Annotated in this window: 49 protein-coding genes (2 of these 49 only partly in view); 26 read left to right on the forward strand and 23 right to left on the reverse strand. The window is 64.6% G+C overall.

Features of this window, described 5'->3' with window-relative positions; all coding sequences use genetic code 11:
• The 3 genes in view from moaB to AC13EK_RS15440 are tightly spaced (each overlapping or abutting the next) and all read right to left on the reverse strand, a layout consistent with a single transcriptional unit that may run on beyond the window.
• Positions 1-70: the start of a molybdenum cofactor biosynthesis protein B gene (gene moaB, locus AC13EK_RS15430; protein ID WP_069336986.1), read on the reverse strand. Its footprint begins 458 nt before the window's first position; the window shows 70 of its 528 coding nt (coding positions 1-70); its start codon is at positions 68-70; its stop codon lies beyond the left edge, outside the window.
• Positions 70-1,857 carry a lytic transglycosylase domain-containing protein gene (locus AC13EK_RS15435; RefSeq protein ID WP_069336987.1) on the reverse strand — a complete coding sequence of 596 codons (1,788 nt, stop codon included), beginning with the start codon at positions 1,855-1,857 and terminating at the stop codon, positions 70-72. Before AC13EK_RS15435 ends, moaB begins: the two co-directional genes overlap by 1 nt.
• Positions 1,854-2,636: a uracil-DNA glycosylase family protein gene (locus tag AC13EK_RS15440; protein WP_069336988.1), complete on the reverse strand. Its 783-nt coding sequence runs from the start codon at positions 2,634-2,636 to the stop codon at positions 1,854-1,856. The genes AC13EK_RS15435 and AC13EK_RS15440 overlap by 4 nt, the downstream gene beginning before the upstream one ends.
• A gap of 81 nt (positions 2,637-2,717) precedes the next feature.
• Between AC13EK_RS15440 and AC13EK_RS15445 the strand changes: the two genes are divergently transcribed.
• From AC13EK_RS15445 to AC13EK_RS15475, 7 genes are read left to right on the forward strand one after another with little or no spacing between them, the layout of a single operon-like run.
• A complete protein-coding gene (locus AC13EK_RS15445; protein ID WP_069336989.1) occupies positions 2,718-4,370 on the forward strand; it encodes an electron transfer flavoprotein-ubiquinone oxidoreductase in 1,653 nt (550 codons plus the stop codon).
• A 25-nt stretch (positions 4,371-4,395) separates the two neighbouring features.
• Positions 4,396-6,012 carry a tetratricopeptide repeat protein gene (locus AC13EK_RS15450; protein ID WP_069337026.1) on the forward strand — a complete coding sequence of 539 codons (1,617 nt, stop codon included), beginning with the start codon at positions 4,396-4,398 and terminating at the stop codon, positions 6,010-6,012.
• A 17-nt stretch (positions 6,013-6,029) separates the two neighbouring features.
• Entirely contained in the window at positions 6,030-6,890 is an 861-nt protein-coding gene (locus AC13EK_RS15455) for a 4-(cytidine 5'-diphospho)-2-C-methyl-D-erythritol kinase (RefSeq protein ID WP_069336990.1), read from the forward strand.
• Positions 6,887-7,603 carry an N-formylglutamate amidohydrolase gene (locus AC13EK_RS15460; protein ID WP_069336991.1) on the forward strand — a complete coding sequence of 239 codons (717 nt, stop codon included), beginning with the start codon at positions 6,887-6,889 and terminating at the stop codon, positions 7,601-7,603. The genes AC13EK_RS15455 and AC13EK_RS15460 overlap by 4 nt, the downstream gene beginning before the upstream one ends.
• Before the next feature lie 52 nt (positions 7,604-7,655).
• Positions 7,656-8,012: a hypothetical protein gene (locus AC13EK_RS15465; RefSeq protein WP_069336992.1), complete on the forward strand. Its 357-nt coding sequence runs from the start codon at positions 7,656-7,658 to the stop codon at positions 8,010-8,012.
• Positions 8,012-9,403: a bifunctional ADP-dependent NAD(P)H-hydrate dehydratase/NAD(P)H-hydrate epimerase gene (locus AC13EK_RS15470; RefSeq protein ID WP_069336993.1), complete on the forward strand. Its 1,392-nt coding sequence runs from the start codon at positions 8,012-8,014 to the stop codon at positions 9,401-9,403. The genes AC13EK_RS15465 and AC13EK_RS15470 overlap by 1 nt, the downstream gene beginning before the upstream one ends.
• A complete protein-coding gene (locus AC13EK_RS15475; RefSeq protein WP_069336994.1) occupies positions 9,400-10,605 on the forward strand; it encodes a class I SAM-dependent RNA methyltransferase in 1,206 nt (401 codons plus the stop codon). The genes AC13EK_RS15470 and AC13EK_RS15475 overlap by 4 nt, the downstream gene beginning before the upstream one ends.
• 163 nt (positions 10,606-10,768) lie before the next feature.
• On the opposite strand, the gene AC13EK_RS15480 is transcribed toward AC13EK_RS15475, so the two are convergent.
• From AC13EK_RS15480 to AC13EK_RS15510, 7 genes are all read right to left on the reverse strand, one after another.
• Positions 10,769-11,962, reverse strand: a complete 1,194-nt coding sequence (locus AC13EK_RS15480) for a type III PLP-dependent enzyme (RefSeq protein ID WP_004207266.1) — start codon at positions 11,960-11,962, stop codon at positions 10,769-10,771.
• A gap of 260 nt (positions 11,963-12,222) precedes the next feature.
• Complete coding sequence (locus AC13EK_RS15485; protein WP_069336995.1) at positions 12,223-13,395, reverse strand: carboxynorspermidine decarboxylase; 1,173 nt, start codon at positions 13,393-13,395, stop codon at positions 12,223-12,225.
• Positions 13,396-13,401: 6 nt separating this feature from the next.
• Positions 13,402-14,493, reverse strand: a complete 1,092-nt coding sequence (locus AC13EK_RS15490; protein WP_069336996.1) for an alpha/beta fold hydrolase — start codon at positions 14,491-14,493, stop codon at positions 13,402-13,404.
• Positions 14,494-14,619: 126 nt separating this feature from the next.
• Positions 14,620-15,825 carry a saccharopine dehydrogenase family protein gene (locus AC13EK_RS15495; protein ID WP_069336997.1) on the reverse strand — a complete coding sequence of 402 codons (1,206 nt, stop codon included), beginning with the start codon at positions 15,823-15,825 and terminating at the stop codon, positions 14,620-14,622.
• Positions 15,826-15,907: 82 nt separating this feature from the next.
• Positions 15,908-16,255, reverse strand: a complete 348-nt coding sequence (locus AC13EK_RS15500; RefSeq protein ID WP_069336998.1) for a GFA family protein — start codon at positions 16,253-16,255, stop codon at positions 15,908-15,910.
• Positions 16,256-16,282: 27 nt separating this feature from the next.
• Positions 16,283-17,866 (reverse strand): cisplatin damage response ATP-dependent DNA ligase, encoded by a 1,584-nt coding sequence (locus AC13EK_RS15505; RefSeq protein ID WP_069336999.1) that lies wholly within the window; start codon positions 17,864-17,866, stop codon positions 16,283-16,285.
• A 94-nt stretch (positions 17,867-17,960) separates the two neighbouring features.
• Positions 17,961-18,953: a ligase-associated DNA damage response exonuclease gene (locus tag AC13EK_RS15510; RefSeq protein ID WP_069337027.1), complete on the reverse strand. Its 993-nt coding sequence runs from the start codon at positions 18,951-18,953 to the stop codon at positions 17,961-17,963.
• A gap of 132 nt (positions 18,954-19,085) precedes the next feature.
• On the opposite strand from AC13EK_RS15510, the gene AC13EK_RS15515 reads away from it, so the two are divergent.
• Positions 19,086-20,321, forward strand: coding sequence for a BtaA family protein (locus AC13EK_RS15515; protein ID WP_069337000.1), 1,236 nt, complete (start codon positions 19,086-19,088; stop codon positions 20,319-20,321).
• Positions 20,318-20,962 carry a class I SAM-dependent methyltransferase gene (locus tag AC13EK_RS15520; protein WP_069337001.1) on the forward strand — a complete coding sequence of 215 codons (645 nt, stop codon included), beginning with the start codon at positions 20,318-20,320 and terminating at the stop codon, positions 20,960-20,962. Before AC13EK_RS15515 ends, AC13EK_RS15520 begins: the two co-directional genes overlap by 4 nt.
• Positions 20,963-21,153: 191 nt before the next feature.
• On the opposite strand, the gene hemA is transcribed toward AC13EK_RS15520, so the two are convergent.
• Both hemA and murI read right to left on the reverse strand, forming a co-directional pair.
• A complete protein-coding gene (gene hemA / locus AC13EK_RS15525) occupies positions 21,154-22,380 on the reverse strand; it encodes a 5-aminolevulinate synthase (RefSeq protein ID WP_010337893.1) in 1,227 nt (408 codons plus the stop codon).
• 183 nt (positions 22,381-22,563) lie between these two features.
• Positions 22,564-23,367 (reverse strand): glutamate racemase, encoded by an 804-nt coding sequence (murI, locus tag AC13EK_RS15530; protein ID WP_069337002.1) that lies wholly within the window; start codon positions 23,365-23,367, stop codon positions 22,564-22,566.
• 99 nt (positions 23,368-23,466) lie between these two features.
• Between murI and AC13EK_RS15535 the strand changes: the two genes are divergently transcribed.
• From AC13EK_RS15535 to dprA, 3 genes are all read left to right on the forward strand, one after another.
• A complete protein-coding gene (locus tag AC13EK_RS15535; protein WP_048937137.1) occupies positions 23,467-24,009 on the forward strand; it encodes a sugar O-acetyltransferase in 543 nt (180 codons plus the stop codon).
• A gap of 168 nt (positions 24,010-24,177) precedes the next feature.
• Complete coding sequence (gene plsY / locus AC13EK_RS15540; RefSeq protein ID WP_069337003.1) at positions 24,178-24,792, forward strand: glycerol-3-phosphate 1-O-acyltransferase PlsY; 615 nt, start codon at positions 24,178-24,180, stop codon at positions 24,790-24,792.
• Positions 24,789-25,871, forward strand: a complete 1,083-nt coding sequence (gene dprA, locus AC13EK_RS15545) for a DNA-processing protein DprA (protein WP_069337004.1) — start codon at positions 24,789-24,791, stop codon at positions 25,869-25,871. The genes plsY and dprA overlap by 4 nt, the downstream gene beginning before the upstream one ends.
• 21 nt (positions 25,872-25,892) lie before the next feature.
• Here dprA and AC13EK_RS15550 read toward each other — a convergent pair whose 3' ends face one another.
• Complete coding sequence (locus AC13EK_RS15550; protein ID WP_159366216.1) at positions 25,893-26,756, reverse strand: DUF4253 domain-containing protein; 864 nt, start codon at positions 26,754-26,756, stop codon at positions 25,893-25,895.
• 149 nt (positions 26,757-26,905) lie between these two features.
• Here AC13EK_RS15550 and topA point away from each other — a divergent pair, with 149 nt between their 5' ends.
• A complete protein-coding gene (gene topA / locus AC13EK_RS15555; RefSeq protein ID WP_069337006.1) occupies positions 26,906-29,488 on the forward strand; it encodes a type I DNA topoisomerase in 2,583 nt (860 codons plus the stop codon).
• Positions 29,489-29,519: 31 nt separating this feature from the next.
• Here topA and AC13EK_RS15560 read toward each other — a convergent pair whose 3' ends face one another.
• The 4 genes from AC13EK_RS15560 to lepB form a co-directional block, all read right to left on the reverse strand.
• Positions 29,520-31,019, reverse strand: coding sequence for an ABC1 kinase family protein (locus tag AC13EK_RS15560; protein ID WP_069337007.1), 1,500 nt, complete (start codon positions 31,017-31,019; stop codon positions 29,520-29,522).
• Between the two features lie 136 nt (positions 31,020-31,155).
• A complete protein-coding gene (gene era / locus AC13EK_RS15565) occupies positions 31,156-32,064 on the reverse strand; it encodes a GTPase Era (RefSeq protein WP_017499591.1) in 909 nt (302 codons plus the stop codon).
• 73 nt (positions 32,065-32,137) lie between these two features.
• Positions 32,138-32,818, reverse strand: a complete 681-nt coding sequence (gene rnc / locus AC13EK_RS15570) for a ribonuclease III (protein WP_017499592.1) — start codon at positions 32,816-32,818, stop codon at positions 32,138-32,140.
• Positions 32,818-33,642, reverse strand: coding sequence for a signal peptidase I (gene lepB / locus AC13EK_RS15575; protein ID WP_010337902.1), 825 nt, complete (start codon positions 33,640-33,642; stop codon positions 32,818-32,820). The genes rnc and lepB overlap by 1 nt, the downstream gene beginning before the upstream one ends.
• Before the next feature lie 189 nt (positions 33,643-33,831).
• Between lepB and pgi the strand changes: the two genes are divergently transcribed.
• Positions 33,832-35,331 carry a glucose-6-phosphate isomerase gene (gene pgi, locus AC13EK_RS15580; protein ID WP_069337008.1) on the forward strand — a complete coding sequence of 500 codons (1,500 nt, stop codon included), beginning with the start codon at positions 33,832-33,834 and terminating at the stop codon, positions 35,329-35,331.
• Between the two features lie 151 nt (positions 35,332-35,482).
• Entirely contained in the window at positions 35,483-36,829 is a 1,347-nt protein-coding gene (gor, locus tag AC13EK_RS15585) for a glutathione-disulfide reductase (protein ID WP_069337009.1), read from the forward strand.
• A gap of 95 nt (positions 36,830-36,924) precedes the next feature.
• On the opposite strand, the gene AC13EK_RS15590 is transcribed toward gor, so the two are convergent.
• Together AC13EK_RS15590 and AC13EK_RS15595 are read right to left on the reverse strand one after the other, a co-directional pair.
• A complete protein-coding gene (locus tag AC13EK_RS15590) occupies positions 36,925-37,638 on the reverse strand; it encodes a 2OG-Fe dioxygenase family protein (RefSeq protein WP_069337010.1) in 714 nt (237 codons plus the stop codon).
• 110 nt (positions 37,639-37,748) lie between these two features.
• Positions 37,749-38,534 carry an SDR family NAD(P)-dependent oxidoreductase gene (locus AC13EK_RS15595; protein WP_069337011.1) on the reverse strand — a complete coding sequence of 262 codons (786 nt, stop codon included), beginning with the start codon at positions 38,532-38,534 and terminating at the stop codon, positions 37,749-37,751.
• 102 nt (positions 38,535-38,636) lie between these two features.
• On the opposite strand from AC13EK_RS15595, the gene AC13EK_RS15600 reads away from it, so the two are divergent.
• Entirely contained in the window at positions 38,637-39,533 is an 897-nt protein-coding gene (locus tag AC13EK_RS15600) for a LysR family transcriptional regulator (RefSeq protein WP_069337012.1), read from the forward strand.
• Between the two features lie 36 nt (positions 39,534-39,569).
• Here the strand turns inward: AC13EK_RS15600 and AC13EK_RS15605 are convergent, their stop codons facing one another.
• Positions 39,570-42,026 (reverse strand): TonB-dependent receptor, encoded by a 2,457-nt coding sequence (locus AC13EK_RS15605; protein ID WP_069337013.1) that lies wholly within the window; start codon positions 42,024-42,026, stop codon positions 39,570-39,572.
• A 245-nt stretch (positions 42,027-42,271) separates the two neighbouring features.
• On the reverse strand, positions 42,272-43,687 hold the full coding sequence (locus tag AC13EK_RS15610; protein WP_010338815.1) for a helix-turn-helix domain-containing protein: 1,416 nt from the start codon (positions 43,685-43,687) through the stop codon (positions 42,272-42,274).
• Between the two features lie 140 nt (positions 43,688-43,827).
• Between AC13EK_RS15610 and AC13EK_RS15615 the strand changes: the two genes are divergently transcribed.
• The 9 genes from AC13EK_RS15615 to alr all read left to right on the forward strand — a co-directional run bounded on the left by AC13EK_RS15615 (position 43,828) and on the right by alr (position 54,905).
• Positions 43,828-45,360: an acyl-CoA carboxylase subunit beta gene (locus AC13EK_RS15615; RefSeq protein ID WP_069337014.1), complete on the forward strand. Its 1,533-nt coding sequence runs from the start codon at positions 43,828-43,830 to the stop codon at positions 45,358-45,360.
• A gap of 113 nt (positions 45,361-45,473) precedes the next feature.
• Positions 45,474-45,914: a methylmalonyl-CoA epimerase gene (mce, locus tag AC13EK_RS15620; protein WP_004207229.1), complete on the forward strand. Its 441-nt coding sequence runs from the start codon at positions 45,474-45,476 to the stop codon at positions 45,912-45,914.
• A 112-nt stretch (positions 45,915-46,026) separates the two neighbouring features.
• Entirely contained in the window at positions 46,027-48,180 is a 2,154-nt protein-coding gene (scpA, locus tag AC13EK_RS15625) for a methylmalonyl-CoA mutase (RefSeq protein WP_483022266.1), read from the forward strand.
• Positions 48,181-49,194, forward strand: coding sequence for a biotin synthase BioB (bioB, locus tag AC13EK_RS15630; RefSeq protein ID WP_004207227.1), 1,014 nt, complete (start codon positions 48,181-48,183; stop codon positions 49,192-49,194).
• Positions 49,195-49,327: 133 nt separating this feature from the next.
• The gene (locus tag AC13EK_RS15635; RefSeq protein ID WP_069337016.1) at positions 49,328-49,546 is read left to right on the forward strand and encodes a hypothetical protein; all 219 of its coding nucleotides are present in this window, start codon (positions 49,328-49,330) and stop codon (positions 49,544-49,546) included.
• 73 nt (positions 49,547-49,619) lie between these two features.
• Entirely contained in the window at positions 49,620-51,620 is a 2,001-nt protein-coding gene (locus tag AC13EK_RS15640) for an ATP-binding protein (protein WP_483022267.1), read from the forward strand.
• A 117-nt stretch (positions 51,621-51,737) separates the two neighbouring features.
• Positions 51,738-52,109 (forward strand): tRNA-binding protein, encoded by a 372-nt coding sequence (locus tag AC13EK_RS15645; protein WP_069337018.1) that lies wholly within the window; start codon positions 51,738-51,740, stop codon positions 52,107-52,109.
• 135 nt (positions 52,110-52,244) lie between these two features.
• The gene (locus AC13EK_RS15650; protein ID WP_069337019.1) at positions 52,245-53,834 is read left to right on the forward strand and encodes an MFS transporter; all 1,590 of its coding nucleotides are present in this window, start codon (positions 52,245-52,247) and stop codon (positions 53,832-53,834) included.
• Positions 53,835-53,861: 27 nt separating this feature from the next.
• Positions 53,862-54,905, forward strand: coding sequence for an alanine racemase (alr, locus tag AC13EK_RS15655; RefSeq protein WP_069337020.1), 1,044 nt, complete (start codon positions 53,862-53,864; stop codon positions 54,903-54,905).
• Positions 54,906-55,072: 167 nt separating this feature from the next.
• Here the strand turns inward: alr and AC13EK_RS15660 are convergent, their stop codons facing one another.
• Positions 55,073-56,245, reverse strand: a complete 1,173-nt coding sequence (locus AC13EK_RS15660; protein ID WP_277788557.1) for an acetyl-CoA C-acetyltransferase — start codon at positions 56,243-56,245, stop codon at positions 55,073-55,075.
• A gap of 50 nt (positions 56,246-56,295) precedes the next feature.
• Positions 56,296-57,270: an alpha/beta fold hydrolase gene (locus AC13EK_RS15665; RefSeq protein WP_069337029.1), complete on the reverse strand. Its 975-nt coding sequence runs from the start codon at positions 57,268-57,270 to the stop codon at positions 56,296-56,298.
• Between the two features lie 124 nt (positions 57,271-57,394).
• Here AC13EK_RS15665 and phaR point away from each other — a divergent pair, with 124 nt between their 5' ends.
• A protein-coding gene (gene phaR / locus AC13EK_RS15670) for a polyhydroxyalkanoate synthesis repressor PhaR (RefSeq protein ID WP_017502180.1) crosses the window boundary here: on the forward strand, positions 57,395-57,671 show its beginning. Its footprint extends 302 nt past the window's final position; only the first 277 of its 579 coding nucleotides appear in the window; the start codon lies at positions 57,395-57,397; its stop codon lies off the right edge, out of view.

Consider the following 57,671-nt stretch of genomic DNA (forward strand, 5'->3'; position numbering starts at 1 on the left):
TGCGGGTGTCGGAAACGGTTAGTACGGCGATCCGGACGGGCAGGAAGGTCCGGCCCTCGTCGATCGGCATCAGTCCGATCCGCCGGCAATCATCGCCCGGCCATCGGCCTTGCTGAGACGCACCAGCTTGACGCCCTTGGCATTGGGGAAGGTTGGCCACATGCCCTGCGCCATGCCGGTCAGGCAATCCGCCTCGCCCTTCGCCTGGATCTGGTACATCCAGTAGTTGCGCATGACGATGTTCACATAAGCGCGGGTTTCATAATAGGGCAGGGATTCGATGAAGAGCAGCGGATCGCCCTTGTCCTTCACCTCACTGTTCCAGCGTTCGACCGGCAGCGGGCCGGCATTATAGGCGGCCATCACCTTGGGCAGCAGGCCGCCGGTCGCGCTCATGTCGCGGAGCGATTCCAGATAGCGCTGGCCATATTCCATGTTGGTGGACGGCACGAACAATTGCGATGCGTTGGACAGGCCGACATCGCCGGCGGTGCCGGGGCGCACCTGCATCAGGCCGCGGGCGCCGGCGCTGGAGACGACGTCCGAACGGAAGCCGGATTCCTGCAGCGTATGGGCGTAGATCAGCGACGGATCGACACGCCAGCCGCCGTCCGGCCGCCAGGCCGGCGCCGGGAAGCGGGCAAAGCTGTCGGGCTGCTTGCCGGCCGGGCCATTATGGGCGAGCCAGAGCTGGGTTGCGGGCAGGTTGAGCGCGCTGGCCAGGCGGAGCAACGCATCATATTGGGCGGTGCCGCCCAGCTTCGCCTGATAGCGCAAAATCTCGTCGGCGCGGCCATTTTCGCCAATATCGGCCAGTGCGATCGCGCTGCGGACATTGGGGCTGTCCTTGAGCTGGCGCCAGTCATTGTCGCTGAAACGCGCGTTCATGGTCGCGCCGCCCAGCGGCATGCCCAGGCTCTCGCGGGCGAGCAGGCCATAGAAGGTCTCGTCGGATCGCGCCGCGAGCTTCAGCATATTTTCGACCTTCTCGGCCTCGCCGCAGACCATATAGGCGCGCGATGCCCAATAGGCGCCGGCCGCGCGCATGTCGGCGTCGCCCGCCAGCGCGGCGACATTGGCGAAGGCCGGGGCGGCAGCGCGGCAATCATTCTGGCGCCAGGCGGCCAGGCCCGTCGTCCAGTGGGCCTGCACGGTCCAGTCGCCACCGGTACGGGTTTCGAGCGCGCGCGCCGCCAGACGGCGCGCGTTGAGATCGTCGCTTTCAATATAATAGGCCCAGGCAACACGCTGGCGCACCTCGGTCAGGCCTTCGGGCGTCAGCCCGGCTTCGCCAGCGGTGAGAAGTCCTTCTGCGCCGGCCGGATCGTCATTCTTGATGAAGGTCAGGATCTGGGCCGACAGGCTCTGGGCCAGAACGTCCGTCTTGCTGCCGCTGACATATTGGCGGCGGGGCGCGGAGCCGAGCCATACCAGCTTCTGCACCTGCGGCAGATCGGGCAGGATGGTCGCGCCGCGCTTCTGCGCCAGGCGGGAAAGCTGGTCGGCCTTGGGCAGCCAGGCTGCCTTGTTGACGAGGTCGAGCAGGTCGAACAGCTCGACACGCGGCGACCCCTTGGCAAGATAGAGTTCCGACAAGGCGAGCGGACGGACCGCGTCCTGCGGGTCGAGTGCCAGGATCATCGCCTTGGCATCCGACCATTTCTGGTCGCGCAGGGCAACGAAGATGGCATTGTAACGCGCCTTGTCGCCATCTGACAGCTGGAGCGGGGTGCCGGCGGCGGAACTGGTCGGCAGGACGGGGAGGGTTTCGGCCGCCTTGGCACTGGCCGGGATCGCCAGCGCCGCGCTCATGCTGAGCAGGGCAAGGCTGGAAATGCGGGTTGCAACGCGAATCACGGGCGGTCTTCCTCAATCAGGCTTTGCAGGGCGCGCCAGCATTCCGCCTTGGCCGCGGGCTGGCTGAGCAGCAGGCGCGGATGGAATGTGGCAATGGCGGGCACAGTGCCGCCATCATGGTTAAAGGGGCGTAAACCGGCGGGCCGGTCGGCGCCATCGGTCGGAAGCAGCGCACGGGCCGTCCGATCGCCCAGCAGGAGCAGGCGGCGCGGCGCAGCGAGATGGACATGGAGCCTGATGCGATCGGCGACATGAGCCAGATCGCTTGCCTCCACCATGCCGCCGGCGGGGCGGACGGTGAACAGTGAGGCCAGGCAGATATCGTCACGGCGCAGGCCGATGGCTCGCATCATGGCGTCGAACAGAGTGCCGGCGCGATCGGCGAACAAATGGCCCGCGCCGGCATCTGCCATGTCGGGCATGTCGGTGATGACCATCAGCGGCGCTTCGGTTGGGCCGGTCGGCAGGATCGGGGTGCCGGGCCATTTGCGTTCGGGCTGGGCCGAATCACTGGCAAGCCATTCGAGATAGGCGTCGAGCGTCTTGGGTTTTTCAGGGGGTGGCGGGGCGAAGGCCTTCGCGGCCTGCTCGGCCAGCTGCGCGCGCGTCGGTTGCGGCCGCAACCAGTTGATTGGTGCTTCCGCTACGGCGCCGTCCACCCCCGCCAGCGACCACCACGCCAGATAGGCGTCAGGCGCTGCGGCTCCAAAGTCCCGCTCTAATCCCCGCATCACGATGCCCTTGGGCCAGAGGTTGACGCGAGGGTCAAGAATCTTCATCGCGTGGAATGTCAAAACGTTGGAGTAATAAGGCGACCGGATGGCCGGACATGTGCTGGCGGGCGCCTTTATGGAGGGATTATGAGCGAACGGGATTCGATGCCCTATGACATCGTCATCGTCGGTGGGGGACCGGCTGGCCTGTCTGCAGCGATCCGGCTGAAGCAATTGGCCAATGCCGCCGGTCAGGAGCTGGCCGTCTGCGTGCTGGAAAAGGGGTCGGAAATCGGCGCCCATATCCTGTCGGGCGCGGTGGTCGATCCCAAGGCGCTGGATGAACTGATCCCCGACTGGAAGGAACAGGGCTGCCCGATGGCCGATGTTCCGGTCACCGACAATCAGCATTGGGTCTTGTCCAAGGCGGGCAAGATGGCGATGCCGCACATCATGACGCCGGGCTGGATGCGCAATAAGGGCACCTATACCGGATCGCTGGGCAATCTGTGCCGCTGGCTGGCCGAGCAGGGCGAGGGGCTGGGCGTCGAAATCTTCCCCGGCTTCGCCGCCGCCGAAATCCTCTACAATGAGGATGGCAGCGTGAAGGGCGTCGCGACCGGCGACATGGGCATTGCCCGTGATGGCGAGCGCAAGGCGGACTATCAGCCAGGCCTGGAACTGCACGCCAAATATACTTTCTTTGCGGAGGGCGCACGCGGCCACCTGACCAAGATCCTCAAGCGCCAGTTCGACCTGGAGGCCGATTGCGAGCCGCAGGTCTATGGTCTGGGGATGAAGGAATTGTGGGACATCGATCCCGCCAAGCATCAGCCGGGCCTTGTCATCCATACGCAGGGATGGCCGCTAACTGACGCATATGGCGGCGGTTTTCTATACCATCAGGCCAATGGCCAGGTTGCGCTCGGCTTCGTCGTGGGCCTGGGCTATCGCAACCCGCATCTCTATCCGTTCGAGGAATTCCAGCGCTGGAAGCAGCATCCGGAAATCCGCAAGTTCCTGGAGGGCGGCCGCCGGGTTTCCTATGGCGCGCGCGCGATCAACGAGGGCGGCTGGCAGTCGATCCCCAAGCTGGTCTTCCCTGGTGGCGCGCTGATCGGTTGCTCGGCGGGTTTCGTCAATGTGCCGCGCATCAAGGGCAGCCATACCGCCATGAAGTCGGGCATGCTGGCCGCCGAGGCCGCGTTCGAGGCGATCCAGGGCGAGCGTGCGCGCGACGTGCTGCACGATTATGAGGATCGTCTGCGTTCCAGCTGGATCGCGGATGAACTGAAGCTGGTCAAGAATGCCGAGCCGCTGCTGGCCAAGTTCGGCAACAGCATCGGCACGCTGCTGGCGGGCATCGACATGTGGATGCGCACGCTCAAGATCGGCCTGCCCTTCACCATGAAGCACAAGCCCGATTGCGAGAAATTGTGGCGCAAGGACCAGTGCGAGAAGATCGCCTATCCCAAGCCCGATGGCGTGATCAGTTTCGATCGTCTGTCCTCTGTGTTCCTGTCGAACACCAATCATGAGGAGGACCAGCCGGTCCATCTGCAGCTCAAGGATCCGTCGGTCCCGATTTCCTACAATCTGCCCCTTTATGACGAGCCGGCTCAGCGTTATTGTCCTGCCGGTGTCTATGAAGTGGTCGGTCTGGATGAAGGGGAGCCTCGCTTCCAGATCAACGCGCAGAATTGCGTCCACTGCAAGACATGCGACATCAAGGACCCGACCCAGAATATCAACTGGGTCGTGCCCGAGGGCGGTGGAGGACCGAATTATCCGAACATGTAGGGGCCTGATTCCAGGACTGTTGCTGATGCTGCCGGCCGCGGCCGGCGCATCGGTTGATCCCGATATGGCCTTGCATGCCTATGCCCGTGCGCGCCTCGCCGATGGTGAAGGCGCGCTGGGCGTTGCGGTCGACAGCTATCGTGTGGCCCTCGCCGGCGATCCGACCAGCCTCGCCATTGCCCGCCGTTCCTATGTGCAGGCATTGGAAAGCGGCGACATGCCGCTGGCGCTGCAATCGGCCGCGTTGCTGGATGAGGGCGGCATGCTGCCGCGCGACGGCACCTTGCTGCGGATTTGCGACGCATTGGGGCGCAAGGATTGGGCGGCGGCGCAGGCCTTCACCGACCGACTGGTGGAGGAGGGCAATTTTTCCTTCCTCGCCCCGATCGTGCAGAGCTGGATATCGCTGGGCCAGCGCCGCTATGTGGCGCCCGTCATCGACGGCAAGGACAAGTTCGGGGCGCTGGGCGCCCGCTATCTCGACGAGCATCTGGCGTTGCAGGCCATGGCGCGGGGCGACAAGGAAGAGGCGATTGGTGCGATGCGCCGTGCCTTGGCCTTGCGCGTGACGGATGACGAAGCGCTGCGCCTGACCTTCGCCGCACAACTGGCCGGGCGCCGGGCGAAGGCGGATGCCCTGGCTCTGCTGCCCGCCGATGAAGCGAGTTTCGCCAAGGCCCGCGCGGACGTTGCCCGCGGCAAGGTGCCGGGAGCGATCGCCGCGCCCTTCACGCCCAGGCAGGGCTTTTCCCAATTGCTGGCCCGTCTGGCGGTCGACATCGCGTCCGACGAAACGGGCACGGCGCTGGGCATTCGCCTGGCGCGGATCGCGACCTTTGCGGATCCGGCCGCGGCGGAGCCGCATCTGGTGGCGGCGAAACTGCTGGTGGCGGGCGATCTCGCCAATTATGCGGCGGCGGAAGCGCGCAAGGTGCCGGTGACTGGCTGGTATGGCACGCTCGCCCAGGCGGAGCTGGTCGAGGCACTGGCGGCCTCAGGGGATCGCGATGGCGCGATTGCGCTGGCGCAAAGCCTGGCATCGGCTCCTAACGCTGAGCCGGAACGTCTTATCAGACTTGGACGATTGCTGGCGGACTCTGGCGATTTCGACGGTGCTGCATCCGCTTTCCATCGTGCGCAGGCAGGCTATTCGGCTGACAGCCTGCCTTGGGCGCTGCTGTTGTTTGAAGGCAGCGCGCTGGAGCAGGGCAAGCGGTGGGATGAGGCCCGTGCGGTGCTCGAAAAGGCCGCTGTCATGGCCCCGAATGAACCTGTCATCCTCAATTATCTCGGCTATGCCCAGATCGAACGGCGGCAGAATGTCGATGTGGCGCTCGACCTGCTGAAAAAGGCGAGTGCGCTTAAACCCCAGGATGCCTCGATCACGGACTCGCTTGGCTGGGCCAAGTTCGTGACCGGAGACGTCAAAGGCGCTGTACCGGTGCTGGAACGCGCCGCAGCCGGAGCGCCCGGCGATGCCACGATCAACGAACATCTGGGTGATGCGCTGTGGACCGCTGGTCGTCGCTATGAAGCGCGCTATGCCTGGCGGGCAGCGGCGGTCTTCGCGGAGGGGGATGTCGCCAATCGGCTTGACGCCAAGGCCCGCGAAGGGTTGAAACCCGAATATGCAGCGCCCTGATATTGTATCGAAATCCTGTGAACATATCCGGACAACTAACTGAAATTGCTTACGCAAAAGTCAATTTGGCTTTGCACGTGCGCGAGCGCCGCGCGGATGGCTATCATGCGCTGGAAAGCCTGTTCGTCTTTGCCGAGGATGGAGATATTCTCCATGCCCGGCAGCGCGACGATGGTGTTATTACGCTCGCCGTGGAGGGCCCTTGCGCCGCGGGCCTGAGCGGTGACGATGGCAATCTGGTGATGCGCGCGGCGAGAAGTCTTCAGGCGACCACCGGTATAACGGCCGGCGCCGATATTTGGCTCGACAAGCGGCTGCCGGTTGCGTCGGGCATCGGTGGCGGCTCGGCGGATGCGGCTGCGACGCTGCGACTCCTGATGCGTCTCTGGAATGTCACCGTGGAACACGCTGTATTACAGCAATTATCCCTATCGCTTGGCTCGGACGTGCCGGCCTGCTTGGCCAGCACCACGCAACTTGTCCGCGGCCGTGGCGAACTGCTGGAGGCGCAGGCGCTGGATGATCTGTCGAGCCGGCCGATGCTGCTGGTCAATCCGCGGGTTGGCGTCTCGACGGCGTCGGTCTTTGCCGGTTGGGACAGGATCGACCGCGGCCCGCTCGATGCGCTGGATATTGATGGGCTCGCGCGCGCCGGCCGCAATGATCTGGAGGCGCCGGCCCTGCTGTTGGTGCCGGTGATCGGTGAAGTGCTGGAGGCGTTGCAGGCGCAAGCTCCCCGGTTGGTGCGCATGTCCGGGTCGGGCGCGACCTGTTTCGCGCTGTTCGATGACGAGCAGGGAAGGGGGCAGGCGGCGGACGCACTGCGCCGCGATCATCCGGATTGGTGGGTGATGGAAACGAGGATCAGGACATCATGAGTGAAGCCTTCACCACCGTGCGCGAGGGCGATCTCGACCTGCTGATCATCGTCGATCATGCCTCGGCCCATGTCCCCGACGATATCGATCTGGGCATCGATACGGCGCTGCTTCGCGAACATATCGCGATCGACATCGGCGTGGCGGAGGTCAGCCAGTTGCTCGCGGCGCAATTGAACTGCTCCGCGATCCTGGCCGGCATTTCCCGCCTGGTCATCGATCTCAACCGCGAAGAGGATGCGCCCGGCCTGCTGCCGGTGATGAGTGACGGCCATGCCATTCCGGGTAATCGGGGCGCTGATCTGGCCGAACGGATGCGCCGCTTCCATCATCCCTATCATCAGCAGGTGGCGGCCATGCTTGACGGCATGACGTCACCCTTCATCCTGTCCGTGCATAGCTTCACGCCGCGCCTGACGAGCGATCCCGAGCAGCAGCGGCCTTGGGATGTCGGCATTCTCTATAATCAGGATGATCGGGCGGCGCGGATCGCCATTCCGATGCTGGAGGCGGCGGGGCTGAATGTCGGCGACCAACTGCCCTATTCAGGGCAATTGCTCAACGCGACCATGAACCGCCATGCCGAAGCCAATGGCATTCCCTATCTGGGGATCGAGATGCGGCAGGATCTGGTTGACGATGCTGCGGGGCAGCGCCGCTTTGCCGATCTGCTCGGACCGATCGTGCTGGAGTGCCGTAACCGACTGAGTTGATGGTCGGGCCTGGCGCGCCGGGCCATGGAGGATGTCGAAAGGGGATGTTCTGATGGGACTGCGATTGTCTGGCGCATTATTGCTGGTGGGGCTGGCCTTGGCGGGATGTGACGGCAAGAGCGGCGGGAGCGGGGCGATCGCCGATGACGACAACTTGATCGGCTGCGCGATCGGCAAGGGCGATTGGTCGCGGGCGTGCGGCGTCGAACGCAACGGCGACATGCTGACCCTGCGTCATCCCGACGGCGGGTTTCGGCGGCTAAGGATCGTGCGGGACGGGCGTGGCCTGGTTTCTGCCGATGGTGCCGAGGAGGCAAAGCTCACCATCATCGACAAGGGGTTGGTCGAAGTGGCGATCGGTGCCGACCGGTATCGGCTGCCCGCTACCGTGGCGGCCAAGCCGAATTGATGGCGCCCGACCCGATATTGACGGCAGCAGCCATGCGCGCGGCCGAGCAGGCGGCGTTTGATGCCGGGGTCGATCCCTATGAACTGATGGAAAGAGCCGGTGCCGCGGCGGCGCAGATCATCTGGCGTGCCGGGCATCGACGGGACGCGCTGATCCTCTGTGGTCCTGGCAATAATGGCGGTGATGGCTTTGTTATCGCGCGGATATTGCGCGAGCTGGGCGTGCCGGTGCGGGTCGCCTCCCTGGGGGACAGTCGCACTGCATCCGCCCTGCGGGCCAGGGCATTATGGGACGGCCCGGTAGAGTCGCTGGCCGATGCCGCGCCGGCGGCGCAACTGGTCGACGCCCTGTTCGGCACGGGGCTGACGCGCGGCCTGGATGCGGCGGTGGCGGACCGGTTGGGCGAATTGGTGGCGCATGCCAATCACAGCTATGCGATCGATCTGCCGAGCGGGGTGGGGACGGATGACGGCCAGCTATTGTCGGCGGTGCCGAAGTTCGACGTGACGATCGCATTGGGCGCGTTCAAGCCCGCGCATCTGTTGCAGCCGGCGGCTAGCCTCATGGGAAAGCTGGTGCGGGCGGACATCGGCCTGGCCATGCCGCAGTACATGCATGTGCTTGCAGCGCCGCAGCTTCGCACCCCTGTCGCCGCTGCGCATAAATATAGCCGAGGTCTGGTCGGCGTTGTCGGCGGTCTTATGCCGGGCGCGGCGGCGTTGGCAGCAGCCGCGGCGGCCCATTCCGGTGCCGGCATGGCGAGGCGCTATGACGCTTCACCGTGCGAGGCCGGGCCGCACGCCATTGTTCATCAGCAGATTGAGGATGTCACTGTCCTGAGCGATGCTCTTTCCGACCCTCGGCTGGCGGCCCTGCTGGTCGGTCCGGGATTGGGTCGGGAGGATGGGGCGCAGGCGCGGCTTGATGCTGCGCTGGCATGCGGGCGGCCGCTGGTGCTGGACGCCGATGCGCTCACCCTGCTGGCAGCAAGGGCAGCTACCCATATCCCAGCCGGATCGATCCTGACCCCGCATGAAGGCGAGTTCGTCCGGCTGTTCGGCGATCTGCCGGGCAGCAAGATCGATCGGGCGCTGGCCGGCGCGCGCATGACGAACGCGGTTGTGGTCTACAAGGGTGTGGATAGCGTGATCGCCGCGCCGGATGGCCGGGTAGCGGTGGCGCGGGGGGCTTCGACCTGGTTGTCGACCGCCGGCACGGGCGATGTGCTGGCTGGCCTGGCCGCCGGGCGACTGGCTGTGACGGGTGATCCGTTCCGTGCGGCGTGCGAGGCGGTGTGGCTGCATGGAGAGGCTGCGCGCCGGGCCGGGCCGGCTTTTGTCGCGGATGATTTGCTTGCCGCGCTTCCAGCCGCTATCGGCTCGCGGCTGTGACCCAAGATAATGATCTCATCCTCCGCATCGCCGCCAAGGGCGATGGCGTCACCGCTGACGGGCGGCATTTTGCACTGGTGGCACCGGGCGACCGGATCGCTGCCGACGGCAGCATCATCGCCGGCCCGCACCATGTCGACGCGCCCTGCATCCATTTTCCCGGTTGCGGTGGCTGTGAGTTGCAGCAGATTGACGAGCCGAGCCTCGCTGATTTCGTCAGCGCCCGCGTGACCGGTGCGCTGGCCGGGCAGGGCGTGGTGCCGCAGACGGTGCTGCCGGCCCATGTCTCGCCGCCGCGCACGCGTCGCCGTGCCTCGCTGCGTGCCGCGCGGCAGGGCAAGCGGATCACCATCGGCTTTGCCGAGCAGGGTAGCCATGTGCTGGTCGACTTGACGATGTGCGAGATCCTAGATCCGCGCCTGTTCGCGTTGATCGCGCCGCTTCGGACGATGCTGTTGACCTGCCTACTGGACAAGCGCGCCGCGCATGTGCGCATGTCGCTCACCGATCATGGTGTCGACCTGATGCTGGAAGGCGTGAAGGTCGAGGGGCTGGAGGCGGACGAAGCGCTCGGCGATTTCGCGCGCGGCCACGGATTGGCGCGCCTGACCATCGATCAGGGTGATGGCCCGGAAACGCGCTGGGAGCCTGAGCCGGTGACCGTCAGCTTCGGCGGGGTCGCGGTGGGCTTCCCGCCCTATTCCTTCCTGCAGGCGACGCCCGACGGCGAAGCCGCGCTGGTGAAGGCGGTGCAGGACGCGCTGCCAGTTACCGGGGCGGTGGCGGACCTGTTCTGCGGCCTTGGCACCTTCGCGCTGGCGATCGGCGCCAATCGGCCGGTCTATGCGGCGGAGGGCGCGCGCGATCTGGTGCTGTCGCTCAAGCTTGCCGGCCATCGCGCGCAGCGGCGCATGGTGGCGGATCATCGCGACCTGTTCCGCCGCCCGCTGACGCCCGAGGAACTGAACCGCTTTGCCGCCGTGGTGATCGATCCGCCCCGTGCGGGTGCACGCGAACAGGCGATGCAACTGGCGCAGTCGACCGTGCCGCTGATCGCCTATGTTTCGTGCAATCCGGGTAGTTTCGCGCGCGACGCCGCGCATCTGGTGGCGGGTGGCTATGTGCTCGACAGCGTCATGCCGGTCGGCCAGTTTCGCTGGTCCACCCATGTCGAGCTGGTCGGGATTTTCCGGCGCCCCTGAGCGATTTCCTACGAAGTTCACACCGTCGTGGAGGGGTAAAATGCCCCAAAGAAAATCCCTCGCTGCGAGGGGGCGGCAGCGAGGGATATAGTCTTTCGTTCGATCCTCGGCCTATGCGGGCCGTTGGACGGGCATCCTCTCCTAAAGGGGAGCGGTGCCCGTCTTAACCGAGCTTGATGACAGTTGCGCGACGACGGGCCGGCAGCGTTTCGGCATAGAGGCTGGCCATCGGCTCGTCCGACACTTCGATCGTCGATTCCGACGTGAAGCCGTTGAAGCCGGTGCGCATTGCCGCGCCATAGGCGCCGAGCATGCCGATCTCGATATAGTCGCCGACCTTCACGTCCGCCGGGAGCATGAACGGGCCGACCATATGGTCCATGTCATCGCAGGTCGGGCCATAGAAGGAGAAGCCTTCCAGCTCTTCCTCGCTCTCATCCTCGCGCAGAAGGGCGACGGGGAATCGCCAGCCGATATGCGCGGCATCGAACAGCGCGCCATAAGCGCCGTCGTTGATGTAGAGTTCCTGGCCACGGCGGCGTTCGACGCGCACGATGATCGAGCTATATTCCGCCGACAGCGCGCGGCCGGGCTCGCACCACAGTTCCGACGAGTAGCTGACCGGCAGGCTTTCAAAGCCGCGATGGATCGCCTCGAAATAATTTTCGAGCGCGACCGGCTCCATGCCCGGATAGATGGACGGGAAGCCGCCGCCAACATCGATGATGTCGACCGTGACGGCTGCGTCCACGATCGCGGCGCGCACGCGCTCGATCGCATCGCTATAGGCCTGGGGGCTCATCGCCTGACTACCGACATGGAAGCAGATGCCCAGCGCATCGGCGGCCTGACGGGTTGCCATCAGCAGTTCGCGGGTCTCGCCCAGCTCCGCGCCGAACTTCGACGCCAGGCTGAGTTCCGAATGTTCGGACGAGACGCGCAGACGCACGCACAGCTCCAGATCGGTCGCATCACCGGTGGCGCGCATGATCTTTTCCAACTCGTCGATCGTGTCGAGCGAGAAGGTGCGCACGCCATGGACATGGTACGCTTCCGCGATCGCTTCCTCGGCCTTGACCGGGTGCATGAAACAGAGCTTGGCCTTGCCTTCGAGCGTTTCGGCAACGAGACGCACTTCGGCGATCGAGGCCACGTCGAAATGCGTGATACCCGAATCGAAAAGCGTACGGATCAGATCAGGAGACGGATTCGCCTTGACTGCATAGAGCGAGCGACCCGGAAACTTCTCAGTGAAGAAACGGGCGGCCCGAGCTGCGGCTTCGGGACGGATCAGCGTTACCGGTGCTGCCGGTGTGAGGGCGGTCGCTACCCCCAGCGCGCTATGATGCTTGTGCAACTCAAGGGACCTCCAGTGTAGTTCAGGGCGAAAAAGCTGCCTTGCGGTGGAAGTCCCATGGGGCAGCGAGCGGCCGATATATGCGGTGGGGTCCCCCCTGTAAAGCGCATATGAAAATTTTGTTGCGCAGCCCGCTATGAAACGTGCGTCATCCTGGATGGGGCGTTGAAAAGACAGGATATTTCGGCCGGACGAAAGATAGTTTCCACGGAATTAACGTGGAAATTCACACGCCCGGCCGGGCAAAATCAGGAATGGAATCAGGACAGGCGGCTCTTGAAATCGGCATAGGAAAAGCTGCGGATTTCCCGGAGTTCATCGCTCTGGGAATTCCACAGCCAAATGGCGGGCAGGGGCACGCCGTTGAAGGTGTTGGTCTTCACCATCGAATAATGGGCCTGGTCGAGGAAGGCGATGCGGGCGCCCGGTTCGGCGCCGCCGGGCACCCGATAATCGCCGATGATGTCGCCTGCCAGACAGGATGGGCCGCCCAGGCGCGTGACCGGGCCTTCGTCCTGCTCATGCAGCATGGCGGGGCGATAGGGTGCCTCGATCACGTCGGGCATGTGGCAGGTGGCGCTGATGTCGGTGATGGCGACGGGCATGCCATTGTCGATCACGTCAAGGATCTCGCCGACCAGGATGCCGGCATCGAGCGCCATCGCTTCGCCGGGTTCGATATAGAGTTCAAGGCCCGTCTGCGCCTTGATCGCCTGAAGGAAAGCGATCAGCTCGTCGATCTGGTAGTCGGCGCGGGTGACATGGTGGCCACCGCCGAAGTTCAGCCATTTGAGGCCGGCGACATGGGGCATGACGAACGGCTCGATCGCCGCCCAGGTGCGCTGGAGCGGCAGGAAATCCTGTTCGCACAGATTGTGGACGTGGAGGCCGTCCACCCCGTCCAGATGTTCGGCGCGCAACTGGTCGATCGGGAAGCCCAGGCGGCTGTGCGGCTGCGACGGGTCATATTTGGGCACCTCGCCCTCTGGGTGGAGGGGGTTGATGCGCAGGCCCATGTCGAAGATGCGGCCTTCTGCGCGCGCGGCGTCGATCACCGGCTTCATCCGGGCGATCTGGCCGGGGCTGTTGAAGATCACATGGTCGGAAATCTTGAGGATTTCGGCGAGATCATCGGGCTTATAGGCAGCGCAATAGGTCGCGACCTCGCCCTGATATTCCTCGCGGCCTAGGCGCGCTTCATAGATGCCCGAGGCGCAGACGCCGTCGAGATATTCGCCCAGCACACCGCCCAGCGACCACATGGAAAAGGCCTTTAGCGCGCCCAGCACCTTGATCCCGGCGCGGTCGCCGATATCGCGCAGCACCGACAGGTTCCGTCGCACCGCCGCTTCATCGACGACGAAGGCGGGCGAGGGGACGCGGTACAGGTCGAAATGGGCGAAAGCGGCGGGATCGCCAGCCTTGGTTTCCATGAAATATTACTCCTGATCCGCCAGCGGGCGGACATCGTTGATCAGGGCCTTGAGGACCAGGCCGGGTTCCTCGACCATCGGCATATGGGCCGAATGCTCGAACCAGATGGTCTTCTTGGCGGGAGCTTTCAACCGGTCCATCCACTGCGCGGCGAGCGGCGAGGGCACGGTATAGTCGGTCCGGCCGAGCAGCATGATGACCGGCAGCTTCATCTCGTGGACCTTGGCGAAGCTGACATCGGCAACCCGCGGCCACAGGGTCGTGGTCGAAAATTCGCTGCCCGCGCCCCAGGCCTTGCGGTCTTCGGGCGTATAGTCGGGCGACAGGCGCGGGGTCTGGAAATAGAGCGTCGGGTCGGGCCGGTCGGCCATCAGCGAGCCATAGGGAATGGCAAAGCGGCGCCAGCCATCGGCCTTGTCGATCGTGAACGGCCCGCTGTCGGGATAGGGGGCGAGCGCCTCGATTGCCTTCACGGCATCGGTGTTGCCGGCCTTCCTTGCCTGCGCGATGGTCCAGTCCATGCCCATGCGTTCGCCCGCGCGGAAGTCGATCGCCTGGCCCATGCCGATATAGGCATAGAGCAGGTCGGGCCGCTTGATCGCGACCGAGAGGCCCACCGCCGAGCCCCAGCTATGGCCAAGCAGGAAGACCTTGCGCTTGCCATAGCGAGCCTTGAGATAATCGATCAGTTCGATCGCATCGTCACGATAGCGATCCAGTGTCATGGTCGGCGCGATCGCCTTGGGATCGTTCAGCGCATAGCTTTTGCCCGCGCCGCGCTGGTCCCACTGGACGACAGTGAAGAAATCCTCCCATGGCCGCTGGAACGACCAGGCGAAGGGCATTTCCACCGCGCCGGGGCCGCCATGGACGTAGAGGAGGATCGGGTTGGCGCGATCGGCGCCGCGCACATTGATCGCCTGCCGCGCGCCGCCCAAGGTCACGACCAGACTTTCCTGCACGCCGTTCGGCGTCACGATCCGGTTGACGTCGGCGACGATGGCCTTGGCCGGGGCATAGGGATCGGCGGGCTGCTGCGCAGAAACCGCAGGAGCCAATAGAGAAAGGGCCAGAACGGCCCACATGGGGATTCGCATTCCAGCCCACTCCGTCATCCCCGCACGGGCGGGGATCCATCTCGCACCCCATCCCCAGACGCCAAGTCCGGAGATGGGTTCCCGCTTTCGCGGGAATGACGATGTTCTTCGATCCTTGCGGGATCGTCAGAAGGCCAGCGGCGCGTCCAGTTCCTTCACCTGCCAGGGTAGGCCATGCTTGTTCAGCATGTCCATGAAGGGATCGGGATCGAACTGCTCGATGTTGAACACACCTTCGCCCTTCCAGGCGCCGGTCAGCATCATGGCGGCGCCGATCATCGCGGGCACGCCGGTGGTGTAGCTGACCGCCTGGTTGCCGGTTTCGGCATAGGCGTCCTCATGGTCGCAGACCTGATAGATATAGACGGTCTTTTCCTGACCATCCTTCTGGCCGGTCGCGATGTCGCCGATATTGGTCTTGCCCTTGGTGTTCGAACCGAGGCTCGACGGTTCGGGCAGAACGGCCTTCAGGAACTGCAGTGGAATGATTTCCTGGCCATTATAGATGACCGGATCGATCCGGGTCATACCGACATTCTGCAGCACTTCGAGATGCTTGAGGTACGCGTCGCCGAAGGTCATCCAGAAGCGGATGCGCTTGATTTCGGGATAGTGGGTGGCAAGGCTTTCCAGTTCCTCATGATACATGAGGTACATGTTCTTTTCGCCGACCTGATCGAAGTCGAACACTTGCTTGTGGCTCAATGCCGGGCCTTCGACCCATTCGCCGTTCAGCCAGTGGCGCGACGGGGCGGTCACTTCGCGGATGTTGATTTCCGGGTTGAAGTTGGTGGCAAAATGCTGGCCATGGTCGCCGCCATTGCAGTCGAGAATGTCGAGCGTGTCGATCGTGTCGAGCAGATGCTTCTTGATGTAGCTGGCGAAGACGCTGGTGACGCCCGGATCGAAGCCCGAACCCAGCAGCGCCATGATGCCGGCTTCCTTGAAGCGTTCCTGATAGGCCCACTGCCAGCTATATTCGAACTTGGCGGTGTCGCGCGGTTCGTAATTGGCGGTGTCGAGATAGTCGGTCTTGGTCGCTAGGCACGCGTCCATGATCGCCAGATCCTGATAGGGCAGCGCCAGGTTCACGACCAGCTTGGGCTGGACCTTCTGGATGAGGGCGATGGTCTCTTCGATATTGTCGGCGTCGACCTGGGCCACGTCGATATCCACGCCGACCAGCTTCTTGACCGATTCGGCGACCTTCTCGCAGCTGACGATGCGGCGACTGGCCAGCGTGATGTGGCTGAAAATATCAGGGTTCATCGCCATCTTGTGGACCGCGACAGACCCGACGCCGCCTGCGCCGATGACCAGAACCTTGCTCAATTCAACTGCTCCATAACTGTGGTCGCGCCGGACACGCGAAAGCGCCCATATAGGGGCGTCGCGTGACAGAGCAAAGTCAGAGTTAGAAACTGGCCCCGTCGACTTTGGTGATGGTCAGCGCATCGATATCGACCGAGGGCACGCAGCGCAGGTTGATCGCGCGCATTTCGCCTTGGGGCGACTTGCCGCGGGCGAACGCCTCGGTGCCGCAGGTCTTGCAGAATTGATGCGTGATGGCGTGCTTGTAGAAGAGATAGTCGGTCAGTTGCTCGGCGCCGCTGTCGAGACGGAACTGATCCACGGGAACGAAGGTCAGGACGAAGCCCTTGCGGCCGCAATGGGAGCAGTTGCAGCTCATCGCCTCGCTGGGCGGATCGGCATCGACCGTGAAGGTGACGGCGCCGCAATGACAGCTTCCGCTATAGGCCATCCTCGTTCTCCTTCTGGTCCTTATGCTTCAGCTGACCAGACGCTTCAATCCCTCGACCGTGTCCGCCTCCGCTGCCGGCTTGTCCTTGCGGATGCGGGCGATGCGGGGGAAGCGCATGGCGAGGCCGGACTTGTGGCGCTTGCTGTCATGGATGGAGTCGAAGGCGACCTCCAGCACCAGCGTCTTCTCGACCTCGCGGACCGGGCCGAAGCGGTTCACTGTATTCCCCCGGACAAAGCGGTCGAGCCATTTCAGTTCCTCGTCGGTGAACCCGCTATAGGCCTTGCCGACCGGCAGCAATTCGCCCTCCGCGGTCCAGCAGCCGAATGTGTAATCCGAATAGAAGGAGGAGCGTTTGCCATGGCCGCGCTGGGCATACATCATGACGCAGTCGGCGGTCAGCGGATCGCGCTTCCATTTGTACCAGAGTGCCGCCTTGCGCCCGGCGACATAACGGCTGTCACGACGCTTGAGCATCACCCCCTCGATCGCGGCGTCACGGGCGCCGGCGCGGATGTCGGCCAGCGCCGCGAAATCGGGTGCATCGATGACGGCGGACAGGTCGAAGCGGTCGGGGGATAGTTGTGCCATATAGGATTCGAGCCGGCCGCGGCGCTGCGTCCAGGGGAGGGCGCGCAGGTCGTCGTCGCCTTCGATCAGCAGGTCGTAGAGGCGGACGAAGGCGGGATAGTCGGCCATCATCTTGGCGCTCACTGCCTTGCGGCCGAGACGCTGTTGCAGGGCGTTGAAGCTGGCCGCCTCGCCGCCCTGAAACTCCCCCTTCACCAGCAATTCGCCGTCCAGCACGGCATGGCCGGTGAAGGCCTGCGCGATTTCAGGGAAACTGCCCGTGATGTCGTCGCCAGCGCGGCTGTAGAGCCTGGTTTCGCGGCCGGTGCCGACGATCTGGATGCGGATGCCGTCCCATTTCCATTCGGCGGCATAATCGGCGAGGTCGACGCTGTCGGCTTCCAGCGGATGGGCGAGCATGAAGGGACGGAAATAGGGCGTGCCCTCTGGGTCGGGGCGGGCGCTGCGGCCCTCCGCCCAGTCGAACAGCGCGGCATAGGGCGGGGCGAGCGCGTGCCAGACCTGCTCGACATCATCGACATCGAGGCCGAAGGCCTGGGCAAAGCCGGTCTTGGCGAGGCGGGCGGAAATGCCCACCCGAAGCCCGCCGGTTGCGAGTTTCAGCAGGGCGAAGCGGCCCGATGCGTCGAGATGGTCCATCATCTGCGCCAGCGCATCCGGTGCGGCGGCGCGGCTGATGCTGTGGAGCCGGTCGATGACGGCGGACAGGCTGAGCGAGCCGTCGTCCAGTTCGGCCGGCTCATTGTCGGGGCGGGGCCAGAGCAGAGCAACGGTCTCGGCCAGGTCGCCGACATAGTCGCGGCTCATCTCGAACAGGACGGGATCGGTGCGGACGCGGATCATCTCGCCGATGGCCGACGCCTTCACCGCCTTGAGATCGAGATTGCCGGTCAGCGCGGCCAGCGCCCAGCCCCGGTCGGGATCAGGGGCTTCGCGCATATAGGCGGCGATCAGCGCCAGCTTGCCGTTGCGCGAGCGGGTGTAGACGAGGCTGTCGAGCAGTTGGGAAAATTGCCTCATCCATCTTGTTCCGTTCGGTTCGAGCCTGTCGAGAACCCATGCGCACCGGTTCTCGACAGGCTCGAACCGAACGGAGGTGGTGATGCGATATTGATCACCCTTCCTCCTCATCCTCGCGGCCCACCAGCGCCAGCGCGCGGGCGCGATGTTGGTGGGTCGTGCACCAGTGGAGCAGGGCTTCCTCGCGGCCATGGGTGATCCAGGTCTCGCTGGGCGCGACCTCGCGGATCGTATCGGTCAGTTCGTCCCAGTCGGCATGGTCGGAAATGACCAACGGCAGTTCGACGTTGCGCTGCCGGGCGCGCTGGCGCACCCGCATCCAGCCTGACGCCATGGCGGCAATCGGGTCGGGCAGGCGGCGGCTCCAGCGATCGTTGAGCGCGGAGGGCGGCGCCAGCACGATTGCGCCGCGCATATCCTTGGCCGCCACGCCAGTCGCGCCGCGCAACTTCCCCATGTCGACGCCGAAAACCTGGTAGAGCGCGCACATGCGTTCGAGTGCGCCATGGATATAGATGGGGTCATGATGGCCGCGCGCCCGCAACTCGCAGATCACCCGCTGCGCCTTGCCGAGCGCATAGGCGCCGACCAGCACGCAGCGATCGGGATTGGCGTGAAGCGCATGGAGCAGCCGGTCCATCTCGCTGCCGGTGTCGGGATGACGGAAGACGGGCAGGCCGAAGGTCGCCTCGGTCACGAAGATGTCGCAAGGCACCGGCTCAAACGGCAGGCAGGTCGGGTCGGGGCGCCGCTTGTAGTCGCCGGTCACCACCACCCGTTCGCCGGCATGATCCAGGATGATCTGCGCCGATCCCAGCACATGGCCGGCGGGCACATAGCGGATGGTGACGCCGCCCAGCCTGATCTCCTCGCCATAGCCGACCGCCGTGCCGCTGGCCGTGCCATAGCGCAGCGCCATGATCGCCAGCGTTTCCCGCGTGGCCCAGACATGGCCGTGGCCGCCACGCGCATGGTCGGCATGGCCATGGGTGACGAGTGCGCGTTCCTGCGGCTGCGACGGGTCGATCCACGCATCGGCGGGGCGGACATAGATGCCGGTGGGGTGGGGTTGGATCCAGTGCGCCATCAGATGCAGAAGATGGGAGAGGCGCTCCAGGTTCCGCAAGGGGCGTCATCATGGCGTAACCCAGCGGTCATGCGCACGACACGCGCCTGCCCTATCGGCCGACCGAACGACCCGGCAGCGAGGAGTGCGCCCATGGCCGCATCGGCCCACAAGAAAGTCACCAACGCGGTGCATCGTCACCGCCATCTGTCGAAGCAGGGGCTGTTGGAACGCGCCTTCACCTTCGCCTTCCGTGGCCTGGTCTATGCCCAGATCTGGGAAGATCCAGCGGTCGACATGGAAGCGCTGGCGATCACGCCCGACAGTCATGTGGTGACGATCGCGTCGGGCGGCTGCAATGTCCTCTCCTACCTGACCGCCGATCCGGCGAAGATCACGGCAGTCGACCTCAATACCGCCCATATCGCGCTCAACCGGCTGAAGCTGATGGCAGCACAGACGCTGCCGGATCATGCCGCCTTCCACCGCTTCTTCGCGCGGGCGGACGACAAGGCGAATATCGCCGCCTATCGCGAGATCGTGGCGCCGCGCCTAGATGAGGCGACGCGCCGCTATTGGGAGGGGCGCGACATGACCGGCCGGCGGCGCATCGGTGGCTTTGCGCGGGGCATCTACAGGCATGGCCTGCTCGGGCGCTTCATCGGCGCGGCGCATCTGCTCGCCCGGCTGCATGGCGTGAACCCCAAGCGGATGCTGGACGCGCAGAGCCGTGACGAACAGCTTGCGATCTTCGAGCGCGAACTGGCGCCGATCTTCGAAAAGGGCTTTGTCCGCTGGCTGACCAGCCAGCCCGCCTCGCTGTTCGGCCTCGGCATCCCGCCCGCCCAGTTCGAGGCGCTGGCCGGCGACGACCGGATGGACAATGTGCTGAAGGCGCGTCTGAAGAAACTGGCCTGCGACTTCGACCTCAAGGACAATTATTTCGCGGTTCAGGCGTTCGGGCGTGGCTATGCCGCCAAGAATGGGGAGTCCGAAGGGCCATTGCCGCCCTATCTGCAGGCGGCCAATCATCGCGCGGTGCGCGACCGGGCCGAGCGGGTCGATGTCCGGCATGTCAACTTCACCGACTTCCTGACCAGTCAGCCGGCGGGATCGTGCGACCGCTATATCCTGCTCGATGCGCAGGACTGGATGGATGACGAGCAGCTGAATGCGCTCTGGGCGCAGATCACGCGGACGGCCAAGCCGGGCGCCCGCGTGCTGTTCCGCACGGCCGGCGAACCGAGCATCCTGCCCGGCCGGGTCGCCGACGATGTGCTGGCCCATTGGGACTATCGGGCCGAAGCCTCGCGCGACTATACCGCCCGTGACCGGTCGGCCATCTATGGCGGCGTGCATCTCTATGTGCTGAAGGGCGCCGACGCATGAGCGGCCATGGGCAGCTGATGGATGGGGTCTATCGCTACCAGCGGCACATTTATGACCTGACCCGCAAATATTATCTGCTGGGCCGTGACGGGCTGATCGCCGATCTCGATCCGCCCGCCGGCGGCGCTGTGCTGGAGATTGGCTGCGGCACCGGCCGCAACCTGATCGCGGTCGGCAAGGCATGGCCCAAGGCGCGGCTCTATGGCGTCGATATCAGCGATGCGATGCTGGACACGGCGCGCGCCTCGGTCGCCAGGGCGGGCATGGGCGATCGGGTGACGCTGGCGCAGGGCGATGCCTGTGGGTTCGATCCGCAGGCACTGTTCGGGCGGGCGAGCTTCGAGCGCGTGTTCATCAGCTATGCGCTGTCGATGATCCCCGAATGGGAAATGGCGCTGGTCCAGGCAGCGCGCTGCGTGGCGCCGGGCGGCAAGCTTGAGATCGTCGATTTCGGCCAGCAGGACGAACTGCCAGCGCTCTGGAAAATTGCGCTGTTCGGCTGGTTGGCGCGATTCCACGTCTCGCCCCGGCGCGAACTCAGCAGCGCGATCAACCGGCTGGCGCAGGACATGGGAGGCTTTCCCCATGCCCGGACGCTCTATCGCGGCTATGCAGTCAGGGGTGGGCTGATCCGGGTCTGATGTTGGATTTGTAGGAAAGGGCGCGCTTAACTTCGCATATTTCGCGTACATTGTGACATTTGATATCCAATGTAGGAAATCTTGTTGCGGAACGGGCGTCGGGGCGGATGGTCCCGACTTGGCGCGTCATAGCGGCTTTTGCGCGGATAGGACAGGGCGGCGCTTCGATCGGCCGCCCTGTGCCTGTTCGGTCAGGCTGCCTGGCGTTCCAGCAGTTCGAGTTCCAGCCGGTCCCAGATTTCGACCAGTGCCGACACCAGGTCGCGCATCATCTCTTCATTATGGGCCGGGCCCGGCGTGAAGCGCAGCCGTTCCGTGCCGCGCGGCACGGTCGGATAGTTGATCGGCTGCACATAGGCGCCATATTCGGCGAGAAGGATGTCGCTGATCCGCTTGGCCTTGACCGGATCGCCCACCATCAGCGGCACGATATGGGTGACCGAGTTCATCACCGGCAGGCCGGCGTCGCGCATCAGCTGCTTGAGCTTGGCGGCGGAGGCCTGCTGGCCTTCGCGCTCGGCGCTGGAGCCCTTCAGGTGTCGCACGCTCGCCAGCACGCCGGCGACCAGCACGGGCGAGAGCGAGGTGGTGAAGATGAAGCCGGGCGCATAGCTGCGGATCACGTCGACGATCATCTGGTCGGCGGCGATATAGCCGCCCATCACGCCGAACGCCTTGCCCAGCGTGCCTTCGATGATGGTCAGGCGATGGGCGACGTCGTCGCGCTCCGAAATGCCGCCGCCGCGCGCGCCATACATGCCCACGGCATGGACTTCGTCGAGATAGGTGAGGGCGTTGAACTCGTCGGCCAGGTCGCAGATTTCCGCGATCGGCGCGACGTCGCCGTCCATCGAGTAGACGCTTTCGAAGGCGATCAGCTTGGGCGCCTCGGGATCCTCGGCGGCGAGAAGTTCGCGCAGATGATCGAGATCATTGTGACGGAAGACGCGCTTTTCGCAGCCCGAATTGCGGATGCCCGCGATCATCGAGGCGTGGTTCAGCTCGTCCGAAAAGATGATGCAGCCCGGCAGGATCTTGGCGAGGGTCGAGAGCGTCGCTTCGTTCGAGACATAGCCCGAGGTAAAGAGCAGGGCCGCTTCCTTGCCATGCAGATCGGCGAGTTCCGCCTCCAGATCGACATGATAATGGGTGTTGCCGCCGATATTGCGGGTGCCGCCCGATCCGGCGCCGACATCATGGAGCGCTTCCTCCATGGCGGCGACCACCTTGGGATGCTGGCCCATGGCGAGATAGTCGTTCGAGCACCAGACGGTGATCGGCTTCGGGCCGTTATGGCCGTGGAAGCAGCGGGCGTTGGGGAACGCGCCCTTGTTGCGCAGGATGTCGATGAACACGCGGTAGCGGCCCTCGCTGTGGAGCCGGTCGATCGCCTGCGAAAAGATATGCTTGTAATTCACTACGCCGTTCTTCCCGTTGCTCGCGCGCCGGTTCTTCTATGGTCGCGCCATCCTCTGCCTGAGGAGTGCATTTACCTGCGCGCGCCTGCCATTGCCAGCGATAACCGCTCGCAACGATACGCAGATTCCCTATCAGTGTGATCGAAACGCTTTGCCATTGGACAAATGGCCTACCCCCTGGGGTCAGAGCGCGTCGATGCGATCAAGGCCATAGCCGGCCAGCGCGTCGCGCAGCGCCTCGACCTGGTCATCGACGCGGGTGAAGACGGCGATGCCGGGCGAGGGCGCATCCGGCCAGGGCTGTCCTTCGGTCAGGAAGGCGATGCGCCGGGCTATCCCTTCGCCGCCATGGACGAAGCCCATCGGATGCGGCGCGGCGGCGGCAAGTTCCTGTTCCACCAATGGAAAATGCGTGCAGGCTAGCACCACCATGTCCATCCGGTCGCCACCCGGCTGATCGAGAAGCCCCGCCAGCGCATCACGGGCGATAGCGGGATCGAGCGTTTCGCCGCGCAGCTTCGCCTCGGCCAGTTGCACCAGCGCGGCGCTGCCATGGCGCAGCACGGTGCAGTCGGCGCCATGTTCGGCGGCAAGCCGGTCGACATAGGGCTGGCGCACGGTGGCATTGGTGCCCAGCACGCCGAACACCCGGCTTTTGGACAATAGCGCCGCCGGCTTGATCGCCGGGACGGTGCCGACCACCGGAATGTCGAGCGCGGCGCGGACATGGGGGAGGGCTATGGTCGAGGCGGTGTTGCAGGCGATGACGGCGAGGCGCGGGCGATAGCGCTCCACCAGCCGACCGAGCAGGGCGGGCACGCGCGCGGCGATTTCCGCCTCGCTCTTGGTTCCATAGGGGAAGCCGGCGCTGTCCGCGGCATAGACCACAGGGGCGTTCGGCAAGGCGGCGCGGGCCGGGGCGAGGATGGACAGGCCCCCCACGCCGGAATCGAAGAAAAGGATGGGAGCGTCTGGTGCGACCGTCATGCGCGCCTGTGTCGCGGCATGGGGCGGGAGTGTCAACGCCCGGTGCTTGCAAAGCGGGCCGGTCGCTGCCACCTCGCGGGCCGATCGAAGGAGAACAGGATGACCCAGCCCAGCATGAAGCAGAAGATGATCGCGGGTGAGCCCTATCATGCGAGCGACCCGGAAATCATCGCGGACCAACTGGCGGCGGCGGCATGGATGCAGCGTTTCAACGCGACCCTGCCGCCCGAGCGCGAGGCGCTGCTGCGCGAGCGGCTGGGCGCGCTGGGGGCGGGATCGACGATCCGGCCACCCTTCCACTGCGACTATGGCTTCAACATCTTCCTGGGCGCGGGCGTGTTCCTGAACTTCAACTGCGTCATCCTGGACGTCGTGCCGGTGACGATCGGCGATGGTACGCAGATCGGCACCGGGGTGCAGATATTGACCGCCGACCATCCGCGCGATCCGGCCGAGCGCGCCACCGGCATCGAATGGGGCGTGCCGATCAATATCGGCCGCAATGTGTGGATCGGCGGCGGCGCGATCATCCTGCCCGGCGTCACGATCGGCGACGATGCGCTGATCGGCGCGGGCAGCGTGGTGACGCGCGACGTGCCGGCCGGCGCAACCGTGGTCGGCAATCCCGCGCGGGTGCGGTAAACCGATACTGCCCATTGCTCCCCGCGCCTGTCACGCTATGGTCGCGCGCAACAATCAGAACAGGCCGGCCGATTGCATCGGCTGTCCTGTTCTGGTCTTTTGATGTCCCGCGTTTTCCGAGCTAGCAGTTGTTCCACCTGCTTTGAAAACGCTTTATCGGCGAATTTCATGACACCTCCCTGGCTGCTTCCCGCTTTTGTTCTGGTGCTGGGCTATCTGCTCGGCTCGATCCCCTTTGGCCTGCTGCTGACGCGCTTCACCGGCGCTGGCGACCTGCGCCAGATCGGGTCGGGGAATATCGGCGCGACCAATGTGCTGCGCACCGGGCGCAAGGGGCTGGCGGCGGCGACCTTGCTGCTCGATCTGCTCAAGGGGGCGGCGGCGGTGCTGATCGGCGCGGCGCTGGTGGATGGTGGCGGGCCGATGGCGGGCGCCATGGCGTTCATCGGCCATTGCTACCCCGTCTGGCTGCGCTTTGCCGGTGGCAAGGGCGTGGCGACGATGATGGGTGTGGTGACGGCCATGTACTGGCCGGCCGGCATCGTCTTTGCGGTCGTGTGGCTGGGCGCGCTGTTCGGCACCAAATGGTCGTCGGTCGGCGGCATGTCGGCCGCGGTCAGCGCGCCGATCGCCATGTTTGGCTTTGGCCGGATCGATCTGGTGCCGGCCAGCCTGGCGCTCGCGCTGATCGTGCTTTGGCGGCACCGCGCCAATATCGCCCGGCTGATGAAGGGCGAGGAGCCCAAGGTCGGCAGTTCCAAGCAGAAAGCCGCCACCGAGTGAGCGGGCAGGAGCGGTTCGACCGTCTCCGCCTGATCCGATCCCCGCGGATCGGCCCCGTCAGCTACCGCCAGTTGCTCGCCCGCTTCGGCAGCGCGGCCGAGGCGCTGCGCGCCATTCCCATGCTTGCCGCGCGCGGCGGGGGCGAGGCGCGCGTGGCCGATGCCGCCGCGATCGAACGGGAGATTGCCGCCACCCGCGCGATCGGCGCCCGCTATCTGCTGATGGGCGATGCCGATTATCCCGCGCTGCTGGCCGAGATGGAGGGGGCGCCGCCGGCGTTGATCGTGCGCGGTGATGCCGCGATCACGGCGCGGCCGTGCATCGCCATGGTCGGCGCGCGCAACGCGTCGGCCGCCGCCTGCCGCTTTGCCCGGATATTGGCGCAGCAACTGGGCGATCGCGGTGCGGTGGTCGTGTCCGGCCTGGCGCGCGGCATCGATACCGAAGCGCATCGCGGGTCGATCGACAGCGGCACGATCGGCGTGATCGCGAGCGGCATCGACATCGGCTTCCCACCCGAAAATGCCGCCTTGCAGGAGGATGTGGCGCAGCGCGGCCTGCTGGTGACCGAGCATCCGCCCGGCACCCAGCCGCTCGCCCGGCATTTCCCGGCGCGCAACCGGATCATTGCCGGCCTCGCGCTGGGCACGGTCGTCGTGGAGGCGGCACCCAAGTCCGGATCGCTGATCACCGCAAGGCTGGCGACCGAGGCGGGGCGCGAGGTGATGGCGGTGCCGGGATCGCCGCTCGACCCGCGCGCTCAGGGCTGCAACCTGCTGATCCGCGAGGGTGCGACATTGGTGCAGAATGCTGACGACATATTGGAGGCGGTCGGCGGGCTTGATCTCCGCATGGTGCGGCAGGGCAGTTTCGACTTTATCGGCCAGCCGGTGTCGAGCGATGTCGCCGATGCCGATCGCGCGGCAGTGATCGCGCTGCTGGGGCCGGTCGCGGTGGCGGTGGACGAGATCATCCGCCTGTCCGGCCTCTCGCCCGCTATCGTGCAGACGGTGCTGCTGGAACTGGAACTGGCGGGCGGGCTGGAACGGCAGGCGGGCGGACGGGTCAGCTTGCGGTAAACGATTACTCCCCGGATGTGATCAATCCCACCAGAAGAACCACCAATCGGAATCCATTAGACCAGCGGCCAATGGCGCCAGCGTTTCGGTGCCCTGATAGACGATATCTGCGCAATAGTAGAACTGATCGCGAGCAAGGTTGAGAGCCTCTGCTTTCGTGCTGGGTCGGCGGGATGCCCGCATATTGATGGTGTCGCCGTTTAACCCGATCAACTCCGCGCCATAGCGGTGATGCCAGTATCGCAAGGCTGCGACATGGATTTCCGGAGACGGGCAGGCATTCCAGTTGCCCCATCGCAGATAGGCGGGGACTTCATAGGAATGGGGGGTGGGAATGAGGAGGATGTGAACGCGCGGGAAAGCCTTGCCCGTCAACACATCGCTGGCGATGGTGAAGCCAGGCTGCGCATTGGATGTCGAACTCGGCCATGAACCTTCTGCAGGCATGGCATCCGCTTCCTCATCGTCCCCATATTCATCTTGCCAGAACTGCCTGAGCGCGGCCGGGACATTGACGCCGTCCGCCGCAGCAATGATTTCGGCCGCTGTTTTGGGCAATGACGCAGAGGGGTGTGCCGATGGCGGGAGCATGGCCGGATCATCCAGGCTATATTGCTCCGCGATGCGATCCAGCGCTTCGTCATCGCCGATGATGACTGGCCAGCCTTGGCCGAGATCGTGGAGGCGTTTCCATTCGGAGAGCGCGTCACCCCCCGCAACGGTGACGCATTCATAGGGAAGGGCGGCGCGCAGTTTCTGCCGCATCTCTACCAGTTCCGTTGACGAACTATCCTGCGCGTCGCCGCCAAGCTGGCCGGTTGTCGCGCGCCCTTTCTGTGCCTTTCCGCCCAGGATCGCAGCCGCTCCGGCAATGAGCGCTGCCAAAAAATTCCGCCTCATCATTCGTGGCTCCGCTAGGAACGAAAATGTCATGGGGGTGATTCGTTGACGGAGCCAGTCGTCAGATTGGCTTGACGCGCTACGTGTTTGCTCCCCACCTTACACACACACGCGTAAGCAGCTACTGGACCCACATGCAACTTGTCATTGTCGAATCGCCGGCCAAGGCGAAGACCATCGAGAAATATCTGGGCGGGGATTTCCATGTCCTGGCCAGCTACGGCCATATCCGTGACCTGCCGCCCAAGGACGGATCGGTCGATCCCGACAATGGCTTTGCCATGTCCTGGGAAAATTATGGCGACAAGGGCAAGCAGCTCAAGGCCATCGCCGACGAGGCGAAGAAGGCCACGCGATTGATCCTGGCGACTGACCCTGATCGCGAAGGGGAAGCGATCAGCTGGCATGTGCAGGAAGTGTTGCGCGCCAAGAAGGCGCTGCCGCAAACGGTCGACCGGGTGACGTTCAACGCCATCACCAAGGCAGCGGTGCTGGACGCGATGGCCAAGCCGCGCGCGCTGGACGAGGATCTGATCGACGCCTATCGGGCGCGCCGCGCGCTCGACTATCTGGTGGGCTTCACCCTGTCGCCGGTGCTGTGGCGCAAGCTGCCCGGCGCCAAGTCGGCCGGCCGCGTCCAGTCGGTCGCGCTGCGCCTGGTGGTGGAGCGCGAGCGCGAGATCGAAAGCTTCAGCCCCCAAGAATATTGGTCGATCGCGGCCGAGATGGAGCAGGGCGGGCAGGGCTTCACCGCGCGCCTGGTCCGCTGGAAGGGCGAGAAGATCGACCGCCTGACCATCGGCAAGGAAGGCGACGCTATGGCCGCCAAGGCGGACGTGGAGGCTGGGCGCTTCACCGTCGATAAGGTCGAGACGAAGCCGCTCACCCGGAATCCCCCGCCGCCCTTCACCACCTCGACCCTGCAGCAGGAAGCCGCGCGCAAGCTGGGCTTTTCGGCCAGCCACACGATGCGGATCGCGCAGCAGCTCTACGAGGACGGCGCGATCACCTATATGCGTACCGACGGCGTGCAGATGGACGGCAGCGCCATCTCCGCCGCGCGCAAGGCGATCGCGGAACGCTATGACGGCGGCTATCTGCCCGAAAAGCCGCGCCAATATCAGACCAAGGCGAAGAATGCGCAGGAAGCGCACGAAGCCATTCGTCCGACCGAATTCCATCGCGACAAGGTCGGCGGCGGCGATCATGCGCGCCTCTATGACCTGATCTTCAAGCGCGCGCTGGCGAGCCAGATGGCGTCGGCCCGGCTGGAGCGCACCACCATCGACATGGTCGACGGCAGCGGCAGCCATACGCTGCGCGCCACCGGCCAGGTGGTGATCTTCCCCGGCTTCCTCGCCCTTTACGAAGAAGGTCGCGACGACGCCGAGGATGACGACAGCAAGCTGCTGCCGCGCCTGAACGAAGGCGACGCGCCGGCCAAGAAGAAGGTGAGCGCCGAACAGCATTTCACTCAGCCGCCGCCGCGCTATTCCGAAGCCTCGCTGGTCAAGAAGCTGGAAGAGCTGGGCATCGGTCGCCCGTCGACCTATGCCTCGACGCTGCAGGTTCTGAAGGACCGCGACTATGTCCGCGTCGAGAAGAACCGCTTCTTTGCCGAGGAGAGCGGGCGTCTGGTGACGGCCTTCCTGGAGCGCTTCTTCGAACGCTATGTTTCCTATGACTTCACCGCGGGTCTTGAGGACGAGCTGGACGAGATTTCCGGCGGCCGCGCCCAGTGGCAGGAAGTGCTCGAAGCCTTCTGGAAGGACTTCAAGCCCAAGACCGCCGAGATCATGGAGCAGAAGCCGTCCGACATCACGGCCGAGCTGGACAAGTTCCTGGAGCCGATGCTGTTCCCGCCCAAGGCGGACGGCAGCAATTCGCGCGCCTGCCCGCTCTGCGCTGATGGCCAGCTGTCGCTGCGCGGTGGTCGCTTCGGCGCGTTCATCGCCTGCTCCAACTATCCCGAGTGCAAATATACCCGCAAGTTCGGCCAGCCGGGCGGCAGCGATGGCGCCGATACCGGCCCCGAAATCCTGGGCCAGCACCCCGAAACCGGGCAGGACATCGTCAAGAAGTCCGGCCGCTTCGGCCCCTATATCGAGATGGGCGAGGGCAAGGAGGCCAAGCGCGGATCGATCCCCAAGGATCTGCCCGATGGTGAGATGACGCTCGATTGGGCGATCAAGCTGCTGAGCTTGCCGCGCGAGGTCGGCCTGCACCCGGAAACCGGGCTGCCGATCGTTGCCAATATCGGCCGCTTCGGTCCCTATCTGCTGCATGACGGCAAATATGGCCGCCTGTCCTCGACCGCCGAGATTTTCGAGGTGGGCATGAACATGGCCGTCGCCAAGCTCGCCGATGCGGCGAACAAGGGCGGGCGTGGCGGTTCGTCGCGCGAGCCGTTGAAGGTGCTGGGCAAGCATCCGCGCACCGAGGTGGAGATCAAGCTGATGGCGGGCCGCTATGGCCCCTATGTCACTGACGGCACGACCAACGCGACCCTGCCCAAGACGATCGAGCAGGATGCGCTGACCCTGGAGGAAGCGGCCCAGCTGATCGATGCGCGCGCGGCGGCTGCTCCGGCCAAGAAGGGCAAGAAGGCGCCGGCGAAAAAGGCGGCCGCCAAGAAGCCGGCGGCGAAGAAGGAAGCGGGCGAGAAGAAGCCCGCCGCCAAGAAGGCCCCGGCCAAGAAGAAGGCGGCGGCGGAATAATACGCCATCGCCCTGGTCGCTTGCTGCGGGGCTAGCCCCAATGATGGGCGGCAGCGATCAGGGTGCCGGCGGCCAGGATGGCGGCGGCGATCCATTTCGCGCCATTGTCGGGCGGTGATGGCGTGGCGGGCGTCGTGTCTGCCTCCAGCCGGCGCGTCAGCGCGCGCAGCAGGCGCGGGGCGTCGTCGGCGATGCGCGAGAGTTCGAGCAGCAGGGCAACGGTCTTTTCCGGGGCATGGGCCGCCGCGACCTGGTTCATCACCAGCCGGCCGCGCGCCTTCTGCAGCGCCTGCGACAGGTCGAAGCCGGGCTGGATCGCGCCCAGCACCCCGTCCATGGTGATCAGCGCCTTGAAGATGAGGGCAAGGTCGGGCGGCAGCACCAGCCCCTCCTTGCGCAGCAGCGGAAAGAAGTCGGCGACCATGCGCGTCAGCACCAGCGGGCCGCTGCCATGGCGCGCGACCAGTTGCTCGGCGGCGTCCAGCACCCGGCCGGGATCGGGCGCGCTGGCCTTTGACCAGACCATCAGCGTGTCGGCCAGGGTGCGCGCGTCGCCGGAGCGCAGCGAGAGGATGAAGGACAGGAATTCCTGCCGCCGCCGCGCGCTGACATGGCCTATCAGGCCGAGGTCGAGCAAGGCAAGCCGGTCGCCGGGCAGGCAGAGAAGGTTGCCGGGATGCGGATCGCCATGGAAGCGGCCATTGACCAGCACCATGTCGAGCACCAGCGCGGCGCCAAGGTCGGCGATCGCTGTCGGATCGATACCGGCCGCGCGCAAGGCATCGTCGTCGCGCGGCGGCACCCCGTCGATATAGTCCATCACCAGCACGGTTTCGGCGCAATAGCGCCAGTGGATCGCCGGGATGAGCACGGCCGGGTTGTCGGCCAGGTCTTCGCGCAGCCGGTCGGCATTGCGGCCTTCCTGGGTGAAATCCAGTTCCTCCAGCACGGTGTCGAGCAATTGCTGCACCAGCGCCTGGGGCTGGAAACGGCGCGCCTCGCGGCTGCTCGCTTCGACGATGCCGGCCAGATGGGTGATGAGGCGCAGGTCCGCCTCCATCGCCTTGCGGATGCCCGGCCGGCGGATCTTGACCACCACCTCCTGCCCGTCGGTCAGTGTGGCGCGATGAACCTGTGCCATGGAGGCGGCGGCGAGCGGGGCCGTGTCGAAACGGGCGAAGGCGGTTTCGACCGGTTCGCCAAGCACCGCTTCGAGGCGCGGGCGGAGCTGATCAAAGGGCAGGGTCGGCGCGTCGCTGTGCAGCTTGCCGAATTCGGCGATCCACGCTTCGGGCAGCAGATCCTGCCGGGTGGCGAGGATCTGGCCCAGCTTCACATAGGTCGGGCCGAGCGCCTCCATCGCCTGCCGGGTGCGGCGCGGCAGGTCGGGCGGATCGGCGGCGGCACTGTTATCGCCTTTCGCCAGTCCCAGCCGGGCGAGCAGTATGTCGAGGCCGAAGCGGGTCGCGACGCTGGTAATCTCGGCCAGTCGTGCGCGATCCCGCGTGGCCACCATGATGGTCTTGAGCATGATGGCTCAACGACCGGGATGGCGATTATGTTTCGGTTGAGTAATCGAACCCCGATCCGTTCGTTTCGAGCGTGTCGAGAAACGCGCGCGCAGCGCTCTCCGCTTCTCGACCAGGCTCGAAGCGAACGGTCGTCAGTCAGTCGACCCAGTCGAGGCCGATGTCGCGATAGATGAAGCGGTCTTCTTCCCAGTCTTCCTTCACCTTGACGTGGAGGTAGAGGTGGACCTTGACGCCCAGGAGGTTGGCCAGTTCGGCACGCGCCTTGGACCCGATTTCCTTGAGGCGCTGGCCACCCTTGCCCAGCACGATCGCGCGCTGGCTGGAGCGGCCGACCAGGATCTGCTGGTGGATTTCGACCGAACCGTCGTCGCGCTCCTTATACTGCTCGGTATCGACCGCCGCGGCATAGGGCAGTTCGGCGTGGAGCTGGTGATAAAGCTGTTCGCGGGTGATTTCGGCCGCCAGCATGCGGTCGGTCGCGTCCGACACCTGATCCTCGGGGAAATGCCAGGGGCCTTCGGGCATGGCGTTCGCAAAGGCGGTCTTGAGTTCGGGCAAGCCATCGCCGGTCGCGGCGGAAACGAAGAAGGTCTCTTCGAATTCCAGTTCCTCATAGAGGCGCTGGGTATGGACCAGCAGCTTCTCCTTGACCGCGATGTCGACCTTGTTGAGCACCAGCCATTTGCGTTCCGGCCGGGCCTTCAGCGCAGCGATGATCGGCTCCATCTTGGCGCCAAGGCCCGCCTTGCCATCGACCAGCAGGACGATCAGGTCAGCGCCCTGCGCGCCGCCCCAGGCAGCCTGCACCATCGCGCGATCGAGGCGGCGACGCGGCGCGAAAATGCCGGGCGTGTCGACCAGCACCATCTGCGCGTCGCCCTCGATCGCGACGCCCATGACGCGGGTGCGCGTGGTCTGCGCCTTGGGGCTGGTGATCGCCACCTTCTGCCCGACAAGTGCATTGACCAGCGTCGACTTGCCGGCATTGGGGGCGCCGACGATGGCGATGACGCCACAGCGCTGATTTTCAAACTCGATGGTCAATCACATGCTCCGTTCGCTCCACGCCAATGCGCGGAGACGTCTTCCTAAACCAAAATGAATGTTGGGGACAGGCTTAGCCCGCCAATTGCTCCAGCAGGGCTTTCGCGGCAGCGGTTTCGGCTTCCTGCTTGGAGCCGCCGGTGGCGCTCGCCTCGCCCGCGCCCTTGATCGAGACGGTGACGGTGAAGCGCAGCGCATGGTGCGGCCCCGACCGGTCCGTCATCACATATTCGGGCGGCTTGCGCTTGTTCGACGCGGCCCATTCCTGCAGCGCCGATTTGGGGTGGCGCGGCGCGGCGGTCTGGGTGTCGACCCGGTCGCCCCACAGGCGACGGACCAATGTGCGTGCCTCGTCCAGTCCTGCCTCCAGATAGAGGGCACCGATCAGCGCCTCCATCACGTCGCCCAGCACATTGTCGCTGTCGGCGGCGCCATCGTCGCGGGCCTGCTTGCCCAGCACCAGATGGGTCGGCACGCCGGCAGCGCGGGCCACCTGCGCGCAGGTTTCGCCCGAGACCAGCGCGTTGAAACGACGCGACAGCTTGCCTTCCGGTTCGGCCGGGAAGCGGGCATAGAGCCATTCGGCGATCAGCAGCCCCAGGATGCGGTCGCCCAGAAATTCCAGCCGTTCGTAATTTTCCGCCTTGGCGCTGCCATGGGTCAGCGCCTGTTCGAAGGCAGCGGGGTTGATCGGCGCTCGGCCGATCAGCGCGATCAGCCAGGCTGCGGTATCAGGCCTGTGCGAAGCCACCATCAAAAGCCTTCCCCGATCCGGCTCCAGCGCGCGGCGGTGAACCAGGTCCAGGGCAGCAGCCAGTTGGCGCTGCCGTCGGTCGAGAAGACCGAAACAAGTGCCTTGCCGACCAGATTTTCCTCGGGGACGAGGCCGATGCCGCCGCCTTCGACCGCCGGGAAGCGGCTGTCGGCGCTGCGATCGCGATTGTCGCCCATCATGAAGAGATGGCCTTGCGGCACCAGCACGGTGTCACGGTCGTCGGCGGCGCCATCGGGCACCAGGTCGAGGACGTTATAGCTCTTGCCGCCCGGCAGAGTCTCGCGGAACTGGGGATAGCGGCACTGCTTGCCACCGCCCGGCGCGGCCTGTTCGAATTCGGGGCGATAGCAGGGGGAGGGGCTGCCTTCCTTCTGCGCGGCATCTTCCATGTTGGGCGTCACCGGAATGACGAGGTCGGCGACCTTCTGCTTCGGGATCGCCTGGCCATTCAGATAGACGGTGCCGCCGCGGACCGAGATCATGTCGCCCGGCAGGCCGATCACCCGCTTGATATAGTCGTTCTTCTGGCTCGGCGGCGCCTTGAACACCACCACGTCGCCGCGCTGTGGCGTCGAGGCGAAGATGCGGCCGGGGATCAGCGGCACCGAGAAGGGCAGCGAATAGCGCGAATAGCCATAGGGCCATTTGGCGACCAGCAGATAGTCGCCGATCAAGAGGCGCGGCTGCATCGATTCCGAGGGGATGTTGAAGGGCGAGACGATGAAGCTGCGCAGGACGAAGACGAACACCGCCAGCTTGGCGAGGAACCAGATGAAGTCCCGCGTTTCTGATTTTGCGCTCATGTCTGCCTAATGTTCCTTCAAGATCGTGCCGCGCTGCGACGTATCACTGCGGCCTGTCGCGGCTTTTGCGGGGTCGCCCGCGCCGCGTCAAGCGCGTGGACGATGCAATGCGTGCCGCTTTTGGATAAGGAGAGGAAGAATCGACCGGTGCAGCGTCGATATCGACCAACGACCAAGAGGATCTCCCGCATGTCCAGTCCCGCACTGGCGGCCCTTGCCGCCCTGCCTCAAGCTGAACTCAAGACCATCTTCGAGAGTGATCCCGACCGCCTGTCCAAGCTTGTGCTGAGCCATGGGCCGCTGCGCTTCGACTGGTCCAAGACGCACCTGACCGACGATCTGGTCGACGGCTTCCTGAAGCTGGCGCAGGAACAGGATTTTGCCGGCCGGCGCGAGGCGTTGTTCGCGGGCGAGGCGGTCAACAATACCGAAGGCCGCGCGGCAGAGCACACGGCCCAGCGCGGCGTCGGCAATGCCGACAGCGTGGCGCTGGCCAAGGCGTTGCACAATCGCACCCGCGCGCTGATCGACGCGATCGAGGCAGAGGCGCTCGGCCCGATCCGGCATATCCTGCATATCGGCATCGGCGGGTCGGCGCTTGGGCCCGACCTGATCGTCGATGCGCTGGGCGGCGACGGCATGCGCTATGATGTCGCGATCGTCTCCAATGTCGACGGCACGGCGCTCGAAAAGGCGATGGATGCCTTCGACCCCGACGCCACGCTGATCGCGATCGCATCCAAGACCTTCACCACCAGCGAAACCATGCTGAACGCGGCGAGCGCAATCAACTGGATGGTCGAGGCGGGTGTCGAAGACCCTTATGGCAAGATCATCGCGCTGACCGCCGCGCCGGAAAAGGCGATGGAATGGGGCGTGGACGAGACCCGCATCCTGCCCTTCCCCGAAAGCGTGGGCGGGCGCTATTCGCTCTGGTCGTCGATCGGCTTCCCCGCCGCGCTGGCGCTGGGCTGGGACGCGTTCGAAAGCCTGCTGGAGGGCGCGGCGGCGATGGACCGCCATTTCCAGCTGACCGATCCGCGCGAGAATATCCCGCTGATCGCTGCCTTCGTCGATCAATATTATGCCCGCGTGCTGGGCTGCGAGACCCGCGCCCTGTTCGCCTATGACGAGCGGCTGGCGCTGCTGCCCTCCTATCTCCAGCAGCTGGAGATGGAGAGCAACGGCAAGTCGGTGAAGCTGGATGGCTCGCCGGTCGATGGGCCGACCGCGCCGATCACCTGGGGCGGCGTCGGCACCGATGCGCAGCATGCCGTGTTCCAGCTGCTGCACCAAGGCACGATCCTGACCCCGGTCGAGTTCATCGCCTCGATCGAGCCGGGCAATGCGCTCGACCCGGCGCACCATCGCGCGCTGCTGGTCAATTGCTTCGCCCAGGGCGCGGCATTGATGCGCGGCAAGGACAATGAAGACCCGGCGCGCGCCTATGCCGGCAACCGCCCGTCGACCACCATCCTGATGGATGATGTGAACCCGGAGGCGCTGGGCGCGCTGATCGCCTTTTACGAGCATCGCACCTTCGCCAATGCCGTGCTGATGGGGATCAATCCCTATGACCAGTTCGGCGTCGAACTGGGCAAGGAGATCGCCAAGTCGATCGAGGCCAATGGCCCGACCGGCTTCGACCCCTCGACCATGGCGCTGATCGAGATCGCTTTGGGCGAATAAGGCAATAACGAACGTTCGTTTCGGGCGATGTCGGGAAATGCTTCTCGACAGGCTCGAAGCGAACGGAAGTTGCAGCAAAAATTCCCATTTGTAACTGCGCCGTCCAGCCGCCATATCCGCCGCCAAGAATGTGCGCCGAGCGGAGACTGGCATGAGCGATTATGATTTCGACCTTTTCGTCATCGGCGCAGGATCGGGCGGGGTGCGCGCGTCGCGCGTCGCTGCCGCGCATGGCGCCAAGGTCGCGGTGGCCGAGGAGTTTCGCGTTGGCGGCACCTGCGTCATCCGCGGCTGTGTGCCCAAGAAGCTGCTCATCTATGGCGCACATTTCGCCGAGGATCTGAAGGACGCCCGCCGCTTCGGCTGGAACGTGCCGGACTGCGGCTTTGAATGGGCGACGCTGCGCGACAATGTGCTGGCCGATGTCGACCGGCTCGAAGGGCTCTACACCAACACCCTCAACAGTCATAAGGTCGAGCTGATCGCCGAACGGGTGACGGTGACCGGGCCGCATAGCGTGAAGCTTGCCAGCGGACGCGAAGTGACGGCCAAGGTCATCCTGGTCGCGACCGGTGCCTGGCCGCTGATCCCCGAGGTGGAGGGCGCCGAACATGGCATCACCTCCAACGAGGTGTTCCATCTGGACGAATGCCCCAAGCGCATCGTGATCGTTGGCGGCGGTTATATCGCCAATGAATTTGCCGGCATCTTCCACCAGTTCGGCAGCCATGTGACGATGGTCAACCGGGGCGGCACGCTGCTGCGCGGTTATGACGAACAGATCCGCGACCGCCTGCTCCAGATTTCGACGATGAAGGGGATTAATTTCCGCTTCAACGCGCAGATGGAAAAGATCGAGAAGAAAGAGGATGGCACTTTGTGCGTCCACTTCAAGAATGGCGATCCAGTCGCGGCCGATATCGTGCTGTTCGCCACTGGCCGCCGTCCGCACACCGATGGTCTGGGGCTGGAGAATGCCGGCGTCGAGATCGACGAGAAGGGCGCGATCAAGGTCGACGAATATAGCCGCACCAGCTGTGAGAGCATCTATGCGGTGGGTGACGTCACCGACCGGCTGCAACTGACCCCGGTGGCGATCCGCGAGGGCCATGCCTTTGCCGACACCGTGTTCGGCAACAATGCGCGCACCGTCGACTATAGCTGCGTGCCCTCGGCCGTGTTCAGCCATCCGCCGCTGGCGGGCGTCGGCCTGACCGAAGCGCAGGCCAAGAACAAATATGGCACGGTGAAGGTCTATACCTCCGACTTCCGGCCGATGAAGAATGTGCTGGCCGGACGCGACGAGCGGGCGCTCTACAAGATGGTCGTGGACGCCACCACCAACAAGGTGGTGGGCCTGCACATGATCGGCCCGGATGCGCCGGAAATCCTGCAGGCAGCCGCCGTCGCGGTGAAGGCAGGCCTCACCAAGCAGGATTTCGATGATACGGTCGCGCTGCACCCCAGCATGGCCGAAGAGCTGGTGCTGCTGAAATAAAGGCGGAGAACCAAAGATCCGTTCGCTTCGAGCGAAGTCGAGAAGCGCAGAGCGCTGCGCTCGCCGTTTCTCGACTTCGCTCGAAACGAATGGGCTTAGTTGTTGGCTACAAAGGTAATCACCAGCGCATCGCGCCAGGCGGGCTGGGTCGGATCGACGGCGTGGATCTCGGTCACGCCGTGGAAGATGCGATGATCGTCGATCAGCATCGCGTCGCCCGGTTGGGCCAGGGTGAATTCGCCCATCGGCGTGCCATCGGCGGCGCCGATGCGGGTGACGCCCTCGCGCACGTTGCGGCGCTCGACCAGCATCACGAAGACCCGGTCGACGCCGTCGCGGTGCATGCCCTCGGGCGTCGGACGGCCAAGCTCCCCCGGCTTCGCCTCGATCCGGAACTGGTGCATCTCGACATGCCAGTCGCCCGATGATGCCGGATCGAAATGGCCGGCGCAAAAGGCGAGCAGCGCCTGCGTCACCGGCAGCGCGATCGTGGCATCCTCGACAGGATCGAACCAGCGCTGCACGTCGCCGTTCAGCGGGTTATAGTCGCGGCTCTGATAATGGGGCTGGTGCGGCTGGCGGACGAACTGCCCGGCAGCGCAGCGAAAGGTGGCGTGGCGGCGGCGGCGATAACGGCCGCCATCGGCCATGAAGAGGTCGGGGCCAAGATCGTCCCAGCTGCGGGCAAAGGGCGCCCAGTCGGCCACGCCGATATCCAGCTGATGCAACAGGTCTGCGCCGGCCAGGCGGGCATAGCCATCCTGTTCCAGCGCCTGGTCGATGGTGGGCAGGCAGTCCGTATCGCTCATTTCCATCCTCATAGGCAGAGGAGGAAACGAGCGACAGGGCCAGTTGCCACAAGCAGGATTGTGATGGATGCGCGCGCAAACCTCCGTTTTTCGAGGTTGGCGCTAGGCCGTCAGTAGATGGTGGGCACCATGCCGCCTTCGACCTTGACGGCCGCGCCATTGGTGGCGGCGGCCAGCGGGCTGGCGAGATAGGCGGTCATTGCGCCGACTTCATCGGCTTCGATCAGCCGCTTGATCAGCGAGAGCGGACGCAGCTTGGTGAAGAATTCGGCCTCGCGCTCGGCTTCGGACGCGTCCTTGTTCTCGACCACGGAGCGGATGAAATCGACAATGCCTTCCGAGCGCGTCGGGCCGGGCAGCACTGAGTTGACGGTGACGCCGGTGCCGCGCGTATGTTCGGCAAGGCCCCGCGAAATGGCGAGCTGGGCCGACTTGGTCATGCCATAATGGATCATCTCGGCCGGCGGCAGCAGGCCGCTTTCGCTGGCGATGAACAGGATGCGACCCCAGTTCTTTTCAAGCATCTTCGGGAAATAGTGGCGGGCAAGGCGGGCGCCGCTCACGACATTGACCTCGAACAGATGATGCCAGTCCGCGTCCGTGATGTCGGTGAAGTCCTTGGCCTCGTAGATGCCGAGATTATTGACGAGAATGTCGATGTCCGGGACGGCGGCGATCAGCGCGTCGGCGCCCGCAGCGGTGGCGGGATCGGCCAGGACCGGGCGGATGGTGCCGGCCTGCGAAAGCTCGGCCGCGGCGGCATCCAGCTTGACCTGGTTGCGGCCCGTGACGACGACCTCGACCCCTTCCTGCGCCAGGCGCTTGGCGATGGCGAAGCCGATGCCAGCGGTCGATCCGGTGACGAGGGCGGTCTTGCCCGAAAGCTGAAGATTCATGGTGCATTCCTCTAAAAAGTGACAGCGACGTTGACACCAAGATAGACTATTTATCATTGGTGATTAGATTGCACTTTCGCATTTCAGAAGTGATTTGAAATCATGGATAATCGGTTCGGCGACATCGAAACCTTCCTGATGGTGGCAGGCGAGGGCAGTCTGGCGGCGGCCGCCAAGGCGCTGCGCCTGACGCCGTCGGCGGTCAGCCGGTCGATCGCGCGGCTGGAACAGCGGCTGGGCGTCACCCTGTTGCGACGGACCACTCGCGCGCTGGCGCTCACGCCGGAAGGTGCCACCTATCGCGACCGGATGGCGGTGCTGCTGGGCGACATGATGGCGCTGGAGGCGGGGCTGGGCGAGGACCGGACCGCGCCGCGCGGGCTGCTGCGGATCAACGCGTCGCCTTCCTTCGGCATCGAATGCCTGATCCCGATCCTGCCCGGCTTTCGAGCACTATATCCGGCGGTGACGGTGGACCTGACCCTGTCCGACACGATCGTCGATCTGGTCGAGGAGCGGGCCGATATCGCCATCCGCATCGGCCCGCTGCGCGATACCAGCCTGCGGGCGAAGAAGCTGGGCCATAGCGCGATGGTGCTGGTGGCGAGCCCGGCCTATCTCGCCCGGCGCGGCACACCGCAGACGCCGGACGATCTGGACGATCATGATTGCCTGCGCTTCAGCTTCCGCCGCTCGGTCGACGGCTGGCCGTTCCGCATCGGCGGAAAGCTGGTCCAGCGACCGGTGCAGGGCAGCTTCTACGGCAATTCCGGGGAGGTGGTGCGCCAGATGGCGGTCGCCGGCGGCGGCATCGCCCGGCACGGCCATTTCCATGTCGCCAGCGACATCAGGGCGGGACGCCTGGTCGAAGTGCTGGCCGACTATAATCCCGGCGATGGCGAGGACATTCACGCCCTCTATGCCGCAGAAGATCGCACGGCGGCGCGGGTGCGCGCTTTTCTCGACTATCTGGACGGGGCGATGCCCGTGGTGGGCTGAAGGGGCACCCGCCGATGCCGGCGCCCCTTCGTCCGGTCAGAAGGCCACGACCATCGACCCGCTGATCGCGCGGGGCGAGCCGAGATAGGCGGTGGTGGCGGTGCTGGTGAGGCCGGTGCCCGAATAGCCGATATAGACCTTGTCGAACAGGTTGGTGACGTTGAGCTGGAAGAAGGTCTTCTTGAGGCCCCATTGCTCCAGCGAGAAGCGGGCGTCGAGATCGACCAGCGTATAGCCGGGCAGCTTCACCGTGTTGATGTCGTTGACATAGCGTTCGCCGGTCCGCTTGATCTGGAGGCCGAGGTCGACCGGGCCGAGCGTGCCCTGGATGCGGCTGCCCAGCGTATAGACCGGCGCGCCGGCCTCACGCTTGCCGGCGGTCGCGGCATAGGTGCTGGCGCCGGTCTGGACATCGTCCTTGATCTCCGACTTGAGGTAGGAGCCGAAGACGTAGAGCATCAGATCCTTGACCGGCCGCACCGCGACGCTGCCGTCGACGCCATATTTGTCGACGCGGCCGAGGTTGCGGGTCACGCTGCAATCGCAATCGGCGTCATAGGCGGTTGCCAGGCGGTTGTTGTAGCGGGTGTACCAGCCGGATAGCTGCGCCTGGACGATACCCGACTGATAGCGCACGCCAAGGTCGAACGCGTCGGACGTTTCCGGCTTGGGATTGCCCGAGCTGGAACCTTCGTCGAAATAGAGCGCGCCATAGAGGGCGTCGGTGCCGGGCACGGACAGGTTCTTGGCATAGCTGGTGAAGACGCTGGCCTTGCTGGTGAACTTGTAGGTGACGCCGAGGTTGGGCAGCAGCTTGTTATAGTCGAACTTGCGCGACTGCGGCGCGGCATAGGCGCTGTTGGCGGCCAGTTGGGCATCGATGCCGGCCTGGGTCGCCGGGCAGTTGACGTTGCCCGATGCGTCGGTGGTGACGCAATATTGATTGAGGTCGCGGCTGAAGAAGGGCATGCGCGCGCCCAGCAGCAGGATGACCTGATCGTCGAGATAGGAACCGCGATATTCGCCCGAAATCTGGTTCAGCGTGGCATAGGATAGCCGGTTGCGCTTTTGCACGACATTGCCGTCGGCATCGACGATCGGATTGTTGATCGGGAAGACATCGACCGGATCGCCATTGGCCTCCAGATAGCCGGCCTCGCCGGTCTGGCGATGGCGGGCACGGTCATAGGTGTAGGACAGGCGCAGGCGGTTGTCGGGGTCGATATCGTAGGACAGGTTGGCGATCACGCCATAGCGCTTGGTCACGGTCTGGCTGGGTGACAGGACGCGGACGAAATCCTGCGTGTCGCCATCGCCATTGAGGTCCACGCCGCCGACATAATAATATTGGGTCGAGCTGCTGGTGGCGGTGTTGCGGCTGTCCTTGAGATAATAGCCGCCCGTATTGCCGTCGGCGCTGGCGCCTTCATAGGCATAGGATGTGCCGCCGCCATTGGCCTTGGTATATTGGAAGCTGGGATCGACCGTCAGCGTGAGGCCGTTCGCCAGGGTGAAGCGCGAATTGAGCCGGACATTGCCGGTGTTGGATGGGTTGTAGCGCCGCTCGAACGCCGAACCGCAGCTATTGGCATAGTCCGTGACGCCGGTCTGCGGCGTGTCCACGGTGCAGGTCGCGGTGTCGTAGAAGCGGCCGTCGGTCGTGCCGGGGAAGGTCGCGGTGGTATAGGTCGACCCGTTGAAGGTGTTGCGGTTCTGGTTGTAATGGCCCGCCAGCGCGATGAAGTCGCCATTGCTGCCGATCGGCTGGTAGATCTTGCCATTATATTGCTGTTTATCGACGCCGCCATAATTGGTGTATGTCGACTTGTTGGTCGCGCGCGAGGCGGAGAACCAGGCCTTGGTGCCAAAGGGCGTGAAGACGCCGGTCTGGAACATGCCGAAGATGCGGTGATAGGCGCGATCATCGTCATTGCCGCGGGCGACGATATTGCCATAGCTGGCGCTGATCATCGCGCCCATCTCGTCCGACGGCATCAGCGAACGGATGTTGATCGTGCCGCCGGCGGCCGAGGCGGTCGGACTGTCGACATCGGTCGAGCCCAGGCTGACGGTGGCCGCCTCGATGATTTCCGGGTCGAGCTGCTGGTTGGTATAGAGGGCGTAATTGCCCGAGTCATTGAGCGGAATGCCGTCGATCGTCTGCGACACGCGGTCGGAACTGAAGCCGCGCACGGTGAAGCTGCCGCCCAGCGATCCCCACGGGTCCTGGTTGGAGAAGCTGACGCCGGGCACCAGGTTCAGCGTTTCGTTGATCGCCTGGCCGGGGCGCTGGCGGGCGATGATTTCCTGGTCGAGCGTGACCTTGGCCTTGGGCGTCTCCGGGATCTTGACGCCGCCGACGCTCTGGTCGCCCTGCGCACCGGTGACGATGATGCTGTCCTCGAAATCCTGCGAGCCGGTCGATTGCGCGAGCGCGATCGTCGGCGCAGCCGCCACGACCAGCGCGGCGCTGCACATCAATAGCTGTTTCATTGACCCGAAATCCCTTTTTACCATGTGCGACAAGGGTGCCGATTATCTGTTCTGGCACCGAGCTGTCCGTGACAGTCCCGCCCTGCAACTGGGATTTCGCTATGACAATTTTATTAAAAGTGACACGACATATAAGTGAATTATATTTCAATATGCTGCATGATCTTAATGGTTAAAGACTAGTATTGAAATGTAAAAGTAACGTAGAATTTTATTTCGGATTTTCGTGCCATTATTACTTCGTGTCAGCCGATCCAGTAGGGCACGATCTGGCGATTGTCGGGGTCGACATGGATCGGGCGGTCGGCGGGTGGGAAGGCGCGCTGGTCGCAGCTCTGGCGCGAGCAGAGGCGGCAGGTGATGCCGATCGGCGTCGCGGCGCCTTCCTCCTGCAGATGCAGGCCGTCGGCATAGACGAAATTGGCCGCATGGGCGACCTCGCAGCCCAGCACTACGGCGAAACGGCGCGGGGTGCGCTTGTAGCTGCCGGACGGCTTCACCAGCCCCTTGGCCATCGAGACATAGCGCACGCCGTCGGGTGTCTCGCCAAGCTGCACATTGATGCGATCGGGCACGGCCACCGCCTCATGCACGTTCCACAGCGGGCAGGCGCCGCCGAAGCGGGCGAATTGCAGGCGGGTGGCACTGTGGCGCTTGGTGATGTTGCCGGCCATGTCGACCCGGCAGAAGAAGAAGGGGATGCCGCGCAGGCCCGGCCGCTGCAGGGTCGAGAGGCGATGGCAGGCCTGTTCGAAGCTGACGCCGAAGGTGCGGGCCAGCCGGTCGATATCATGGCGCATGGTCCGCGCCGCCTCGCGGAAGGGGGCGTAGGGCATCAGCAGCGCGCCGGCGGCATAATTGCCAAGGCCGATGGCGAGCAGCCGGTCGGCGCCGGTGACCGGCAGGCCGGCCTTGCGCACGACATCGGCGATCACCGCCTGACCCTCCAGCATCATCAGCTGGTGCGCCAGCATGAACTTGCGGCTTTCGGTCGGCAGGGCGGCGTTAATGAATAATTGCCGGTCGGCGGCGCGATAGGCGCGCAGCGCGCTGTCGGGTGTCTCGGCGATCAGCGTCTCGATGCCGTGGCGGCGGGCGAGCGCCTCGACCAGCATCCCTTCGTCCAGCACCTGGCCCTGGGCAAAGCTTTCGGCCATCTCCTCGGCCAGGCAGTCGAGGCTATGGACATAATTGCCCGCCTCATGAAACCAGTCGCGCGCCGCTTCCCAGGGCAGGCGGGCCTGCACCTCATGATCGTTGGCGATCGCCTCCTCGATCATGTTGATCCGCTCATTGGCGCGCATATGGGCGTTGTAGAGATCGACATAGCGGGCCGCGAACTCGGGAAATTGCAGATGCAGCTTCTCGATCCGTTCCGGCTCCAGTGCCGGGCCAGGCAGTTCGGGATGGGACAGGGCAAAGGCGAAGGCGCCCAGCAGCTGCTCGTCCTCGCGGCTGTCGAAACTGGCCCAGTCGGTGGGAAAGGCATTGGCGAGCGCGGCCTTGACCTTGGCGGTCAGCGGGCGATCGTCATTTTCCATCTGCGAAAGATAGGATACGGATATGCCCAGTGCCTGCGCCATCGTCGCCTGGTCCATGCGATGGTCCAGGCGCAGCTGGCGCAGGCGTGGACCTGCGAATATACGATTGCCGCGTGCCATAATCCTTACCCTAATTTGCGAAGTCGCGATTTGCAAATTGGCAAATTTACATTTGCGAACCTTGTGTTCGGCTGAGTAGGGGAAGGGCAAGGCGGCGTCGGCCAAGCTATGGACGCCGCGAATTTGGAGAGAAGCCTTTCATGTCGAAGCTCGCCATCATCGAACAGCTGGAAGCCAAGCGCGAGGGCGCCCGCATGGGCGGCGGCCAGCGCCGCATCGACGCGCAGCATGGCAAGGGCAAGCTGACCGCGCGGGAGCGGATCGAAGTGCTGCTGGACGAGGACAGCTTTGAAGAGCTGGACATGTATGTCGAGCATAACTGCATCGATTTCGGCATGGACGAGCAGCATATTCCCGGCGACGGCGTCGTGACCGGATCGGGCACGATCAACGGCCGGCTCGTCTATGTCTTCAGCCAGGACTTCACCGTCTATGGCGGTGCGGTGTCGGAACGGCACGCGATGAAGATCTGCAAGATCATGGATATCGCGATGAAGGTCGGGGCGCCGGTGATTGGCCTCAACGACAGCGGCGGCGCGCGCATCCAGGAGGGTGTCGCCTCGCTCGCCGGCTATGCCGAAATTTTCCAGCGCAATGTGCTGGCGTCGGGCGTGGTGCCGCAGATCAGCGTCATCATGGGGCCGTGCGCGGGCGGCGCGGTCTATTCGCCAGCGATGACCGACTTCATCTTCATGGTGAAGGACAGCAGCTTCATGTTCGTGACCGGGCCTGACGTGGTCAAGACCGTCACCAACGAGGTGGTGACGCAGGAGGAGCTGGGCGGCGCGATCACCCACACGACCAAGTCGGGCGTGGCGGACGTGGCGTTCGAGAACGACATCGAAGCGCTGCTGGCGGTGCGCGATTTCGTCGACTTCCTGCCCGCGTCCAACAAGGAGCCGGTGCCCGAGCGGCCGAGCGCCGACCCGTGGGACCGGCTGGAGGACAGCCTCGACACGCTGATCCCGGCCAATGCCAACCAGCCCTATGACATGCACGAACTGATCCGCAAGGTGGTGGACGAGGGCGACTTCTTCGAGGTGCAGCCGGCGCATGCGGGCAATATCCTGTGCGGTTTCGGCCGGATCGAGGGCAAGACGGTGGGCATCATCGCCAACCAGCCGATGGTGCTGGCCGGCGTGCTCGACATCAACTCGTCCAAGAAGGCCGGCCGCTTCGTGCGCTTCTGCGATGCGTTCGATATCCCGATCGTCACCTTCGTCGACGTGCCGGGCTTCCTGCCGGGCACCGCGCAGGAGCATTCGGGCATCATCAAGCATGGTGCCAAGCTGCTCTTCGCTTATGCCGAGGCGACCGTGCCGAAGATCACCGTCATCACCCGCAAGGCCTATGGCGGCGCCTATGACGTGATGAGCTCCAAGCATCTGCGCGGCGACCTCAACTATGCCTGGCCGACCGCCGAGATCGCGGTGATGGGTGCCAAGGGCGCGGTCGAGATCATCTTCCGCGGCAAGACGCCCGAAGAGATTGCCGAGAAGACCCAGGAATATGAAGACCGCTTCGCCAACCCCTTCGTGGCGGCGAGCAAGGGCTTCATCGACGAGGTGATCCAGCCGCATTCGACCCGGAAGCGGATTGCGCTGGGCCTGCGCAAGCTGCGCAACAAGGCGCTGGATAACCCGTGGAAGAAGCACGACAATATTCCGCTCTAAATAACGACGTCATCCCCGCGAAAGCGGGGATCCATCCCCCACATCGCTTCTTGGGGATGGGTCGGGAGATGGATTCCCGCTTTCGCGGGAATGACGACATTGGGAATGATGTGATGAAACTCGGCCGTCTCAACCATATCGGCATCGCGACGCCTTCGCTGGAGGCTTCGCTCGCTTATTATCGCGACATCATGGGCGCGACGCTGACGCATGAACCGTTCGACCTGCCCGCGCAGGGGGTGAAGGTGTGCTTTGTCGACACGCCGGGCGAGGGCGGCACCGCCGGCACGCAGATCGAGCTGATCGAGCCGCTGGGCGAGAACAGCCCGATCCACGGCTTCATCGCCAAGAACCCGGCCGGCGGGCAGCATCATATGTGCTATGAAGTGCCCGACATCATGGAAGCCAAGGCCTGGTTCGAGGGGCTGGGGAAGAAGGTGCTGGGTGAGCCGCGCATCGGCGCCCATGGCACGCCGATCTTCTTCGTCCACCCCAAGGATATGAACGGGGTGCTGACCGAGATCATGGAGACGCCGAAGGACGGCGCGCATTGAATTACGTCATGCCGGACTTGATCCGGCATCCCGCTTCTTTTCAGCAAGCGGGATGAAGATAGCGGGACCCCGGCTCAAGGCCGGGGTGACGAACGGGTAGGATAGGACACGCATGACCGAGAAGCCGACGCTGGACGCATGGGCCGCCGCTGCCGCCAAGGAAGTGAAGGGCAAGGATTTGAACTGGGATACCCCGGAAGGTATCACGGTGAAACCGGTCTACACCGCCGAGGATGTGACCGTCGATCCGGGCCTGCCCGGCTTTGCCCCCTTCACCCGCGGCGTGCGGGCGTCCATGTATGCGGGCCGTCCCTGGACCATCCGCCAATATGCGGGCTTCTCGACCGCCGAGGAATCCAACGCCTTCTATCGGCGCAATCTGGCTGCCGGCCAGAAGGGTCTCTCGGTCGCCTTCGACCTCGCCACCCATCGCGGCTATGACAGCGATCATCCCCGCGTCGTCGGCGATGTCGGCAAGGCCGGCGTGGCGATCGACACGATCGAGGACATGAAGATCCTGTTCGACGGTATTCCGCTCGACAAGATGAGCGTGTCGATGACCATGAACGGCGCGGTGATCCCGATCCTCGCCTTCTTCATCGTCGCGGGCGAGGAGCAGGGGGTCGAGCGCAAGCTGCTCGACGGGACCATCCAGAACGACATCCTCAAGGAGTTCATGGTCCGCAACACCTATATCTACCCGCCCGAACCCTCGATGCGGATCATCAGCGACATTTTCGGCTATACGTCGCGCGAGATGCCCAAATTCAACAGCATCTCCATTTCCGGCTATCATATGCAGGAAGCCGGCGCGACGCAGGTGCAGGAACTGGCCTTCACCATCGCGGATGGGGCGGAATATGTGCGCTATGGCGTGGCGAGCGGCCTCGACATAGACAAGTTTGCCGGGCGCCTCAGCTTCTTCTTCGCCATCGGCATGAACTTCTTCATGGAGATCGCCAAGCTGCGCGCCGCACGCGTGCTGTGGCACCGGGTCATGACGAAGCTGGGCGCGCAGGACGAGCGCTCGAAGATGTTGCGCACCCATTGCCAGACGTCGGGCGTCAGCCTCACCGAGCAAGACCCGTATAACAACGTCATGCGCACCACGATCGAGGCGATGGCGGCGATGCTGGGCGGCACCCAGTCGCTCCACACCAATGCGCTCGACGAAGCGATCGCGCTGCCGACCGATTTTTCGGCCCGCATCGCGCGCAACACGCAGATCGTGATCCAGGAAGAGACCGGCATGTGCAATGTCGTCGATCCGCTGGGCGGCAGCTATTATATCGAGGCGCTGACCCAGCAGCTGGTCGACGCCGCGCAGGAAATCATCGACCGCGTGGAAGCCGAAGGCGGCATGGCCAAGGCCGTGGGCGCGGGCTGGCCCAAGGCGATGATCGAAACCGCCGCCGCCGCCCGTCAGGCGCGCGTCGACCGGGGCGAGGACGTCATCGTCGGCGTCAACAAATATCGCCTGGCGAACGAAGACCTGCTCGAAACCCTCGAAGTCGACAACACCAAGGTTCGCGAAGCCCAGATTGCCCGCATCAACCGGGTGAAGGCGCAGCGCGACGAGGATGCCTGCCAGGCTGCGTTGCAGGCGCTGCGCGATGCAGCCGCCGCGCCGCAGTCGATCGAGACCAATCTGCTCGCCCATGCCGTCGAGTGCGCCCGTGCGCGCGCCACGCTCGGCGAAATCTCCGCCGCCATGGAAGACAGCTTCAACCGCTATGGCACCCAGCCGACGCCGGTGAAGGGCGTCTATGGCGCGCCCTACAAGGATGACAGCCGCTGGAAACAGGTTCTCGACGGGGTGCAGGCCGTCGAACGGCGCCTCGGCCGCAAGCCCAAACTCCTCGTCGCCAAGATGGGGCAGGACGGGCACGACCGGGGCGCCAACATCATCGCGTCGGCCTTTGGCGACATGGGCTTCGATGTCGTGTCCGGCCCGCTGTTCCAGACGCCGGAGGAAACGGTGGTGCTGGCGCTCGACAGCGGTGTCGATGTGGTCGGCGCCTCGTCGCTCGCCGCCGGGCACAAGACGCTGATCCCGGAACTGATCAACCGGCTGCGCGACCACGGCCGTAGCGACATCAAGGTGATCGCCGGCGGGGTCATCCCGCCGCAGGATTATGACTATCTTCGTGACGCAGGGGTTCAGGGCATTTATGGGCCGGGTTCCAATGTCGTGGAGTGCGCCGCCGATGTGCTGCGCCTGCTCGGCCACAACATGCCCCCGGCGGGGCTAGAGGAAGCTGCGTAAATGAATACCCCCTGCACCCTGACCGCCCGCAACGACTGGACGCGGGAGGAAATCGCCGCGCTGTTCGACCTGCCCTTTGGCGACCTGATGTTCGAAGCGCAGTCGATCCACCGCGCCAATTTCCCGCGCAACGAGGTGCAACTGTCGACCCTGTTGTCGATCAAGACCGGCGGCTGCCCGGAGGATTGCGGCTACTGCAACCAGTCGGCCTCGGCGGAAAGCGGCCTGAAGGCCGAAAAGCTGATGAGCGTGCAGGCGGTGATGCAGGCGGCAGCGCAGGCGAAGGACGCAGGGTCTTCGCGCTTCTGCATGGGCGCGGCCTGGCGCAACCCCAAGGATCGCGACATGCCCGCCATCGTCGAGATGGTGAAGGGCGTGCGCCAGATGGGCATGGAAACCTGCATGACGTTGGGCATGCTGAGCGAAAGCCAGGCCGATATGCTCGCCGAAGCAGGCCTCGATTATTACAACCATAATATCGACACCTCGCCCGAACATTATGAGAAGGTCATCACCACCCGGACCTTCGACGATCGTCTGGTGACGCTGGAAAATGTCCGCAATTCGGGCATCAATGTCTGCTCGGGCGGCATCGTCGGCATGGGCGAGGCGCGCGAGGATCGTGTCGGATTCCTCCATGCGCTGGCCGTGCTGCCGGTCCATCCGCAGAGCGTGCCGATCAACGCGCTGGTTCCGGTCAAGGGCACGGTGCTGGGCAATATGCTGGCCGACACCCCGCTCGCCAAGATCGACGAGATCGAGTTCGTGCGCACCGTCGCGGTTGCGCGGATCGTGATGCCGGAATCCATGGTGCGCCTGTCCGCGGGTCGCGAGAGCATGTCGGATAGCTGCCAGGCGCTCTGCTTCATGGCCGGCGCGAACAGCATCTTCACCGGCGACAAGCTGCTGACCACCGCCAATGCCGGCGACAATGCCGATGCGGCGCTCTTCGCCAAGCTCGGCGTCGTGCCGATGCAGGCCGAAGTGAAGGTTGAGCTGGAGGCTGCGGAGTGAAAATCGCGCCCACCCTCGTCACCCCGGCCTTGAGCCGGGGTCCCGCTTCTTCTCTGCCGTCGCGGGGGAAGAAAGCGGGATGCCGGATCAAGTCCGGCATGACTAAGGTGGGTTTGGTGTTTGAATGGAAGGAATGACACGCCGCCGGCAGATATGGGTGACGGTGTGGACGAGCCTTTTGCTCGTTCCCGTTCTCCTGCTGCTATTCGGCTGGTCGATGATGGAATGCTCGGACGCTGATCCGTGTCCGACGGGTGGGAAGATGCCTTTTGGAGAGGCCGCGGCGATTTTCGGTGTGATGCTGATGATCGGGCAGGGCATTTTCCTGAAATCGATCTGGAGAGGTCGATAAGCGGAATGGGATTGAGCCTCGCTTGAAAGAGCGGGGCGAACGAAACTGAACAAGGACTGGGACAGGAAATATAATGGCAATCACCAAGATCCTGATCGCGAACCGTGGCGAAATTGCGTGTCGTGTCATGCGCACGGCCAAGAAGATGGGCATCAAGACCGTCGCGGTCTATTCCGATGCCGACGCGCGCGCGCCGCATGTGCTGATGGCCGATGAAGCCGTCCATATCGGCCCGCCGCCCGCCGCCCAGTCCTATCTGCTGGCCGACAAGATCATCGAGGCGTGCAAGGCGACCGGCGCGGACGCTGTCCATCCGGGCTATGGCTTCCTCTCCGAGCGCGAGAGCTTCCGCAAGGCGCTCGACGCCGAGGGCATCGTCTTCGTCGGCCCGCCCGCCAACGCCATCGCCGCCATGGGCGACAAGATCGAATCCAAGAAGCTCGCCATGGAAGCGGGCGTCAATGTCGTCCCCGGTTTTGTCGGCGTGATCGACGACACCGAACATGCGGTGAAGATCTCCAATGAGATTGGCTATCCGGTGATGATGAAGGCCTCGGCCGGCGGCGGCGGCAAGGGCATGCGCCTGGCCTACTCCGAACAGGATGTCCGCGAAGGCTTTGAAGCGACCAAGCGCGAAGGTCTCAACAGCTTCGGCGACGACCGCGTCTTCATCGAGAAGTTCATCGAAAGCCCGCGCCATATCGAAATCCAGGTGCTGGGCGACCAGCATGGCAATATCGTCTATTTGAACGAGCGCGAATGCTCGATCCAGCGCCGCCACCAGAAGGTGGTAGAGGAAGCGCCGTCGCCCTTCGTCAGCCCCGAAATGCGCAAGAAGATGGGCGAGCAGTGCGTCGCCCTGGCCCGCGCGGTCGGCTATTTCAGCGCCGGCACGGTCGAACTGATCGTCAGCGGCGAGGACAAGACCGGCGACGGCTTCTACTTCTTGGAAATGAACACCCGTTTGCAGGTCGAGCATCCCGTCACCGAGGAAATCACCGGCGTCGATCTGGTCGAGCAGATGATCCGCGTCGCCAATGGCGAAAAGCTGTCCTTCGGTCAGGCGGACGTGAAGATCAACGGCTGGTCGATCGAGAACCGCGTCTATGCCGAAGACCCCTATCGCGGCTTCCTGCCGTCGACCGGTCGCCTGATCCGCTACAACCCGCCCGAAACCGGCACGGATGAGAGCGGCGCACTGATCCGCGTGGATGACGGCGTGCAGGAAGGCGGCGAGGTGTCGATCTTCTACGATCCGATGATCGCCAAGCTGATCACCTGGGCGCCCACGCGTCTGGAAGCCATCGACAAGCAGATCGAGGCGCTCGACAAGTTCGAGATCGAGGGGCCGGGTAATAATATCGATTTCGTCTCCGCCCTGATGCAGCATGACCGCTTCCGCTCCGGCAACATCACCACCGGTTTCATCGCCGAGGAATATCCCGAGGGCTTCACTGGTGCGCCGGCTTCGCCGGAATTGCTCCAGCGCCTGTCGGCGATCGGCGCCTTCGCCGCCATGGCACAGGCCGACCGTGCGCGGCGGATCGACGGGCAGCTTGGCAAGCGCCTTAGCCCCCCAACCGGCTGGCAGGTGAAGATCGGGGACGCGGTTCATGACGTCGTGATCGACGGCGACGAGGTGACGGTCGATGGCGAGAGCCTCGACATGGCGCTGGAATATACGCCCGGCGATCGGCTGATCGAAGCGGAATTCGGCGAAGAGCAGCTGGCGGTGCGGATCGCGCCGATGCGGTCGGGCTTCGTGCTGACCGCCCATGGCGCCAGCCACAAGCTGCGTATCCTGCCTGCCCATGCCGCGCCCTATGCCGCGCACATGATCGAGAAGATCCCGCCCGATCTGTCGAAATATCTGATCTGCCCGATGCCCGGCCTGCTGGTCGCGCTGAACGTCAAGCAGGGCGACAAGGTCGAAATCGGCCAGCCGCTCGCCATGATCGAGGCGATGAAGATGGAAAATATCCTGCGCGCCGGCAAGGCGGGCACGGTCAAGAGTGTGTCGGCGGCACAGGGCGAGAGCCTGCCGGTCGATGCGGTGATCCTGGAACTGGAATAAGGCGCGCTTCAACCGTCATCCCAGCGATAGCCGGATCTCACTTCTTTTTACGATGGCGTTGTAAGAAAAGTGGGATTCCAGCTTTCGCTGGAATGACGGGAATGGTTTGATGGTGCCATGCACCTGACCCACGACCCTAGCGCCCCCGCCGCCGACCCGATCGGCTTCGACGATTTCCTGAAAGTGGATATCCGCGTCGGGACGATCATCTCGGCCGAACCCTATCCCGAGGCGCGCAAGCCCGCCTACAAGCTGCTGATCGATTTCGGCCCGACGATCGGCCAGAAGAAATCGAGCGCCCAGATCACCGAAAACCACGCGCTGGAAGGCCTGCCCGGCCGCCAGGTCGCCGCCGTAGTCAATTTCCCGCCGCGCCAGATCGGCAAGTTCATGTCGGAAGTGCTGACCCTCGGCTTCGCCGACGAAGCTGGCGCCGTCATGCTGTTCGCGCCCGACAAGCCCGTGTCGAATGGTTCGCGCCTGTTCTGAACCTGTCCTACAAGGGCCGAGCCATGTTAGGCAGTCGGCATGGCGGCTATGCGCGTGCTGTTGGAAATTTCCTTTCCCGTTGGCGCATGAAGATGTCAAAATATACGGGAAAAGTGGGAAGTTAAGGGGAGCGGGATGACGCAGGCGGTCGGGGGCGACTATGTGATGGATGCGAAGCGGGACCGGTTGGTCATCACCGCTTCGGCACTCGGCACGGTGTTCGAATGGTATGATTTCTACATCTATGGCGTGCTGGCACCGATCATCGGCCGCACCTTCTTTCCGACCGACAATCCGACCGTCGAACTTCTCTATTCGCTCGCCGGCTTCGCGATCGGCTTCGGCTTCCGGCCGCTCGGTGCGATGCTGTTCGGCTATCTGGGCGATCGGCTGGGGCGCAAGTATACGTTCCTTGCCACCATCGTCCTGATGGGGCTGGCGACGGCGGGTGTCGGGTTGACCCCGTCGGCGGCCAGCATCGGCGTCGCCGCGCCGGTCATCCTGATCCTGCTCCGCATCGCGCAGGGGCTGGCGCTGGGCGGCGAATATGGCGGCGCGGCCATCTATGTCGCCGAACATGCGCCCGCCGGAAAGCGCGGCTTCTACACCAGCTTCATCCAGGCCGGGGTGATCGGCGGCTTCATCCTGTCGCTGATCGTCGTGGTCGGCACCCAGTGGATCGTCGGCATGGAGGTCTGGGACGCCTGGGGCTGGCGCATTCCCTTCATCTTCTCGCTGGCGCTGCTCGCCATTTCGCTGTGGATGCGGCTGATGCTGCGCGAAAGCCCGGTCTTCACCGCGATGAAGAAAGCGGGGCAACAGGCGAAGAACCCCTTGAAGGAAGCCTTTACCGCACCAGGCAACAGGAAGCGGATGCTGGTGGCGATGATCGGCATCGCCGCGGGTTTCACCGTCATCGCCTATACGGTGATGTTCCAGGCGCTCTATTTCCTGCAAAGCGGCCTGCATGTCGCGCCGGGCATCGCCCAGTTGCTGGTCGGCGGCAGCGCCTTTGCCGGCATGGCGAGCTTCATCTTCTTCGGCTGGCTGTCGGACCGGATCGGGCGCAAGAAGCCGATCGTCATCGGCTATGCACTGGTGCTGCTGCTGGTCATGCCGCTCTACCAGTTCATTGGCGCGACCGCGAACCCGGCGCTGACGCAGGCGGCTGCACGGGCGCCGGTGGTGGTGAGCGGTCCCGATTGCCGGTTCGATCCCTTCGCCAAGGTGCAGCCGACCGCCTGCGGCAAGCTGCTCGATCATTTTTCCAAGCGCGGCATCCCCTATGACAAGCGCAGCGGTGCGGCCCCGGCGGCCAGCATCGGCGGCGTGGCCGTGGCGGACCTCAGCCGTGACGGGATCGATGCCGCGCTGACGGCGCAGGGCTATGATTTCGGTGTCGTCCGCCCCGACTGGCCGCGTGCGCTGATGCTGTTCGCCGCGTTGCTGTTGCTCTGGACCCTGTCGGGTGCGACCTATGGCCCGGTCGCGGCGCTTCTGTCGGAATATTTCCCGGCGCGCATTCGCTATAGTTCGCTCTCCATCCCCTATCATATCGGCACCGGCTATTTCGGCGGCTTTCTGCCGCTGGTCAGCCAATATATCGTCGCGCGGACCGGCGATCCCTATGCCGGGCTGTGGTACACGATCGCGGTGGTAGCGCTGGCGCTGGTCACCTGCCTCGTCGCCTTGCCGGAAACGAAAGGGCGCCCCCTCGACGCCTGAGCCCCGGCGCGCTATCGGCTGCGGGCAATGACTGGCTATATCGCTCCGCTCCGCCTGCGCCTCGATGGCGATGCGCTGCTTTCCAACTGGCGCTGGCTGGCGCGGCAGGGCGGCGCCCCGGCCTGTGGCGCGGCGATCAAGGCCGATGGCTATGGGCTGGGTGCGGCCGGCGTCATGCAGCGGCTGAAGGGCGTGGGTTGCCGCGATTTCTTCGTCTCCAACTGGGGCGAAGCGGCAGCGCTCGAAGCGCAGATGGACGGTGTGAACTTCGCCGTCCTGCACGGCGTGCGCGACGAGGATATGGCGCAGGCGCTGACCTCGCGGGCGCGGCCGGTGCTCTGCACGCCGGGGCAGGTGGCGCGCTGGAAGGCGGCAGGCGGCGGCGCTTGCGACCTGATGATCGATACCGGCATGAACCGGCTGGGCCTCGACTGGCGCGCCGACCTCGGCGAACTGGTCGAGGGGCTGGAGATCGTGACGCTGCTCAGCCATCTGGCGTCTGCGGACGAGGACAGCGACCTCAACCCGACCCAACTGGCCCGCTTCCGGGATATCCGGGCCGCAGTGCCCGCGCAGCGCTACAGTCTCGCCAACAGCGCAGGCATCTGCATGGGCGCGGACTATGGTTTCGACCTGACCCGGCCGGGCATCGCGCTTTATGGCGGGGTGCCGCATCCCGATGCGGCGCCGCATCTCCGCCCGGTCGTGCAGCCACAGGCCCAGATATTGCAGCGTCGCGCGGTGATCGCCGGCGACACGATCGGTTATAATGCGACCCATCGGGCCGAGCGCGATCTGGAGATCGCGATCCTCAACATCGGCTATGCCGACGGCTATCTGCGCGGCTTTTCGGGGCGCGGCGCGGCGCTGGTCGATGGCATCCGCCTGCCGGTGCTGGGCCGGGTGTCGATGGACTTGCTGGCGGTGGATGTCGGCGCGCGCCCGGATGTCGCGGAGGGCGACTGGCTGACGATCAACTATGATCTGCCGCAGGCATCACAGGCGTCCGGCCTGTCGCAATATGAGCTGCTGACGGGCCTGGGCAACCGGTTCGACCGCATCTGGGCCTGAGAGTCTGTTTTAGAAAAACCGGTTCCGGCCCGCTCCCCCGCCCAACCGCCCGATCCAGTGTCATCCTGTCGGGTGGTTGGGCGGGGGAGCGGGCTAGTACGGGCTCTAACAGCAAAAAGGGCGCCGATCGCAAGACCGGCGCCCCTTCACTATCTAATGGATGGCGCTCAGCGCTCGATGCACATCGACACGCCCATGCCGCCGCCGACGCACAGGGTGGCAAGACCCTTCTTCGCGTCGCGCTTGGCCATTTCATAGAGCAAAGTGGTCAGCACGCGCGCGCCCGATGCGCCGACCGGGTGGCCGATCGCGATCGCGCCGCCATTGACGTTGACCTTGGCCGGATCCCAACCCAGTTCCTGACCGACAGCCAGCGCCTGCGCGGCAAAGGCTTCGTTCGCTTCGATGAGGTCGAGGTCGGCGACAGACCAGCCGGCCTTTTCCAGCGCCTTGCGGCTGGCCGGGGCCGGGCCGATGCCCATGATCGACGGATCGACGCCGCAGGTCGCGAAGCTGGCGATGCGGCCCAGGATGGTGGCGCCGCGCTTGGCGGCTTCGTCAGCGCTCATCACCACCAGCGCGGCGGCGCCGTCATTGATGCCGCTGGCATTGCCGGCGGTCACGGTGCCGTCCTTCTTGAAGGCGGGGCGCAGGCCCTGCAGCGCTTCGATCGTGGCGCCGGCGCGGATATATTCGTCCTGGTCGACGATGGTGTCGCCCTTGCGGCCCTTGATCGTCACGGGCAGGATTTCATCGGCGAAGCGGCCCGACGCGCGCGCGGCTTCCGCCTTATTCTGGCTGGCGACGGCGAACTCGTCCTGCGCCTCGCGGCTGATCTGATATTTCTCGGCCAGGTTCTCGGCGGTAATGCCCATATGATAGCCCTGGAACGCGTCGGTCAGGCCGTCATGGATCATCGTGTCGACAAAGCTGACCGGACCCATCTTGGTGCCGCCGCGCAGCATCTGGGCGTGGGGGGCAAGCGACATGCTTTCCTGGCCGCCCGCGACCATGATGCGGGCGTCGCCGGCCTTGATCGCCTGTGCCGCGAGCGCGACGGCGCGCAGGCCCGATCCGCACAGCTGGTTGAGGCCGATGGCGGTGCGCTCGACCGGGATGCCGGCGTTGACGGCCGCCTGACGGGCAGGGTTCTGGCCCTGGCCGGCGGTGAGGATCTGGCCCAGGATCACTTCGTCCACTTCTTCGGGCGCGACGGTGGCCTGTGCCAGCGCGGCGAGGATGGCCTGGCGGCCCAGTTCATGTGCCGGAGTCGTGCCGAAGGCCCCCATGAAACTGCCCACGGCGGTACGCTTGGCGGCGGTAATGACGATGTCTGACAAAGGCTCGATCCTCACTAGTGGTAATGTTGTTTTCGCAGGCGCACATAACATCATCCGCCATGGCGGGAAAGCCAAAGGGACAGCGGATGCCACAGCATGTCGGGTGCCCGCTGGCTCAATATCATGCCGACATGGCCAAGGTTCAATATCCGGCTTTCCGTAAGGGATGGGGCGGCCGTCGCGGGCACGATTCGATCGGTTGCGGAAGCGATCGACAAGCTGGGGCAGGGGAGCGAGGCCGGGTCTATGACGGTCCCGTCGATGTGCCATTCGTTTCGCCCGCTCGCATTTGCCGCATAGAGCATCTCGAACAATTGCTGCCCGGCGGCATAGGTGAGCGGGGCGCCCTCATTGGCCCAGTCCTCGACCGCGAGAAAGGCGCGCTCCTCGTCGGAGCCGGCTGCCATGTCGGCGAAGGCTGCATATTTCTGCACGGTCCGCTGCGGATCGAGCGCCCAGAAGCCCGATTGCAGCGCCTCCATTGGCACATAGCCGAGCCGGTCGCACACCGGCTTCGCACCGCGCCACAGGGCGGCGATCTCGGCAAGGTCGGCGGACGGGAAGCCGGCAAAGTCCCAGGGCGAAGCGATCGTCGCCAGGGCTGCGACCCGGTGCAATGCTGCGGCTGCAATGGCGATCGTGCCGCCCAGGCAATAGCCGACCAGGATCGGCGGGCACCGCAATGCAGCGAGCATCGGTATGAGCCGGTCGGTGACATGGCCGTCGAGGCCGAGGCTGCGGTCGGCGGCCGTCGGCGCGCCCCAATCGACCAGATAGGCGTCATGGCCCGCTGCGGCCATGTGGCGCAGCATGGAGCGGCTTTCCGACAGGTCCAGCACCTGTGGCGGGTTGATCAGGGAGGGGATGAAGACGACCGGCGCCCGATCGCTTTCCGGTGCCAAATCAGCCTGATACCGCAGCAGCCGGGCATTGCCCGCCGTTGCGGCGATGGGGCATGGTGGTGGTGGGGACGGACGCTGCGCCTCCTGATAGCGACGCAGGCCGATGAAGGCGCGGCGACGCAAATCAGGATCATGCTCCGTTTCGCGCCATAAAATGTTGAGAAAAAGGGGTAAAGGACGCGGGCCATGTTGCGGCGCGGCATCGCCCTGTGCTAATGCGGGATGAGCAGGTGAGGGAGAGACAGGCATGGCCAAATCGAAGGCTGCTAATGAATCCGAACCGGTGGTTATCAAGAAGTACGCTAACAGGCGGCTCTATAACACCGAAACTTCAAGTTATATCACGCTGGACCTTTTGTCGCAGATGACCCGCGAGGGGCGCGAGTTCGTCGTCGTCGACGCGAAGACCGGCGAGGACATCACCCATAATGTCCTGACCCAGATCATCATGGAAGAAGAACAGCGTGGCAAGAACATGCTGCCGGTCAACTTCCTGCGCCAGCTGATCGCCATGTATGGCGATT

The organism is Sphingobium sp. L-44, assembly GCF_056859495.1.

Excerpts from the sequence above, each read along its gene's own strand:
- AC13EK_RS15440 (WP_069336988.1), bottom strand. The coding sequence starts at position 2,636 with ATGAAGATTCTTGACCCTCGCGTCAACCTCTGGCCCAAGGGCATCGTG.
- AC13EK_RS15445 (WP_069336989.1), top strand. The coding sequence starts at position 2,718 with ATGAGCGAACGGGATTCGATGCCCTATGACATCGTCATCGTCGGTGGG.
- AC13EK_RS15450 (WP_069337026.1), top strand. The coding sequence starts at position 4,396 with ATGCTGCCGGCCGCGGCCGGCGCATCGGTTGATCCCGATATGGCCTTG.
- AC13EK_RS15460 (WP_069336991.1), top strand. The coding sequence starts at position 6,887 with ATGAGTGAAGCCTTCACCACCGTGCGCGAGGGCGATCTCGACCTGCTG.
- AC13EK_RS15465 (WP_069336992.1), top strand. The coding sequence starts at position 7,656 with ATGGGACTGCGATTGTCTGGCGCATTATTGCTGGTGGGGCTGGCCTTG.
- AC13EK_RS15470 (WP_069336993.1), top strand. The coding sequence starts at position 8,012 with ATGGCGCCCGACCCGATATTGACGGCAGCAGCCATGCGCGCGGCCGAG.
- AC13EK_RS15485 (WP_069336995.1), bottom strand. The coding sequence starts at position 13,395 with ATGGAAACCAAGGCTGGCGATCCCGCCGCTTTCGCCCATTTCGACCTG.
- AC13EK_RS15490 (WP_069336996.1), bottom strand. The coding sequence starts at position 14,493 with ATGCGAATCCCCATGTGGGCCGTTCTGGCCCTTTCTCTATTGGCTCCT.
- AC13EK_RS15500 (WP_069336998.1), bottom strand. The coding sequence starts at position 16,255 with ATGGCCTATAGCGGAAGCTGTCATTGCGGCGCCGTCACCTTCACGGTC.
- AC13EK_RS15505 (WP_069336999.1), bottom strand. The coding sequence starts at position 17,866 with ATGAGGCAATTTTCCCAACTGCTCGACAGCCTCGTCTACACCCGCTCG.
- AC13EK_RS15510 (WP_069337027.1), bottom strand. The coding sequence starts at position 18,953 with ATGGCGCACTGGATCCAACCCCACCCCACCGGCATCTATGTCCGCCCC.
- AC13EK_RS15515 (WP_069337000.1), top strand. The coding sequence starts at position 19,086 with ATGGCCGCATCGGCCCACAAGAAAGTCACCAACGCGGTGCATCGTCAC.
- AC13EK_RS15520 (WP_069337001.1), top strand. The coding sequence starts at position 20,318 with ATGAGCGGCCATGGGCAGCTGATGGATGGGGTCTATCGCTACCAGCGG.
- murI (WP_069337002.1), bottom strand. The coding sequence starts at position 23,367 with ATGACGGTCGCACCAGACGCTCCCATCCTTTTCTTCGATTCCGGCGTG.
- AC13EK_RS15535 (WP_048937137.1), top strand. The coding sequence starts at position 23,467 with ATGACCCAGCCCAGCATGAAGCAGAAGATGATCGCGGGTGAGCCCTAT.
- plsY (WP_069337003.1), top strand. The coding sequence starts at position 24,178 with ATGACACCTCCCTGGCTGCTTCCCGCTTTTGTTCTGGTGCTGGGCTAT.
- topA (WP_069337006.1), top strand. The coding sequence starts at position 26,906 with ATGCAACTTGTCATTGTCGAATCGCCGGCCAAGGCGAAGACCATCGAG.
- AC13EK_RS15560 (WP_069337007.1), bottom strand. The coding sequence starts at position 31,019 with ATGCTCAAGACCATCATGGTGGCCACGCGGGATCGCGCACGACTGGCC.
- rnc (WP_017499592.1), bottom strand. The coding sequence starts at position 32,818 with ATGGTGGCTTCGCACAGGCCTGATACCGCAGCCTGGCTGATCGCGCTG.
- lepB (WP_010337902.1), bottom strand. The coding sequence starts at position 33,642 with ATGAGCGCAAAATCAGAAACGCGGGACTTCATCTGGTTCCTCGCCAAG.
- pgi (WP_069337008.1), top strand. The coding sequence starts at position 33,832 with ATGTCCAGTCCCGCACTGGCGGCCCTTGCCGCCCTGCCTCAAGCTGAA.
- gor (WP_069337009.1), top strand. The coding sequence starts at position 35,483 with ATGAGCGATTATGATTTCGACCTTTTCGTCATCGGCGCAGGATCGGGC.
- AC13EK_RS15590 (WP_069337010.1), bottom strand. The coding sequence starts at position 37,638 with ATGAGCGATACGGACTGCCTGCCCACCATCGACCAGGCGCTGGAACAG.
- AC13EK_RS15595 (WP_069337011.1), bottom strand. The coding sequence starts at position 38,534 with ATGAATCTTCAGCTTTCGGGCAAGACCGCCCTCGTCACCGGATCGACC.
- AC13EK_RS15600 (WP_069337012.1), top strand. The coding sequence starts at position 38,637 with ATGGATAATCGGTTCGGCGACATCGAAACCTTCCTGATGGTGGCAGGC.
- AC13EK_RS15605 (WP_069337013.1), bottom strand. The coding sequence starts at position 42,026 with ATGAAACAGCTATTGATGTGCAGCGCCGCGCTGGTCGTGGCGGCTGCG.
- AC13EK_RS15610 (WP_010338815.1), bottom strand. The coding sequence starts at position 43,687 with ATGGCACGCGGCAATCGTATATTCGCAGGTCCACGCCTGCGCCAGCTG.
- AC13EK_RS15615 (WP_069337014.1), top strand. The coding sequence starts at position 43,828 with ATGTCGAAGCTCGCCATCATCGAACAGCTGGAAGCCAAGCGCGAGGGC.
- mce (WP_004207229.1), top strand. The coding sequence starts at position 45,474 with ATGAAACTCGGCCGTCTCAACCATATCGGCATCGCGACGCCTTCGCTG.
- scpA (WP_483022266.1), top strand. The coding sequence starts at position 46,027 with ATGACCGAGAAGCCGACGCTGGACGCATGGGCCGCCGCTGCCGCCAAG.
- bioB (WP_004207227.1), top strand. The coding sequence starts at position 48,181 with ATGAATACCCCCTGCACCCTGACCGCCCGCAACGACTGGACGCGGGAG.
- AC13EK_RS15635 (WP_069337016.1), top strand. The coding sequence starts at position 49,328 with ATGACACGCCGCCGGCAGATATGGGTGACGGTGTGGACGAGCCTTTTG.
- AC13EK_RS15640 (WP_483022267.1), top strand. The coding sequence starts at position 49,620 with ATGGCAATCACCAAGATCCTGATCGCGAACCGTGGCGAAATTGCGTGT.
- AC13EK_RS15645 (WP_069337018.1), top strand. The coding sequence starts at position 51,738 with ATGCACCTGACCCACGACCCTAGCGCCCCCGCCGCCGACCCGATCGGC.
- AC13EK_RS15650 (WP_069337019.1), top strand. The coding sequence starts at position 52,245 with ATGACGCAGGCGGTCGGGGGCGACTATGTGATGGATGCGAAGCGGGAC.
- alr (WP_069337020.1), top strand. The coding sequence starts at position 53,862 with ATGACTGGCTATATCGCTCCGCTCCGCCTGCGCCTCGATGGCGATGCG.